Genomic DNA, 57,671 nt, shown 5'->3' with positions numbered 1-57,671 from the left:
AGGAAGATCATCGCGCGCGAGGCCGCCAGCGCCGCCTGATAATCTTCTTCCTTGTAGCTGCCGTAACGGAGCTCGGTGAACGAGCGTCCCTCTTTTCGCAGGCGGGCGCGGACCGGTTCGATCAGCTCCGGCGCATAGCGCTCGCGATCCCAGTGGACCTTGTCGTAGATCAGCACATCGACGGCCTTCTGCGACGACGGCGACGGCGCCCAGAGATCGGTATCGATACCGACCGGCCAGGCCTCCGTCTCGGGCCAGTACGGCCGGTACATGTCGACGTACCAGGGGCCGGGCACCACGACCTTCTTCACCGGCAGGCGCTTGAACAAATCGGGGTCGTCGAGCGGATGATTGTGCGCGGCAACGCCGAGCAGGATCGGATTCTTCCACGCGAACTTGTCGAGCAGGAAGGTGCGGCCGACGATGCAGGCGAGCTCTTCGGGATGCCGCGCGATGTAGCCGTAATCGTTGACGCGGTAGCGGATACCAAGCCGGTCGAGCCCCGCACAGAGATTGAGGAACACGCGAAGCTGGCCGCTCATGCGCGGCTCGCCGAGCAGCAACCGGCGCGCCATCCGCCGCAGATGCCGGTCGCCGGGAAACCAGCGATCGTCCTTGTCCTCATAGAAGAGGTTGAGGATCATCGCATCTGGGTCGTGTTCGAATGTCTTTGCGGGCACTGGATTCCATCCGCGGCAACCGGATGCGCATTCTCGCATGGGACCGGCGGTCGCACTCTCCCAAATTTGCCACAGGCTTAATGCCAGCGGCTTAACGCTAATTGACGAAACCAGCGCCGCGCACGGCTTCCCGACAACGATCCGGCTGTAATGCGAGTATCATTCGCGGGCATGCCCATGTTGCGATCGATCGCATCATCCATTCAGCAGATGCGCCCTGGTTAACAGACTCTTAAAGGCGAGCCGTGGCTCAGATCACCGCCGAAGACGTTCTCGATTTGCCGGCAACCAGACGCGTCGTTCCGGCGGCACGCCAACCGCTGCCCTCGAGCTCGACGGTGTCCGTCGTCATTCCCGCCAAGAACGTTGCGGCCTATGTCGGCGAAACCCTCGCCAGCGCACTGGCGCAGGGCGACGTGGGCGAAGTGATCGTCGTGGACGACGGCTCGACCGACAACACCGCCGCCATCGTCCGCGGCATTCGCGATCCGCGGCTGCGCCTGATCACGAATGATTCCGCCGGCGTGTCGGCAGCGCGCAATCTCGGTGCACGATATGCCCGCGGCGACTGGCTGCTGTTCCTCGATGCCGACGACCGCCTTCGCGCCGGCGCAGTGGCGGCGCTGCTGGAGGCAGCACGCGCGGCTCCGCGGGCGGTGCTCGTCTATGGCGATTACAACACGATCGACAGCGAAGGACATCAGATCGGCCGGCGCGGCCTGCTGAAGGGGCGCCGGAAGCCGTCCGGCGACGTGCTGACGCGGCTCGCCGCCGGCAATTTCATCGTCAATGGCGGCATCGCGCTCGCGCGCGCGGAAGCTTTGCGGGCCATCGGCGGCTTTGATACGTCCTTGAGATATTGCGAGGACTGGCATTGCTGGTGCCGTCTGGCGGCGATCGGCGAGTTCGAATTCGCGCCAAAACTGCTGCTCGATTATCGCTTGCACACCGCCAACACCATGAACGCCGCGGTCCGGACGCCAAAGGATTTCTTCCCTGCCATCGCGCGGGTATTCGACGACGGGCTGATCCTGGCACGCCTGCCCGAGGGCACGGCGGCCGGATTGCGCCTCGCCGCCGAACTTCATCTCATCACCTACTCGGCGATGCAGGCGGTTCGTTTCGGCCGATATCGCCAGGCTTTTGGCTATCTTGGAATGGTCGGCCGCCGCTCGCTCAAGGCGTTGCCGCGCGCCGCGGCCAGGACTGCCCTCGCCCGCTTCGGCATCTAATCGTCACGACACGATCTTCGAGGCCTCATAGGGCTTCGGCTCGATCCCGAACGCGGCGAGCATCGAGCCGAGCGCGACCATCACGGGATGGATCGCGACGACGGCCTTCGACGACGTCAACAGACCTGCGGACCGAATTAGCGAGAGCGGCAACCGTCCGAGCATCTGTATGAACACCCGCGCCCGCGCCGTCGCGCTCTGCGCGGCCTTGTACTGCACGCGATAATTGATCGCGCCGATGCGCAGGCCGCGCTTGGCGATCCAGCCAAGGCTGGTGCGGCTTTGCGGCACGGTCTCGGTGATGACGGCCTCCGCCGTCCAGTGGAAGATCATGCCGGCATCACGGCACCGCACGAAGAAATCGCAATCGCCGCCGCCGAGGAAATTGAAGCGCAGGTCGAAGGCGGGACGGTCGAACCGCTCGAAGGCCGCGCGCGTGATCAGACAATTGCCGCAGCCATAGATTAGCGGCACCGCGCCGGAATAGTCGTAGGCGGGACGGAAAGCGGGATGACGCGACAGCCACGGCTTGCTGTCGTCATCGAACACAGGCAGCACCGGCCCGCCGACCACGTCGGCGCCGGTCGCCTCCGCGGTGCGGACCATCAATTCGAGCCAGTCGCTTGACGCGATCTCGTCGTCGTCGATCATCAGGAAGCGGGTCGCGGCTGGAAACAGCGCCTGCGCCGTCTCGAACGCAGCATTGATGGCCTGGCAATTGCCCTGCCGCTTCTCGACGAGGCAGACACCCTGCAGCCTGCCGGCGGCCAGAAACTCCGCGGCAACCGGCGCGCTCTCGCGCTGCGCGGCATCGTTCTCGACCATGACGACGGCAAAGGAACGCGGGGTCCGCTGGTTCGCCAGCGACTCCAGCGTCAGCCGCAGATGCTGCGGACGGCGGAAGCAGGGGATGCAGACGACGATACCGACCGACAGGTCGATGACGCGGGAGCTCGCCGCGATCTCCCGGTTGGGATCGCGCACGGCATCCGCGATACGCGTGGCAGACAGGTCTGTCGGGATCAATGTCATGACGTTCTAGATGTCCGAGATATATTGAAAAAGCCCTGCTTCATTCGTACGTCCCGCGACGGCACATCGTCGCGGGACAGATGCGTCCCAAAACGAACGGCCAGTTGATGGCGCGTGCCCGCGCCTCACGCCAGTCTCCCGGCCGTCCCAAGACAACATCATGCGTTTAACCGCTTTCGCCTGTTTCTCCCGCGAAATCATGCGCACGCGGTACTGCAATTCGCGGTCCACGCGTCGATCAAGACCCAACATGAACAATGCCGTAGTTAATGCGCATGCGCATTAACCCGACCGTAAGCACTGCGACCGGTGAGACGGCGCGGCATCAGATTTGCTCTTCGGGCTCGCGATATTTTTCCTGTAAATTTGAATAGAACAAGCGCGGTCAGAAAATATGAACAAGCCAGCCACGATCGATTTTGCGACAGCCACGGCGATCCGGATCCCCGCGACCGCGGCCCCCGTCCAGGCACTTCACGATCTCGTCCCGGGCGAAGCGCGCGACAGCCTGCTCGCCGTTCACGACGTGCTGCGCCGTGAACTGCCGCAAGGCCAGCTCGCCATCTATGAAGCCGGCGGCGGCTCGTGCAGCGTCCTGCCGCCGGAATTGCCTGGACGCAGCAAGGTCACCGTCGTCGACATCGACGAGGACCAGGTCCGCAACAACACCTACGCGGATGAGGCTATCCTCGGCGACGTGCAGACCTACCGCTTCGAGCGCGAGACCTTCGATCTCGTGATCTGCTACAACGTGATCGAGCATCTGCCCCACGTCGACGCCGCGCTCCTGAATTTCCGCGATGCGCTCAAGCGCGGCGGCATGATCCTGATCGGCGCGCCCAATCCCCGCTCGCTCTCCGGCGTCGTCACCAAATATTCGCCGCACTGGTTTCACGTCTGGTTCTACCGGCACATCCGCGGCATCAAGGATGCCGGCATGCCCGGTGAGCCACCGTTCCCGACCTTCTTCCATCCGCTGGTGACGCTGCCCCGGCTCGAAGCCTTCGCGGCCGCCAACGGCCTTGAGATGATCTACCGCCGCGAGGTCGAGAGTCCGCGCTATCCCGAGATGCGCCGGAGCAAGCCGCTGTTCGCGGCGCTCGTGGACGCCGGCGCCGCCGTGCTGAATACCATGCTTTCGCGCGGGACCGACGTCCGTCGCGGCGACTATCACGTCATCCTGCGGAAGAGCTGACCATCATGGCGCGCGCGCGGCCCATTGCGGAACAAGCGGAGCTTCGCAGCCATGCCGCGCGCGGTAACGAACCGTTAATCTCCAGGGAGCCCCGGCATCGCTGGCGTCACGAGGACGCACTGCGGAGTGGCATGCGCTTAAACGCTTTGTTTGCCATTTCGGTGAATAGTCCCTCAATGAGTATGGTTAATTTTCCCTGTTGCGTTGATTGGGCACCTATATCCCGGGTGCATGGCGTAGAGCGAAGAGTAGCCCCTCAGCCTGCGGCATTTGGAATGAAAGCTGGGGATCATGCTTGACTATAACCAGCCGATAGATCGGGCCAGACCGGAGTCGCCGCAACAGAGGCCCCAGGCCGGCTTCAACGTGCTGGAGCTCGCCAATTTGCTCTGGCGACGCAAGATCGCGATTGCCGCGGCTGCCCTGCTCGGTGCAACGCTTGCCGTCACCGTGGGCAAGAGCCTGACACCCCGCTACACCGCCACCGCCCAGCTCTATGTCGATCCGCGCGAGCTTCAGCTCGTCGACCGCGAACTCACACCGCGCGCGCAGGACGTCTCCGGCATGGCCATGGTGGTGGAGAGCCAGGCGCGGCTGATCACCTCCAACAGCGTACTGCTCAAGGTGATCCAGCAGGCGGGTCTCGACAAGGACCCGGAATTCGGCGGCGGCAGCGACGGCCAGAGCCTGATGTCGTCGCTGCTCGGCCTGATCGGTCTGCAGCCCCGCGCTCCCTCCGCTGCGGACAACAAGGAGGTGCAGCTTGCGGCACTCGAGGCGCTGAACAGGCACATCACGATCCGCAAGACCGAAAAGAGCTTCATCGTCGACATCGAGGTCTGGTCGACGGATCCGGCGAAGGCGGCGATGCTCGCCAACACGCTGACCAATGCCTATCTCGCCGAGTCCCGCAACTCGCAGGCTTCGGCCGCACGGCGCGCCACCAACGACCTCTCCGGCCGCCTCAAGGAGCTGCGCGAGCGGCTGCGCAACGCCGAGACCGCGCTCGCCACCTACAAGGCCCAGAACAATTTCGTCGGCACCCAGGATGCGCTGATCAGCGATCAGCAGCTTTCCGCCAGCAACCAGCGGCTTTCCGCGGCCCGCGCGGCGACGATGGATGCCCAGGCGCGGCTCGACCAGATCGAGGCGAGCCGCCGTACCGCGGCCGATGCCGGCGCGATCCCGGAGGCGCTGCAATCGCCGACGATTGCGAACCTGCGCGCGCAATATGCCGATGCGCGCAAGAAATATGCTGAGCAGGCCGGCGAGCTCGGGCCGCGCCATCCGGCACTGCGCCAGACCGAGAAGCAGGTCGAGGATCTCAAGCGCACCATCAGCGAGGAGATCGATCGCTTCGCCCAGTCGGCCAAGAACGATCTGACGCGCGCCCGCGACTATGAGGCCTCGCTCAACCGGGCCACGGAAGCGCAGAAGCGGCAGAGCGTGCAGCTCAGCCAGGCCGCCGTCCGTCTGCGCGAGCTCGAGCGCGAGGCCGATGCCAGCCGCGACGTCTATCAATCCTTCCTCAAGCGCTCGCGCGAGACCGAGGAGCAGGAGACGCTGAACACTTCGGCGGCCCGCGTCATCGGCGAAGCGACGGTGCCGCAGCGGCGCTCGTTCCCGCCCGCCATGAGCCTGTTCGCCATGATCGGCTTCATCTTCGGCGCGCTCGCGGCGTCAAGCTGGTTCGCCGCGGTCGAACTCCTGCTCGTCGGCGCGCCGGCGCCCGCGCCAGTCCGCCGTGCGGGCAAGCCGGCACCGGAGAGAACGCGCGCTCCCGAGGTATTGCCGGCTCCGGCAGCTCCGCAACCTCCTCAGGTCTCGCGACCTCAGGAAGTGGCGCAGGCGCTGCCAGAACTTGCCGCGCCATCGCTGCAGCCTGCGATGGTCGAAAAGCCCCAGATCGAAAAGCCGCTGATCGCCCGTCTCCAGGAGGCCGACGTCATCCACACGCTCGGAGCCATTCTCGCCACTGGCGGCGGCGTCGACCTCACCCGGCTGGGCTGGCCGACATTGCGGCCCGGCTTTCCGCTGACGAAGCTGCTCAACGCCTGGCGCGATATGCGCACTGCCGTGGCCCGGCGCGCCGGCGACAAGGCGATGCCGGTCATCGCGCTCGTCGGCGCCGGCGAGACCACCGGACGCAGCGTGATCGCGCTGAATTTCGCGCTTGCGGCTGCGCGCGACGGCGCCCGCGTGCTGATGATCGATGCCGACCATCAGGCCCACGCACTCTCGAACAAGGTCAGCCGCCCCGGCAGGAACGAACCGAGCAGGCTCGGCTGGCTCTCGATCGGCAGCAAGGCCGCACGCGAGATCAGGACGGTCAACGGCATTTCGGTGCTGCCGGCCGGCGAGGGCGACGCCGGCAAGGCTACCGATGCGATCCGCAAGGCGATTGCGCAGGCGCGCGCCGCGGGCGGCTATGACCTCGTGATCCTCGACGGCCCCGTGATGCCGCTTCTTGCCGGCGGCCGAAAGCTGCTGGACGACACCGACGCGCTGGTGGCGGTGCTGCCGACCAGCCTCGACATCAACGACAGCCTGGAAGAGATCCTGACCGCGCTGGGCCGCGCCGAGCGCAAGCTCGTCGGCGTCGTGCTGGACGAGCTCACCCCTGCAATCCAAACGCGCCAGCGAGGCAGACAATATGCTTGAGCGTCGCGTCAACCTCGACGGACGGGCAGCAACGGCCGACGTGCCGCGAATCACCGTCGGCGGGCTCCGCATGGCCGCGATCGATCTGGAAGCGACCGCCGATTTCATGATCGAAGCGACCGATCCCGACAATCGCATCGGCCGTCCGTTGTTCCTGACCTCGGCCAACGGCGAGGTGCTGGCGCGCTGCTCGACGGAACCGCAGACCGAGCGCCTGTTCCGCGCCGCCGACCTGATCAACGCCGACGGCCAGCCGCTGGTGGCGGCATCAAAGCTGCAATCCTGGTTTCCCCTGCCCGAGCGCGTCGCGACCACGGACCTGTTCCACGTCGTCGCGCGCAAGGCGGAAGCGGTCGGCCGCACTTTCTACATGTTCGGCGCCAGCGAGGCCGAAAACGTTGTGGCGGTCGAGAACGTCCAGAAGATGTATCCGAACCTCAAGATCATCGGACGCAGCCACGGCTATCTGCGAGGCGAGGCGCTGCGCGCCAAAATCGAGGAGATCAACGCGCTTGCGCCGGACTATCTGTGGGTCGCGCTCGGCGTGCCCAACGAGCAGGCATTCGTCGAGGAATTCACGCCGTACCTGACCAATGTTGGCGTTATCAAGACATCAGGCGGCCTGTTCAACTTTTTGTCGGGCAGCCGTTCCCGCGCGCCGCAATGGATGCAGAAGATCGGACTCGAATGGGCCTGGCGCACCTTGCTCGAGCCGCGCCGCCTGTTCTGGCGCTATTTGACCACCAACCCCCGCGCGCTCTATCTTCTCTTCAGCCGCAACCGGCCCCTCCGCTAAGAGAAGAGCAGAAGACGATATGACCGACCGACCGACCGTCCTCGTCACCGGGGGCGCGGGCTATATTGGCTCGCATGCCTGCCGCGCATTGACCGCCGCCGGCTACCAGCCCGTCGTTTATGACAATCTCTCGACAGGTCATCGCAGCTTCGTTGCCGGCCCCCTGGTGACGGGCGATCTGCTCGACGGCACGGCGCTGGCACGCGCCTTCGCCGACCACAAAATCACGGCGGTGATGCATTTCGCGGCGGCGAGCCTGGTCGGCGAGTCCATGACCGATCCGCAGAAATACTACATCAACAACGTTCAGGGCACGCTGTCGCTGTTGCAGGCGATGCGCAACGCAGGCTGCCATCGCATCGTGTTCTCCTCGACCGGCGCCGTCTACGGCAATGCCGATTCCAAGGAGCTGCCGGAAGACTTTCCCTGCATGCCGATCAACCCCTATGGCGCGTCGAAATTGATGATCGAGCGGATGCTCGCCGATTATCGCTCGGCCTATGGCTTCGGCGCGTTCTGCCTGCGCTATTTCAACGCCAGCGGCGCCGATCCGGCCGGCGGCATCGGCGAGCTGCGCGACAATGAAACCCACCTCATTCCCCGCGCCATGATGGCGCTGCAGGGCCATGTCGACTTCGCGGTGTTCGGCGACGACTACGACACGCCCGACGGAACCGCGATCCGCGACTACATCCACGTCACCGACCTCGCCGCGGCGCATGTCGCGGCCTTGAAGCTGCTGGAAGAGGGGCATGCCGGCGGCAGCTTCAATCTCGGCACCGGCTCCGGCTTTTCCGTGCGCGAGATCCTGAACGCGATCAGGCAGGAGACCGGCCGCGAGGTGCCGCACACCGTCAAGCCGCGCCGCGCCGGCGATCCCACTTATCTGGTCGCAGATCCTTCCGCTGCGCGAAAGGTGCTGAACTTCGTGCCTGGCCATTCCGACCTGGCGACGGTCATCCGCACCGCCTGGGCCTGGCACCAGAAGGCGCATCCGTTCAGACAGCGTTAGGCAATCGGGGCGCCCGCGCCTTGATCAGCGGAGGCGTGAACGGCTAGACTGGGCCTTCGCTGCCGGCGACGATGCCGGCATGCATGCTCGGCCGATTGAGCGAGCCGATTTTTCCGAGCGTCAGGTCACGATCATTTCGGCGCGAAGCCCTGTCATCGGTCGCGGATCCCTGGGAGCATGGAACGAATGCATCAGGCCGCCCGCCTGGAGTTCGAGCGCGTGATGGAGGAGTTTGCCCGCTGGCACATTGTGCCTGCGGACGAGCGCTCGCCCGCGCCCGCCTGGTGGTGGGGACCTGCCATGGCGGTGTTCGACGACCAGGAGCAGATGAGTTGCCCATGGTGCGCCGAACTCGGTTTGAACGAGGGTGCGAGCTTCGCCGAGGGCGCGCACGCGATTCTCGCGCTGTTCGTCGAGCAGACATCGCTGACAGGGCCTCAGGATTTTCCGAGCAAGGTCGAGGGCGGGGAGCACGACGTCCGCGAGCTGCACCCGCAGCCGTCAGACGACAGCGCGTTTCAGCCGTGACGCCGCAGCTTCAGTAGCGGCAACGTCCGGCTCCGGCTGGAGCGGCGGGGCGACAGGCAGGACCATCGGCCGCAGCAGTTCGGCCATCTGCTTGGCCGGCAGCGGCTTCGAGATCAGGAAGCCCTGCATCTCGTCGCAGCCATGGGTACGCAGGAACGCCTCCTGCTCGACGTTCTCGACGCCTTCGGCGACGACGGTCATGCCGAGCGCCTTGCCCATGCTGATAATGGCCTGCGCGATCGCCTGGTCCTCGGAATCCTGCGGCAGATCGCGCACGAAGGAGCGGTCGATCTTGATGGTGTCGATCGGGAAGTGCTTCATCAGCGACATCGACGAATAGCCGGTGCCGAAATCGTCGATGGCGAGGCGGATGCCGCGGCTCTGGATGGCATCGAGCACCTTGAGCGCGCGGCCGACATTGCGCATCATCATGCTCTCGGTGACTTCGAGCTGGAGCAGCACCGGCGACATGCCGCTGGCCGCCAGCGCCTCGTCGACGTCCTGCAACAGATGCTCGTCGGCGAACTGCCGCGGCGACAAATTGACCGCCATCGACAACGGCAACAGGCCGCGGCGCTGCCAGGCCATGGCTTGCGCGCAGGCCTCGTTGAGCACCCAGCGGCCGATCGGCACGATCAGGCCGGTTTCCTCGGCGAGCGGAATGAACTGAGCCGGCGAGATGTTGCCGAGATCGGGATGCGTCCAGCGCAGCAGGGCTTCCACGCCGGTGATCTGGCCGGTCTCCATGTCCACCTTGGGCTGGTAGTTCAAAGAGAACTGCTCGCGCTCCATCGCAAAGGACACATTGTCGGCGAGACGCTGCAACAGCTCGACGAACTCGGCCGTGAAGGTAGCCGGCTCGGTCGACATGTAGATCATGACGCCGACGGCCTGATCGTGCACGATGAGCGGAAATGCCGCGCCCGATCGCGCGCCGTCGCCGCGGACGACGGCGTGGAATGCGCTGACGCGATCGTCATTAAGATAGTCGTTGCTGATGCAGGGCTGGCGCGTGCGGAACGCCGTGCCGCTCATCCCGCGCCCTTCGGGACGCTCGGGGTCGATCGAGAGGCGAACGTTCCGCGTGGTGTTGGAAGATGGCCCGGCGCTCGCCACGATCTCCAGCTGGTCGCTGTCGGCCCTGGCCAGCGCGATGGTCGTCGACGTGAACTTGGCACCGTTCGAGGCCGCGAGACAGACGAGATCGAACAGCTCGGCGCGCGACTTCGCCCGCATGATCGCCTCGTTGGTCGCGCTCAGAGCCGCGAACATGCGCGTCAGGCGCTCCTTCTGCGCCTCGGTGCGGGCCTTTTCCTCGGCACGGTCGAAATTGTCGAGCGCGAAGGAGACGTTTTCGGCAAGGCGCCCGAGCAGTTCGACCAGATCGGGCGTGAATGTGTTCTCCTCGGGCGCGAGGAAAAGCAGGATGCCGATCGGCTCCTGGCCCGCCTTTAGAAGCGGGAAGCTGGCGGCGGCCCGCGTTCCGTCCTCGATCGCCTTCGCGCGCCAGTATGCCGACCGCGGCTCGTTCAGATAGTCGTTCATGACGCTGGGCCGGCGGGTCCGGAGCGAGGTGCCGATGATCCCCTTGGCTTCGGGATGGTCGGCGGAAATGCTGCAGGTCCGTCCAACCATCTGCTGCTGCAGGCGCCCCTTCACCGCGACGACGCGGACGAGCTCGTTTTCCTCGTCGATGATGCCGATCGTTGCCGACGCGAACACGTCGCCGAGAATAGCTGCCTGGCACGCGGCCTCGAACAGGTCCTCGCGCGTCTTGGCGCGCATGATCGCTTCATTGGTTGCGCTGAGCGCTTCGAACATTCCGCTCAGGCGATTGCGCTGCTTGTCCACTTGCGCCTTCTCCTCGGCGCGATCGAAGCCTTCCAGCGCGAAGGCGACGTTGGCCTGGAGCTTGCGCAGCAATTCGACGAATTCGGGTGTGAACGTGCCGCACTCCGGGGAGTTGAACAGAAACACGCCTTCGACCTGGTCGCCGTTGAAGAGCGGCAACGCGGCGGAGGACGCGATCCCGTTGCGGCGGGCGCTGGCGTGCCAGGGCGCGATGCGCTCGTCGGCGAGAACGTCGTTGCTGACGGCGGGCTGGCGCGTGCGGAACGCGGTGCCGGTCAGTCCGCGCCCTTCCGGCACCTCCTCGGAGATGGATAACTTGAAGTTGCGAACGTGGTCGGCGTTCGGTCCGTAACAGGCGACGACGCGCAGCAGCCCGGCGTGAGGGTCGACCAGGGCGATGTTGGCCGAAGTGAACTTGGCGCCCTTCGCCGTCGCCTCGCAGACGAGGTCGAACAGATCGGCGCGCGACCGCGCCCGCAGGATCGCCTCGTTGGTGGCGCTGAGCGCCGCATACATGCGCGCCAGCCGCTCTTCTTCCGCAGCGATTTTGGCCTTCTCGGACTCGCGGCCGAAATTATCGATCGCGAACGAGACGTTCTCCGCCATACGCAGCAGGAGCGCGACGATCTCCTCGTCCTTGGCCCAGGAGCGGCTGATGAAAAACAAGAGCACGCCGACACTTTCACCGTGCCTGATCAGCGGCGCGACCACGCAGGCGGCAACGCCAGTGTTGACGTTGGCCTGCTCCCACGGCGTGCCTCTGGTGCGGCTGGCGAGATCGTCCTCGACGATGGCCTTCTGCGTCCGGAACACCTCACCGGATAGTCCCTTGCCGTAGGGATTCTCCGGATCAATCGAATAGCGCGCCTGGGTGATCAGTGCGAGGTTCTGGCCGGTGGACGCGACCGGACTCATCCAATGCGAATCCGGTTCGCGGAGCAACACGATGGTCGCCAGCGACTTGCCCCCGTGAACGGAGGCGTCACACACGAGCTGGTACAGCTCTTGCTCGGTCTTGGCGCGCAGGATGGCTTCGTTGGTGGCGCTGATGGCGCCGAACATGCGGTTGAGTCGCCGCGTCGCCCGTTCGCTGGTCTGCCGCGCGGTCTCGCGCGCGAAATTGTCCAGAGCGTAGGAAATGTTGGCCGACATGCGCTCGAACAGCGACACCATCTGCTCGTTCAGCGAGCCGGCTTCGCGGCGGGTCACGTAGAGCACGCCGACGCTCTTGCCGTTGCAGAGCAGCGGCAGTGCCGCAGCCGCGCCAATGCCGGCGGAAGCTGCACCCTGACGCCACGCCAGCGAACGCGGGTCGTTCAGATAATCATTGCTGACGCACAGTTTCTGATCGCGAAATGCCTCGCCGCCGACGCCCGAGCCTTCGGGTGTGCCGGCATCCGTCGTGATTTCGATCGAGCGCAGCCGCGCAATGTCATCGCCACAGCCGGCCGCAAAATGGAGCCGCCGGTCGTCCGCTCCGACCAGAAACACGGCGACAGCCAAGAAATCCCCGCTCGAAAACCCGGCGTTGCAGACCTTCTGGTACAGCTCGTCCGGCGATTTCGCATAGAGGATCGCTTCGTTGATGGCGCTCAACGCCGCAAAGGTGCGCGCGAGTGTCGTCGGCACGATCTCAGCTCCCGGGCATTTCTGCCTATTTCTCCCGGGTGACTTTATGAGGGGCCATCGCCTAAGTGGTGGTTATTGCGCGCTGCAAACAATCGATCAAAGTGAACGAGCTGCGAACGACCCCGGGTAAACTACCGAAAATACCGCCGCGCGGGACGAATCCTCAGCGAGAGGCGCGATCTCTTTACGAATTTGCAGCCCTGTATTGGTTTACGGGAGATTGATATCGCAGCTGCGCTTTGAGACGATGGCCTCCAACAATCAGTGCCCGCCAAGGGCAAAGACCCCGGGGAACGCCATGCCGATCGTCACGGCCGATCGCCTCACGCGCGTCAGCGCCGCCCTGCTCCGCGCCACCGGAGCCTCCGAGGAAGAAGCCGACGCCGTCGCCGTCGGCTGCGTCAATGCCAATCTCGCCGGCCATGATTCCCACGGCGTGATCGCCGTTCCCACCTATATCGACCGGATCAAGGCCGGCCACATCGTTCCCGGCGCCAAATGGACCGTGGTCCAGGAATCGCCGACCACGACCGTGATCGACGGCCATTGGGGCTTTGGTTTCCACGTCAACGCCAAGGCGATGGCGCTGACGATCGAGAAAGCCAGGACGGCGAATGTCGCTGCCTGCACCGTGTTCCGGCAAAGCCATGTCGGCCGCCTCGCCGCCTACCCCTTGATGGCGATGCGCGCAGGCATGATCGGGATTGCCACGGCGGATTCCGGCCGCTCGCCGAAGCACGTGGCGCCGTTCGGCGGCAAGGAAGCGCGGCTCGGCACCAACCCGATCTCGATCGCGGTGCCGTCCGATCTAGATGCGCCATTCTATCTGGATATGGCGACTTCAGCTGTCGCAGCCGGCAAGATCCAGCTCGCGGTCGCCCGAGGCGAGGAGATTCCGACGGGCTGGATCATCGATGCCGAGGGACGACACACCACCGATCCGACCCAATACCGCAAGGGTGGCGCGCTGCTGCCGCTCGGCGGCACCGAGGGCTACAAAGGCAGCGGCCTTGCTGCGATGGTCGAGGTGCTGTGCGGCCTCCTCACCGGCCTCGGCTTCGGCGTCGAGCCGACGGGGCGACACAATGACGGATGCTTCATGGCGGTGTTCAATGTCGCCGCATTCCGCCCGCTGCAGGAGTTCAAGCGCGAGGTCGCCGAGTTCGCGCGCTATCTGAAATCGACGCCGCCGTCAGAGGGCAGCAAAGGCGTCTACTATCCCGGCGAGATCGAGGGCCTGCGCGAGGAGCAGCGCCTGCGCGACGGCATCGAGATCGAGGATGCCACCTGGGAAAGGCTGCGCGCGCTGGCGCGGGAATACCGGCTCGACACCGTCCTCGATCTGGCCTGACGGCATCAGGAGAACAGCAGCATGAATCGACAGATGGTCCTGGTCGGCTTTCTCCAGGCGCAGAACTGCACCAACCTGCCGAGCTCCTGGCGGCATCCGGATTCGCGCGACGATTCGATGTCGGCGGACTATTATCAGGAGATCGGCAGAATTCTCGAAGCCGGCAAGTTCCACATGGCCTTCTTCGACGACCGCCTGGCGATGCCGGACCGCTACGGCAACGACCACGCCCATACCGTCGAATACGGCATCCGCTGCGTGAAGATGGATCCGCTGATCGTGCTGACCACGATGGGCATGGTCACCGAGAAGCTCGGGCTGGGCGCGACGTGCTCGACCACTTATTACGAACCGTTCGACGTCGCCCGCCGCTTCGCGACGCTCGATCTCATGTCCGGCGGACGCGCCGGCTGGAACGTCGTCACCTCGCTCAACGACGGCGAGGCGCTCAACATGGGGCGCGACTCCCATCCAGAACACGATTCCCGCTACGACAAGGCCGACGAATTCATGGAGGTCGTGCTCGGCCATTGGGACACCTGGGAAGACGGCGCGCTCATCATGGACAAGAAGACCGGCCGCTTTGCTGATCCGACCAAGGTGAAGCGGCTCGACCACAAGGGCGCGGCGTTCAAGTCACGCGGGCCGTTCACCGTGCCGCGTTCGCAGCAAGGTCATCCCGTGATCATCCAGGCCGGGGCATCGGGCCGAGGCCAGCGCTTTGCCGGGCGGTGGGGCGAGGTGATCTTCACCGCCGCGCGCAATCTTCAGGGCGCCAAGGACGGCTATGCGTCCGTGCGCAACGAGGCCGCCAAGGCCGGCCGCGATCCCGACCAGATGTTCCTCTGCAATTTGACGACGCCGGTCTGTGGCGCGACCAAGGCGGAAGCCGAGGACAGGATGGCGCTGATCAACAAGCTGCCGCTCCAGATCGACGCGCTGTCGCTGCTTGCCGAAGCGCTCAACTACGACTTCGCCTCCAAGGATCTCGATGAACCGCTGACCACTGACGAGTTGAAGAGCATGCAGGGTATCCTGGGCATCCGCGACGGCGTGCTGAAGAATTCGGGCAAGAGCAATCCGAGCGCGCGCGACTTCGTCACTTTCTCCGGCCGCGGCCAGGTGCAGGACGCAATGGTTGGCGGCCCCAAGGAGATCGCGGACAAGCTCGAGGAGATGTTTGTCGAGCGCGGCTGCGACGGCTTTGTCATCGCGGCGACCTACGTTCCCGGCTCCTACGCCGATTTCGTCCAGCATGTCGTTCCGGAGCTGCAACGCCGCGGACTGTTTCAGAAAGACTATCGCGGCAAGACGCTGCGCGAAAATCTCGGACTGAAGCGGCCCGCGGCCGGCGCCTGGAAGGTGCCGCCGCGCGATGCCGCGAAATAGCAACGAGGACTTGGCATGCGCTGGCTGAAATTTACTGATGCAGGCAAGACCTCGTGGGGAATCATCGAGGACGACAAGGTAATCGCAGTCGAAGGCGACCCCTTCGGTGAATGGCGGCGCAGCTCGCGCACGCATTCGCTGTCGGACGTGAAGATCGAGTTGCCACTGATCCCCCGCACCTTCTATTGCGTCGGCTTGAACTACCTCAAGCACCTGAAGGAAGCCGCCGACAAGGCCGGCACCGTGCCGGCCGTGCCTGACCGTCCCGAGATCGGCTATCGCGCCCAGAACGCGCTGATCGCACATGACGAGGACGTCGTGATCCCGTCCTTTGCGACGGAGAAAATCCATTACGAGGGCGAGCTCGTCGTCGTCATCGGCAAGAAGGTGAAACATCTCACCAAGGACAACGCGATGGATTGCGTGTTCGGCTACACCATCGGCAACGACGTCAGCGAACGCAGCTGGCAGAAGGCCGATCGCAGCCTGTGGCGCTCGAAGAACGCCGACACGTTCAAGCCGATGGGGCCGTGGATCGAGACCGAAGCCGATCTCGAACAGATGGAAACGGTGGTCCGGGTCAACGGCAAGGAGACCAATCGCTTCGCGACCAACGACATGATCTTCGGCGTGGTGCCGTTCCTGGTCGAACTGACCAAGTATTTTACCTTATGGCCCGGCGACGTGATCTGGATGGGCACGGACGGTGCCTCGCCCGACATCAAGCACGGCGATATCGTGGAGATCGACATCACCGGTGTCGGGACGTTGCGGAACAGGTTTGTGCGGGAGGGGCGCTAGCGGCCCCGCAGCACCGGTGCCGTAGGGTGGGCAAAGGCGCTCTTGCGCCGTGCCCACCATCTTTTTCCGTCGTGAAAGATCGTGGGCACGCTTCGCTTTGCCCACCCTACGGCATCTCTCGGGAATCAAAACGGCAGCGCCACACTCGACTTGATCTCCTTCAGCACCACGTTGCTGCGGACGTAGCGGATGCCGGGAATGCGGAACATGAACTCGTCGAGGAAGCGGTTGTAGGCCGCCATGTCCTGCACGACGACGCGCAAATGATAATCGGCGTCGCCCGTGGTCGCAAAGCACTCCAGCACCTCGCGGCGTTTGGTTACCCGCGCGACGAATTCGTCGACGAACTTTGCATCGTGCCGTTCCAGCGAGACGTGGAGAATGGCGGACATCGCGAAGCCCGCCGGCTCGCGCGCGACCAGCGCCGCATAACCCTGGATGATGCCGGCCTCCTCCAGCGCGCGCACGCGTCGCCAACAGGCAGAGGTGGACATGCCGACCTCGTCGGCGAGCTGCTGGTTGGTGGCGCGGCCGTCCTTCTGGAGGTGCGCGAGAATCCGGGTGTCCTGGTCTTCGATCATCGATCGGCTCAATCTGGTGTATTCTACCGCATGATAGCCGAATCCGGGACAATTTACCAGAATCAGCTTGCGGCTAGGAAAGATAGGTAAGACCTACCAACCATCAGGGCCTACCCTCCGCTCATCCGGCAAGGATGCCGCGGGAGGTCCGCATGGACGCCTTTCCGTCACTCGACCCCTACGAACTCTCCGATCGCTACGATCGTGAACACGGCCGCGTCTTCCTTACGGGCACACAGGCCATCGTCCGCATCGCGCTCGACCAAGTCAGGCGCGACCGGGCCGCGGGGCTCAACACGGCCGGCTTCATCTCAGGCTATCGCGGCTCGCCGCTCGGCGGCATCGACCTCGAGCTCTGGCGCATCCAGGAGCGGCTGAAGCGGGACCGCATCGAATTCCTACCCGCAGTGAATGAGGACCTCGCCGCGACCGCGGTGCTTGGCTCGCAGCAGGTCGAAACGCAAGGAGATCGCGAGGTCGATGGCGTGTTCGGCCTCTGGTACGGCAAGGGCCCCGGCGTTGATCGCTCCGGCGATGCGCTGAAGCATGGCAATGCCTACGGCTCCTCGCCGCATGGCGGTGTGCTGGTGGTCGCCGGCGACGACCATGGCTGCGTCTCCTCCTCGATGCCGCACCAGTCCGACGTCGCCTTCATGAGCTGGTTCATGCCGACGCTGCATCCCGCGAGCGTCGGCGAGTATCTCGCGTTCGGCGAATATGGCTATGCACTGAGTCGCTTCTCCGGCATGTGGGTCGGCTTCAAGGCGATCTCGGAGATCGTCGAGTCGGGCGCCTCCGTCGCGCTGCAGCCGCCGCGCCACTTCCGCACGCCCGAGTTCACGCCGCCGCCAGGCGGCCTGCATTATCGCTGGCCTGATTTGCCGGGCCCGCAGATCGAGGAGCGGCTCGAGGCGAAGAAGCACGCGGTCTACGCCTTCGCCAAGGCCAATCCGATCGACCGTCACATCTACGACATTGCGGACGCCACCTACGGCATCGTCACCACAGGCAAGGCCCATCTGGACCTGATGGAGGCGCTGCGGCTGATGGGCCTTGACGAAGCCGCCTGCCGCAGCATCGGCATCGACGTCTACAAGGTCGGCATGGTCTGGCCGCTGGCGCTGCATGACGCCATGGATTTTGTGAAGGGCAAGCGCGAGATCCTCGTGGTCGAGGAGAAGCGCGGCATCATCGAGAGCCAGTTCAAGGAATATTTTTACGACTATCCTGGCAGCAAGCCGGTGCGCATGGTCGGCAAGCACGACGAAACCGGCGCCAGGCTGATCTCCTGGATCGGCGAATTGTCGCCCCGCGCGCTGGCGGGCGTGTTGGCGCGCCGGCTTGATCCGATGTTTCCAGGCCTCAATCTCGCCGCACGCGCGGCCGCTCTGATGCCGGAGGCCGCACGCACCATCAACGTCTCTGGCGCGACGCGCACGCCGTATTTCTGCTCGGGTTGCCCGCACAACACGTCAACAAAGGTACCTGAAGGCTCCAAGGCGCTGGCCGGCATCGGTTGTCACTTCATGGCAAGCTGGATGGACCGGGAGACCTCGTCACTGATCCAGATGGGCGGTGAAGGCGTCAACTGGGCGGCGTCGTCACGCTTCACCGGTCACAAGCACATCTTTCAGAACCTCGGCGAAGGCACCTATTACCACTCCGGCTCGATGGCGATCCGGCAGGCGATCGCCGCCAAGGCCAACATCACCTACAAGATCCTGTTCAACGACGCCGTCGCGATGACCGGTGGCCAGCCGGTCGACGGTCCCATCAGCGTGCATGCCATCGCCCACAGCGTCCGCGCCGAAGGTGTGGCGCGCATCGCGCTGGTGTCGGATGATCCGGCACAGTTCTCGCCTGCCGACCTGCCGGCCGGCGTCACCCTTCATCCGCGCGAGGAGATGGATGCCGTGCAGCGCGAGCTGCGCGATGTCCCCGGCGTCTCGGTCCTGATCTATCAGCAGACCTGCGCCACGGAGAAGCGACGCCGGCGCAAGCGCGGGCAGATGGCCGACCCGAAGCGCTTCGCCTATATCAACGATCTCGTCTGCGAGGGCTGCGGCGACTGCTCGGTGGAATCCAACTGCCTCAGCGTCGAGCCGAAGGAGACGCCGTTCGGCCGCAAGCGCCAGATCAACCTGTCGACCTGCAACAAGGATTTTTCCTGCCTCAACGGCTTCTGCCCGAGTTTTGTGACCGTCGAAGGCGCGACGCGTCGCAAGAAGAGCGCGAGCCAGATCGACGCCGTTGGGCGCGCCGCCACACTTCCGTTGCCCGCGACGGCGGCACTCGACCGTTCTTACGACCTGCTGGTGACCGGCGTCGGCGGTACCGGCGTGATTACTGTCGGCGCGCTGATCGGCATGGCGGCGCACCTCGAACGCCGCGGCGTCTCAGTGCTCGACTTCACCGGCTTCGCGCAGAAATTCGGGCCCGTGCTGAGCTACATCCGCCTCGCCTCGAGCCCTGCGGCGCTGCATCAGGTCCGTATCGACCAGGGCGCAGCCGATGCGCTGATCGGCTGCGATCTCGTCGTCAGCTCCTCGCCGAAGGCCTCCGGCACCTACCGCCGCGGCACGCGCGCCGCGATCAACACCGCGGAGATGCCGACCGGCGACGTCGTCCGTTTCCGCGATGCCGATCTCGCCTCCCCCGCGCGCCTGCGTGCAATCGGCCAAGTCATCGGCGAGGGCAATCTCGGCACCATCAACGCCAACGCGCTAGCGGAACGGCTGCTCGGCGATGTCGTCTATGCCAACATCATCATGCTGGGCTTTGCCTGGCAGCGCGGTTTGGTGCCGATCTCACTGCAAGCGCTGCTGCGTGCAATCGAGCTCAACGGCGTCGCCGTCGAGCGCAACAAGCAGGCCTTTGCCTGGGGCCGGATTGCGGCCGCCGATCCGGACTTTTTGCCGAAAGTCGATGAAGCGCCCAAGATCGAGACGCTCGACCAGATGATCGAGCGGCGCGCCGAATTCCTCACTGCCTATCAGGACGCCGCCTATGCGGCGCGCTACCGGGCGACCGTCGCGAGGGTCCGCCGCGCCGAAGCTGTCCTGAACAGCGAGGCCCTGACCGAGGCCGTCGCACGCGCCCTGTTCAAGCTGATGGCCTACAAGGACGAATACGAGGTGGCGCGGCTGCACATGCAGGGCGGATTCCTCGACGAGCTGAAGCGCGAATTCGAGGACGGCTTCAGCGTCCAGTATCACCTCGCCCCGCCCTTCCTGCCGTCGCGGCGCGACGCACGGGGGCGTCCGCGCAAGCGCGCCTTCGGCCAATGGATCCAGATGCCGCTCGCCATGCTCGCGCGGCTGAAGGGGCTACGCGGCACGCGGTTCGATCCGTTCGGCTACACCGGGGAAAGGCGCACCGAGCGCGAGCTGATTGCCTGGTATGAAGGTTTGATCGAGCGGATGCTCGGCAGGTTCGATGCCGCGCATCTGCCAGGTCTCGTCGCAATCGCAGCAGTGCCGATGGACATCCGCGGCTACGGCCCGGTCAAGGACGCCGCGATCGCGAAGGCGAAGATCGAGGTCGAGCGGCTGTTCAATGAACTCCACCCGTCGCCGCCGGCAAAGCTGCGCGCCACCGGTTGACGCGGAGCCGGCGAGGCTTCAGCCTCTATCCCCGGGGGGCCCTGATGGCTGCCCACCAATCGGGTGACGCATCATGGATTTCGACCAATTGACCCTGACCCAGGCCGCGGCCGCCCTCCGCGCCGGGACAGTCAAGAGTACCGCGCTCACAACGGAGGCTCTCGCCCGCGCCAAGGCCAATGCCGATCTCAATGCCTTCGTCACGCTGGACGAGGCCGGCGCCCTGAAGGCCGCTGCGGCATTCGACGCGACGGGCGACAAGGACAAGCCGCTCGGCGGTGTGCCCCTTGTGATCAAGGACAACATCGAGGTCGCGGAACTGCCCTGTAGCGCCGGCACACCCGCACTCAGAGATTACGTTCCGAAAGCCGATGCGCCGGTCGTGGCAAAGCTACGCGCGGCGGGCGCGATCATCATCGGCAAGACCAGCATGCACGAGCTGGCCTTCGGCATCTCCGGCTACAACACCGCGTTCAAGACCGGCGCGGAGTTCGGCGTGCGCAACGCCTATGACCGGGCCCTGATCGCCGGCGGCTCCTCGTCCGGGACCGGCGCTGCAATCGGCGCGCGGATCGTCTCAGGCGGGCTCGGCACCGATACCGGAGGATCGGTGCGCGTGCCCGCCGCCCTGAACGGATGCGCCTCGCTGCGCCCGACCGTCGGGCGCTATCCACAGGAAGGCATCGCCCCGATCTCGCACACGCGCGACACTGCAGGCCCGATGGCCGCGACCATGGCCGACGTCGAGCTGCTCGATCGCGTCATCACGAATGGCGAGGCGGCCCTACCGGCCGACCTGAAGCAGGTGCGGATCGGCATCGTGAAGACGATGTTGACCAATCTCGATGCCGACACCGAAACCGCCCTCCAGGCCGCCATCGTGCGGATGAAGGCTCAGGGTGTCACGGTCGTCGAGGTCGAGATGCCGCAGCTCGCCGAACTCAACGGCCAGGTCGGCTTCCCGGTCGCGCTGTACGAAGCCTATGACGACATGGTCGGATATCTCGCCCGCACCGGCACGGGCCTCACCATCGAAGCGCTGGCGACGGAGATTGCGAGCCCCGACGTGAAGGGCACCTATGATGGCCTCGTCATCCCGCGCAAATTGCCGGGTCCGGACAATACGCTGCTCGATGCCAGGCCGATCTACGACGCGGCCATCAAGACCGCACGACCGGCGCTACAGGCGCTCTATGCCAGGACCTTCGCCGATCATCGGCTCGACGCCATCGCTTTCCCGACCACGCCGCGCGTCGCGATCGCCTCCAACCCAGACTCGAGCAGCCTCGAGAACTTCGGGCTGTTCATCCAGAACACCGATCCCGGCAGCAATGCCGGTATTCCCGGCATCCAGCTCCCGATCGCGCTCGGCGCCAACAGCAGATTGCCGATCGGACTTGAACTCGATGGCCCTGCCGGAAGCGATCGCCGCCTGCTCGCGATCGGCTTGGCGGTTGAAAAGCTGTTCGGACGGCTGCCGCCGCCGCATTGACGCTCTCGTAGGGTGGGCAAAGCGAAGCGTGCCCACGTCTTCTGTCCACCAATTGACAGATCGTGGGCACGGCGCAAAGGCGCCTTTGCCCACCCTACGACACGGCCGCTGCCGGCGCGGCTCACGAATACGGATTGATCAGCTTTTGCTGCTCGGCGCTGTGCTGCGCGAGCAGGTCGATGAAGGTCCTGACCTTTGCCGACAGATGATGACGATGCGGATAGACCGCGTTCATCGACAGCTCGATCGTCCGATATTCCGGCAAGAGGCGCACGAGACGGCCGGCTTCGAGGTCGTCCTGAATGAGAAATCCCGCCATCAGGCAGATGGCGGCCCCCTCCAGTGCGACCTTGCGCAGCGCTTCCCCGCTATTGGTGACGAAGCTGCCCGAGATGCGTACGGAGGCCGGTGCGCCTTTGCGATCGAGGAAGCGCCATTCATCGCCGAACGGATAATTCAGGTGTCGGCCACAATTATGCGCGGCGAGCTCGTCGAGCTTCTGCACCCGGCCGTGCTTCTCGAGATAATCGTGCGAGCAGCACAGCACGTGACGCCAGGTAGCGAGGCTGCGGACGATCAGGCTTGAATCCGGCGGCGAGGTCATGCGCAAGGCGACATCGTAGCCTTCCTCGATGAGATCGACGTCGCCTTCGCCCATGCGCAGATCGACCTTGAGCTCCGAATAGGTCGACAGAAGCTTTGCCACCACAGGCGCGACGAACTGCACCATATGCGTGGCGACGTGGATGCGCAGCGTGCCGCGGGGCACCGACTGCAATTCGCCTGCGATATCGTCGGCCTGTTCGATGTCGGCGAGGATCTGGACGCAACGGTCGTAATAGGCCTTGCCGATCTCGGTGAGGTTGACCTTGCGTGTGGTCCGCTGAAGCAGCCTCACCCCGAGCCTGTCTTCCAGCGCCTGAACGTGATTGCTCACCATGGTGGTCGACATGTTGAGCTTGCGGGCGGCTGCAGAGAAGCCGCCGGTCTCTACCACCCGGCTGAAGACTTCGAGGCTGGTCAATCGATCCATGGCACCTGATTATCCGCCTTTGATGGATAATCGCAAGGAATTCACCCCGATTAACTATCAAAACACGGGATCTCACCCCGCGTGAAGCTTCGTGTGGAGCAGGACGCATGCGTTAGCAGCAATCGCTCGACGGGCGCGGCAATCCCGCTGGGGCAGTCGCGGGTCTGGTTCGCTAAGACATCACAACCAAGGCGACCTCTCTGGATTATCCAACCCTGATGGATAATCCTTCCAGCATTTCCTCGATTATCACCAAGCCCAGAAAGACCAATAGTCTCAGGACGCCGATAGGAGACTTCCATGTCCGAGATGCCCCGCGCCGAGACTTTTCAGCAGGCAACTGAAATCACCCCCGATAACCCCAAGACCCCGCCGACTGCCCCGGCCCGGAACAGGGTGCGGCGCGCGGCGCTGGCGCTCGCGTTCCTCGCGGGCACGGCAACCGCTGTTTATTACGGGCACGATTACTGGACCAACGGCCGCTACCTCGAGACGACCGACGATGCCTATGTGAAGGCTGACTCCACGATCATCGCACCAAAAATCTCCGGCTACATCGCCAAGGTGCTGGTCGGTGACAACGAAAAGGTGAAGGCGGGCCAGGCGCTGGCCAAGATCGACGATCGCGACTTCAGGGCGGCGCTCGACCAGGCCAAAGCCGACGTCGCCGCCGGCGAAGCTTCGGTGCGCAACATCGATGCCCAGCTCGAGCTGCAACAGCCGATCATCGAGCAGAGCACGGCTGACGTCACTGCAGCCGACGCCAACCTGAAATTCGCGCAGGAAGAGCGCGCCCGTTACGACGACCTCATGAAGACCGGCTCCGGCACGATCCAGCGCGCGCAGCAGACCGACGCGGCGCTACGCGCGAGCAGCGCGCAATCGCAGCATGCGAAATCCGGCCTTCTGGCCGCTCAGCGCAAGATCGACGTGCTCACCACCCAGCGCGCCCAGGCGGCGGCCCAGCTCGAACGGGCCCGCGCTGTCGCACAGCAGGCGGCGCTCAACCTGTCCTATACCGAGATCACCGCGCCGGTCGAGGGCACCGTCGGCGCTCGCTCGCTGCGCGTCGGCCAGTACGTGCAAGCCGGCACGCAATTGATGGCGGTGGTGCCGCTCGATGCGGTGTACGTGGTCGCCAACTTCAAGGAGACCCAGCTCACGCATGTGCGGCCGGGTCAGCCGGTCGAGTTGCACGTCGACAGTTTTCGCAATCGAACCCTGCACGGCCATGTCGACAGCCTGTCGCCCGCGAGCGGGCTCGAATTCGCGCTGCTGCCGCCCGACAACGCCACCGGCAACTTCACCAAGATCGTGCAGCGGGTGCCGGTGAAGATCGTGCTCGACGACCACAGCCTCACCGGCCTGCTGCGCCCCGGCATGTCGGCGGTGCCGACGGTCGACACCAAGCAGGCGGTGCTGGCCGAGCGCGAGACGGCGAAGCGCCTCGCCGGCAACACATCCCGCCCGAACGGCGGCTGAAGCCGGAAGGCCTCGGCGGGATTATCAAATCCTGCCGAACGATCCTTCCACAGCTTCATCGATTATCGAAATCATTCGCCTGACGCATCCTGTCTCCGTACCCGAGACGAGGCTTTCATGAGCACGCTGCAACCGACCGTTGACGCCGCCACCAATCTCGCCGCCCCCGCAGCTCCGAGCACGCCGGCCGTATCCGCAAAAACCTGGGTCGCTGTGATCGGCGCGACGCTCGGCGCCTTCATGGCGGTGCTGAACATCCAGATCGTCAACGCCTCGCTCGCCGACATCCAGGGTGCGATCGGCGCCGGCATCGACGACGGCGGCTGGATCTCGACCTCCTATCTGGTCGCCGAGATCGTGGTGATCCCGCTGTCCGGCTGGCTGGCGCAGGTGTTCTCGATCCGGATTTATCTTCTGACCAACGCGATCCTGTTCCTGGTTCTCTCGGCGGCCTGCGCACTGGCGCAGGATTTGCCGCAGATGATCGTGTTGCGCGCCGTGCAGGGATTTACCGGCGGCGTTCTGATTCCGATGGCGTTCACGCTGATCATCACGCTGCTGCCGCGCGCAAAACAGCCGGTCGGCCTTGCCCTGTTCGCGCTGTCGGCGACGTTTGCGCCCGCGATCGGCCCGACCATCGGCGGCTATCTCACCGAAAATTTCGGCTGGGAGTACATCTTCTACGTCAACCTCATTCCCGGCGCGGTGATGGTCGGCATGCTCTGGTACGCGCTCGAGCCCAAGCCGATGAAGCTGGCGCTGCTGCGCGACGGCGACTGGGCCGGCATCATCACCATGGCGATCGGGCTATCGGCGCTGCAGACCGTGCTGGAGGAAGGCAACAAGGACGACTGGTTCGGCTCGCCCTTCATCGTCAAGCTGTCAGTGATCGCGGCAGCCGCGCTGACCGCCTTCCTGATCATCGAGCTCACGGTGAAGAAGCCGCTGCTCAACCTGCGCCTGCTCGTCCGCCGCAATTTCGGCTTCGGCATGCTCGCAAACTTCCTGCTCGGCATCGCGCTGTACGGCTCGGTCTTCATCCTGCCGCAATATCTGTCGCGCATCCAGGGCTACAATTCCGAGCAGATCGGCATGGTGCTGGCATGGACCGGATTGCCGCAACTCCTGCTGATTCCGCTGGTGCCGCGCCTGATGCAAAAGTTCGATGCGCGGATCATCATCGGCGTCGGCTTCGTGTTGTTCGCGGCTTCCAACTTCATGAACATCTATATGACCAATGATTACGCCGCCGACCAGCTGCTGTGGCCCAACGTCGTCCGCGCCATCGGCCAGGCGCTGGTGATGGCGCCGCTCTCGGCGGTCGCTACCGCCGGCATCGAGCCGGAGAACGCGGGCTCGGCCTCGGGCCTGTTCAACATGATGCGCAATCTCGGCGGCGCCGTCGGCATCGCACTGCTCCAGACCGTGCTGACCAAGCGCGAGCAGTATCACTCCAATGTGCTGATGCAGTCGGTCTCGGTGTTCGAGCAGGCCACCCGCACACGGCTGGAACAGCTCACGCAATATTTCGTCAATCACGGCATCCTCGACCGTGCGGATGCAGCGCATCGCGCGTATGTCGCGATTGGCCATATCGTGCAGAAGCAGGCGTACATTCTCGCCTTCAGCGACACGTTTTATCTGCTCGGCATGGCGCTGATCGTCGCGCTCGCCGCCGTCCTGTTCCTGAAGAAGCCCGGCCAGACCTCAGCCGGTGGCGCCCACTGACTCAACCCAGCAAGCAAGGAGAACGACCATGAAGCCCCGCATGAACTACTATCAGGCCGCGCCGGATACGATCAAAGCGCTGATGGCGCTGGAGACGCAGATCCAGTCCACGGGGCTCGAGAAATCGCTGATCGAGCTCGTCAAGATCCGGGCGTCACAGATCAATGGCTGCGCTTTCTGCATCAACATGCACACCGAGGACGCCCGCAAGCGCGGCGAGACCGAGCAGCGCATCTACCTGCTCGATGCCTGGCGCGAATCCCCGCTTTACACCGATCGCGAACGCGCCGCGCTGGCCTGGACGGAATCGGTCACGCTGATCTCGCAGACGCATGCGCCTGATGACGTCTACGAGCAGGTCCGTGCGCAGTTCTCCGAGGAAGAGACCGTGAACCTGACCATGCTGATCGGCGCCATCAACGCCTGGAACAGGATCGCAATCGCGTTCCGTGCGGTTCATCCGGTGAAGATGAAGGCGTCGGTGGCGTAGGTCACAACACGCGCCTCAGCGCAGGTCTCGTAGGGTGGGCAAAGCGGAGCGTGCCCACGTTCTGCAGCTAAAGCGAGAGAGGACGTGGGCACGGCGCAAGGGCGCCTTTGCCCACCCTACGGCAGCCGAGTGCACGGCTCAGACCGCCGTCGCCTTGGCGAACTCCACGTAGATCTCGCGCAGGCGCGTCGCCATCGGGCCGGGCTTGCCGTCGCCGATGGTCTTGCCGTCGATGGCGACCACCGGCTGGACGAACAGTGAAGCCGACGTCGCAAAAGCCTCCTTCGCGGCGAGCGCCTCGGCCACCGTGAACGAGCGCTCCTCGACGCGAAGCTGACGTTCCTCGGCGAGCGCCACCACGGCCTTGCGGGTGCAGCCCGGCAGGATCGCATTGGAGTTCTTGCGGGTGACGATGACGTCGTCCTTGGTGAGGATGAACGCCGAGGACGAACCGCCCTCGGTGACGTAGCCATCTTCCAGCATCCAGGCTTCGCCGGCGCCGGCTTCGGCCGCGGCCTGCTTTGCCAAGACCTGCGCCAGCAGGGCCACGCTCTTGATGTCGCGCCGCTCCCAGCGGATGTCTGGCACGATGATGACGTTGATGCCGGTCTTGGCTGATGCGGCGTTGATGATGTCCTTTTCGGAAGTGAACATCACCAGGCTCGACTTGACGTCGCCCTTGGGAAACGGAAAGTCGCGGCCCTTGTCGGCGCCGCGCGTCACCTGGAGATAGACCAGGCCGTTGGCGACCTTGTTGCGCGCGATCAGCTCCTTCTGCAGCTCGGTGATGCGCTCGACCGTCTCCGGCAGCTTCAAGCTGATCTCGCCGACCGAGCGCTCCAGCCGCGCCAGATGCGAGGCGTTGTCGACCAGCTTGCCGTCGAGCACGGCCGAGACCTCATAGATGCCGTCGGCAAACAGGAAGCCGCGATCGAGGACCGAGATCTTGGCGTCCGAGAGCGGGACGAATGAGCCGTTGACGTAGGCGATCGGGTCCAAGGCAGGTCTCCTGGGGGGAAGGGGGATTTAGCCACCGGTATAGGAGATTTGGCGAGCCCGATAAACCCTCGATCCGTCATTCCGGGGCATTCGCAAAGCGAATGAGCCCGGAATCCATCTTACCTCGCGTACTGCCGCCCGATGGATTCCGGGCCCGCGCCAAGAGGCGCGTCCCGGAATGACAGGGGAGCTAATGCGACAGAATCTTCGACAAGAACTTCTGCGCGCGGTCGCTGCGCGGCTGGCCGAAGAAATCGTCCTTCGCCGCGTCCTCGACGATCTCGCCGCGGTCCATGAAGATCACGCGATTGGCCACCTTGCGGGCAAACCCCATCTCGTGGGTGACGACCATCATGGTCATGCCCTCATGGGCGAGATCGACCATGACGTCGAGCACTTCGCTGACCATTTCGGGATCGAGTGCCGAGGTCGGCTCGTCGAACAGCATCACGATCGGGTCCATGGCAAGCGCGCGCGCGATCGCCACGCGCTGCTGCTGGCCGCCGGAAAGCTGCGCGGGAAACTTCTGCGCCTGCTCCTTCAGGCCGACGCGATCCAGCAGCATCATGCCCTTCGTCACCGCCTTGTCAGACGACCTGCCCAGCACCTTCTGCTGCGCGAGGCAGAGATTGTCGATGATCTTGAGGTGCGGGAACAGCTCGAAGTGCTGGAACACCATGCCGACGCGCGAGCGCAGCTTGGGCAGATTGGTCTTGGGGTCGTTGACCTTGGTGCCGTCGACGCTGATGTCGCCGCTCTGGAACGGCTCCAGCGCATTGACGCACTTGATCAGCGTCGACTTGCCCGAGCCCGAGGGTCCGCAGACCACCACGACCTCGCCCTTGGTGACGCTGGTGGTGCAATCGGTCAGCACCTGGAAGCTCGGAGTGTACCATTTGTTGACGTGGCTGATTTCGATCATGACCGACACGCTCTATCGAATGATGGCGATGCGCGCCTGGAGGCGACGAACGCCGAAGGACGCGATACAGGAAATGGTGAAGTAGACGACCGCTGCGAACAGATACATTTCGACGAGACGCCCGTCGCGTTGCGCGACCTTGCTCGCCGCTCCCAGGAAGTCCGTGATCGAGAGGACATAGACCAGCGAGGTGTCCTGGAACAGCACGATGGTCTGCGTGATCAGGACCGGCAGCATGTTGCGGAAAGCTTGCGGCAACACGACGTAGCGCATGGTCTGGGCGTAGGTCAGCCCCAGCGCGCTGGCCGCGGCCGGCTGGCCGCGCGAGATCGACTGGATGCCGGCGCGCATGATCTCGGAGAAGTACGCCGCCTCGAACATGATGAAGGTGATGAGCGAGGATGCGAACGCGCCGACGCTGATGGGACGCGAGGCGCCGGTCAGCCATTGCCCGATATAGGGCACCAGGAAGTAGAACCAGAAGATCACCAGCACCAGCGGCAGCGAGCGCATGAAGTCGACATAGACCCCGGCGATCCGGCCGAGCAGCTTGAGGCCGGACAGGCGCATCAGGGCGAGTGCCGTGCCGAAGACGAGGCCACCGAGGGCTGCAAGGCCCGTCAGCGTCAGTGTGAACGTCATGCCCTCGTAGAACAAATAGGGCAGAGCGCGGCGGATGACGTCGAAATCGAGATTGCCGAACATCGCTTATTTCCCCGTGATGTAGCCGGGGATCGCGACCCAGCGCTCGAGGAAGCGCATCGCGGTCACCACGACGGCGTTGACGAGGAGATAGAGGATGGTCGCGGCGGTGAAGGCCTCGAACACCTGGAACGAGAATTCCTGCATCGAGCGCGCCTGTCCGGTCAGCTCCAGCAGGCCGATGGTGATCGCCACCGCCGTGTTCTTGATGGTGTTGAGGAATTCGGACGTCAGCGGCGGCAGGATGATGCGGAACGCCATCGGCAGCAGCACATAGCGATAGCCCTGCACGGTGGTCAGACCCAGCGCGGTCGCCGCCATCTTCTGCCCGCGCGGCAGTGAGCCGATGCCGGCCTGCAGCTGCACGGCCACGCGCGCCGACATGAAGAAGCCGACGCCGATCGCCGCCGTCCAGAACGGCGCGTTCGGCAATTGCTTCAGCCAAATGCCGGCGGCCTTCGGCAGCAGCTCGGGCAGCACGAAGAACCACAGGAACAGCTGCACCAACAGCGGCATGTTGCGGAAGAATTCGACATAGGCGAAGCCGAACCAGTTCGCCCCCTTCGACGGCAGCGTGCGCATGACGCCGACGATCGAGCCGGTGATCAGCGCGATGACCCAGGCCAGCGCCGCGGTTTTCAGGGTCAGCGCCAGGCCCGACAGCAGCATGTCGAGATAGGTGCCCGTCCCCATCGGGTTCGGCTGGAAAAAGATTCCCCAGTTCCAGTTATAGTTCACGTGTCCCCCGCGCGAACGCGCCAGTCAGAGATATCCTGGCCGCCTATGCAAATGTCCGGCCACCCCTGTGTCAAGAGTGGCCGGACATGATCCCGATCGAAAGATCGAGGTTATCTTACTTATAGTCGTCCGGGTTCGGCGAGTCCGTCGGCTTGGCGAACTCGTTCTTCAGCTCGGCCGAGATCGGCGTGTTGAGGTTCAGGCCCTTCGGGGGGATCTTGGCGGTGAACCACTTGTCATAGATCTTCTGGGCCTCGCCGGACGTATAGAGCGCCGCGGTCGCCGCATCGACCACCTTCTTGAAGGCGGCATCGTCCTTGCGCAGCATGATGCCGTACGGCTCCGGCTTGGAGAATGCGTCCTTGGAGATGACGTAGTCGTCCGGCGACTTCGAGCCGGCGACGAGGCTGGCGAGCAGGATGTCGTCCATGACGAAGGCGACCGCGCGGTCGGTCTCGACCATCAGGAAGGCTTCGGCGTGGTCCTTGGCCGGAATGATGTTGGCGCCGAGCTTTTTCTCGACGTTGGCCTCGGTCAGCTGCTTGATGTTGGTGGTTCCCGCGGTCGAGACCACGGTCTTTCCCTTGAGGTCTTCGATCGACTTCAGGCCGCTCGACTTCTTGAAGACGTAGCGGCTCGCGGTCAGGTAGTGGGTGTTGGTGAAAGCAACCTGCTTCTGGCGCTCGGCATTGTTGGTGGTCGAGCCGCATTCGAGGTCGATGGTGCCGTTCGCCATCAGCGGGATACGGGTCGCCGACGTCACCGGATTGAGCTTGACCTCGAGCTTGTCGAGCTTGAGCTCCTTCTTCACCGCGTCGACGATCTTGTAGCAGATGTCCATCGCAAATCCGACGGGCTTCTGATTGTCGTCGAGATAGGAGAAGGGGATCGAGGAGTCGCGGAAGCCCAGCGTGATGGCGCCGGTGTCCTTGATGTTCTTCAGCGTGCCTGTCAGCTCCTGGGCCCCGGCCTGGCTGACGGCGAAGGTCGCGGCGAGCGCGAGCCCAATGCTACGGAAATGTTTCACTTTTTTGGTCCCCTTTCAGGATGATGCGGCCCGGATGCAAGCACAGATTGGGCCGGATTAGAATGTGACTTTCGGCTGGCTTGCGGCAGAGGTTAATGGGCTCAGGTCAGCGGCTTGGGCAATTCCCCGAGATCCCAGAACAGGCCGGCCATCACCGTCAAGGCTTCTTCCGTCAATGGCAGCAGGATGTGCTCATTGGGCGCATGCTGGGAGCAGCCGGGATAGGAGTGCGGGACCCAGATCGTCGGCAGACCCAGGATCTCGGAGAATACGTCGTTGGGCAGCGAGCCGCCGAAGTTCGGCAGCACCGCCGGCGGCTTGCCGGTGGTCTCTTTCACCGAATCCGCCGCCCATTTGATCCAGGGGCTGTCGAAATCGGTGCGCGATGCAGCAAAGCTCTGCGCCGCCCGCACCTCGACCATCGAAAAGCCCTTCTGGACAAGATGCGCGCGGATCGCCTCGATCAGGCCGCCGACCTCGGTGCCGACCACGAAACGCAGTTGCAGCACGGCATTGGCATGGCCCGGAATGGCGTTGGCCGGCTTCTCGATATTGCCGGATGACATCGCCAGCACTTCCAGCGTGTTCCAGGCGTAAAGCCGCTCGGCGGCCGACAGCCCCTCCTCGCCCCAGTTCTCGGCAAGCGCGGGCTCGTCCTCGGTCGGCACCACCTGTACGTCGGCAAGATAGCTGCGGATCTGGTTGCTGAGGCGCGGCGGCTTCAGCGCGTCGAGCTGGAGACGGCCGTGGCCGTCGACCAGCGTCGAGATCGCATTCACCAGAATGGTCGCGGGGTTGGCGAGCACGCCGCCCCAATTGCCGGAATGGTGGCCGCCATCGCGCAGGTTCACATCGAGATGAACGCGGATGCCGCCGCGGCATCCCAGGAACAGCGTCGGGCGGTCGGCGGACAGGCGCGGCCCGTCGGAGGCCATGAACAGGTCGGCCTTGAGCGCGTCGCGATTGAGGTCGCACACCTTGCCCAGATCGGGCGAGCCGATCTCCTCGCCCATCTCGACGATGAACTTGGCGTTGAAGCCGAGCTTGCCGCCACGGGCGTCGCGCACCGCGCGGAGTGCCGCCATGTTGATGCTGTGCTGGCCCTTGTTGTCGGCGGTGCCGCGGCCATAGAGCCGCGTGCCCGCAACCGTCGTGCGCCAGGGATCGCGGCCCTCGCGCCACTCGCCCTCCATGCCGTCGACGACGTCGCCATGGCCGTAGATCAGCACGGTGGGCGCTGAGGCGTTTTCGTGATACTCGGCGAACAGGAACGGCGACTTGCCACTGGGGGACTCGACGATGCGGCTGGTAAAATCCAGCGCGGCAAACGCCGGCTGCATCTCCTGTTCCAGATAGGCGCGCAGCTCGGCGCCGCGCGAGGGATTCTGGCTTTCGGTCTTGAAGGCGACGCGGCGGTCGAGTTCAGCGAGGAACGCACCGGATTTGAAATCCTCACGGGCGCGGGCGATGGCGTCGGCTCTGGTCATGACTTGCTTTTCGAGACTTTGAGACAAAGGACCCTACCCGAGACAGGTGGCCCTTCGAAAGTGGCGGGGACGTCGATAGTTCTTGGAGTTCTCTTGAACTTCTCTTGTAGTTCTCTTGGGATTTCGTTCTTGCTCTCTTGAGACTGGCTTGCCAAGGGCGGCAGCCCGCTGATTTTGGCCTTGCCAAGCGCAGGTTATATGCAAGAACTTCGCCAAGTTCGGGCGCACATCTACCATTCGAAGAGCGCTCAGTATAGAGCGCCGGGGAACGATCATGGCCAAGCAGATCAGGCTCAATGCCTTTGCGATGAATTGCGTCGCGCACCAGTCGCCGGGCCTGTGGACTCATCCACGCGACCGCACCGCCGAGTATAACCGCCTGCCCTACTGGATCGATCTTGCCAGGACACTGGAGCGCGGCCGTTTCGACGGGCTGTTCCTGGCCGACGTGCTCGGCGTCTACGACGTCTACGGCAACAGTCCTGACGCTGCCTTGCGCAACGCAGCACAGACACCGTCGAACGAGCCGCTGCTGCTGCTCTCGGCGATGGCCGCGGTGACGAAAGACCTCGGCTTCGGCGTCACCAGCAATCTGTCGTTCGAGCCGCCCTATCCGTTCGCGCGGCGGATGTCGACGCTGGACCATCTCACCGAGGGCCGGATCGGCTGGAACGTCGTCACCGGCTATCTCGACAGTGCCGCGCGTGGCGCCGGCAAGGACAAGCAGACCGGGCATGACGACCGCTACGACATCGCGGACGAATATATGGAGGTGGTCTACAAGCTCTGGGAAGGGAGCTGGGAGGACGACGCCGTGCTGCGCGACCGCAAGCGCGGCATCTTCACCGATCCCAGCAAGGTTCACCGCATCAATCACGAGAGCGCGAACTACCGCATCAACAACACCATCCATCTCAGCGAGCCCTCGCCCCAGCGCACGCCGGTCCTGTACCAGGCCGGCACTTCGCCGCGCGGCCGGCAGTTCGCGGCCAAGCATGCCGAATGCGTGTTCATGTCGGGACCGTCGGCCAAGATCATCGGGCCGCGCGTCGCCGCGATCCGCCAGGAGGCCGCCGCGGTCGGCCGCGATCCGGCTGAGATCCTGATGTTCAACATGATGACGATCATCCTCGGCAACACGGAAGCAGATGCCGCGGCGAAATATGCCGACTACCGGTCGCATATCAATCCGGAAGGCGCGCTGGCCCTGATGTCGGGATGGACCGGCATCGACTTCTCCGGCTACGAGCTCGACCAGCAGGTCCGTCACGTCCAGAACGATGCCGGCCGCAGTGCACTCGACAATGTCACCCGGGGCGATCCCGACCGCGTCTGGACCGTGCGCGACGTCATCGAGCATGTCGGCATCGGCGGCGCCGGCCCTGTCGTGGTCGGCACGCCGGAGATGGTCGCGGACAAGATCGAGGACTGGTTCGAGAAGACCGACGTCGACGGCCTCAACGTCGCGTTTGCGATCTCGCCCGGCGATTTCGAGGATATCGCCGACATGCTGGTGCCGGAGCTGACGCGGCGCGGACGGTACAAGTCGGAATACGCCAAGGGCACGCTGCGGGAGAAGCTGTTCGGCGCCGGCCGCGCAAGGCTCGATGCGCCGCATCCGGCGGCCGGATATAGGGTGGGGAGGAAGGGGTAGTTGCCACGTCCTAGGTGTCGTCCCGGCGAACGCCGGGACCCATAACCCCAGGGAGTGGTTTGGCGAAGACTCGTTGTTCGGGATTAGCTCTGTCCGCAATCGATAGATCGCGCGGTGGGTCCCGGCGTTCGCCGGGACGACGCCGTGGAGGCAGCCTGCCCTACACCTTCCCGTCCACCATCACCTCGATCAGCTTCGTCCCCGGCCGGCCAAACGCCGACGCCAGCGTCGCCTTCAGCTCGCGGGGATCGCTCACCTTGATTGCCTCGCAGCCGAGCGCCTTGGCGACGCCGGCGAAATCCACGGGCGGATCGACGAAATCCATGCCGACATAATTGTCGTCGCCGTGGAAGGCGAGCAGGCGCTGCTTGATGATGCGGTAGCCGCCATTGTTGACGATGACGACGTTGAGCGGCAGCTTGTGATGCGCCGCGGTCCATAGCGACTGGATCGAATACATCGCGCTGCCGTCGCCCGAGAAGCAGACGACCGGCCGATCAGGATTGGCGATGCTGGCGCCGACCGAGGCCGGCAGGCCCCAGCCGATGCCGCCCGAGGCAAGACCGTGATAACCGTAGCGATCGCGATGCGGCCGCAGCGCCGTCACTTGACGGCTGGAGGTGAGGCCTTCGTCGACGAGGATGGCATTGTCAGGCATGGCCTCGACCATCTGCAGCACCAGGAAGTCCGGATCGATTGGCGTGCGACCAGCGCTCTTGCCGATCTGCTCGACCAGCGCCGCGCGGCGTGCGGTCCAGTTCTTCGGCGCGAGTTCGGCGAGACGCTGCTTGGCGCGGCTCGCCAGTGTCGCGCCACCCATCTCCTTGAGCACCGGGATCAGCGCGCGCAAGGTTTCCTTCAGATCCGCCTTCAGGGCGATCTCGACGCCATAGTTCTTGGCGATCTCCCAATCGACGAGGCCGATCTGCACGACACCGAGACCATCCGGCAGCGCATCAACCTCGCTATAAACAGACATCCGCAACGGATCGCCGCCGAGCGCGATCAGGAGGTCGTATGGCGCAAGCGTATCGCGCGCGACCTTCTGCACGCGTGCCAGCGTGCCGACAAAGCTCGGGCTCTCCGACAGGAAGTGCGAGCCATAGGGCGTCGAGGATTGAAAGGCCGCCGCGCCGAGCAGTTCGGCAAGTTCGGCGGCCTCCTTCAGCGCATCGCTCTTGACCACCTCGTCCATGGTGACGATGACGGGACGCTCCGCCCTGAGCAGGCGCGCAGCAAACGCCTTGAGCGCTTCGTCCGACGGCCTCGTCCGCGCGTCGATGCGGGTGGAGCGGCCGAGATCGATCCCGGCTTCGCTGTTCAGGATGTCGCCGGGCAGCGAGATGAACACCGGCCCCGTCGGCGGCGTCGTCGCAATCTTGGCGGCACGGCGCACGATGCGCGGCAGATCCTCCAGCCGCGTCACCTCCACCGCCCATTTCACCAGGGGTTCGGCCATGCGCACCAGCGGGCCATACAGCACTGGCTCCATCAGGCCATGGCCCTGCTCCTGCTGGCCGGCGGTCAGGATCATCGGCGTACCCGTGAACTGGGCGTTGTAGAGCGAGCCCATCGCGTTGCCGAGGCCGGGCGCGACATGGACGTTGCAGGCGACGAGCTTTCCCGAAGCGCGGCTATAGCCATCGGCGATCGCGACGACCAGGCTCTCCTGCATCGCCATCACATAGGTGAGGTCTGGATGGTCCTTCAGCGCATGCATGATCGGCAGCTCGGTGGTGCCGGGGTTGCCGAACAGATGCGTGATGCCCTCGTCCTTGAGCAGCGCGAGAAAGGCGGAGCGGCCGGTGATCTTGTTCTTCATGTTTCCTCCAGGAGCGGACGTTGCCGCAAGGACTGAAAGCATGATGGCCGAAGTCGCGGGAGGCGCGCAAGGAAGCGTGGTCATGGCTGCGTTGCATGGAAACCCCGCTCGTGTCCCGGACGCGACGCAGCGCGCAGCGGTGCGGCGCAGAGCCGGGACCCAGTTGCTCACCGCATTCTCCGCCGTATGGGCCCCGGCTCAGCGGAGCGTCACTTCGTGCCGCACCGCGTCCGGGGCACGAGAGCGGAGTACGTTGCGCATTACATCTCCTCCCGCCCCAGCTCGAACGGGTCCTCGCCACCCGACCGCTTCTTCTTTTTCGAGCGCTGCCAGACCACGCCCGGAAAACCCTTCAGCGGCACCAGCGGCTCGCCGGTATAGGCCCATTCCTGCAGCTCCTCGATCGCGATGTGATAGAGCGGCTGGCGGCCGGTGCGTTCCCTAAAGAGCGCACGCGGGATGTTGACCATGTGCGGACCGCGCGGACGTTCATAAGCAATCGGCGTGCCGCATTGCGAGCAGAAGCTGCGCGTGGTCCTGGTGGACTTGTCCTCGTAGCGCGTCAGCGCCGTCTTGCCTGACGTAATGCGAAACCGCTTCTTCCAGCTGCCGACATAGGTCGCGTACGCCGCGCCGTGAGCGCGGCGGCTGGAGGCGGAGTGATCGTGCCAGGCCCAGCGCGCAGGGATATCGATCTCGAAGGTGACCTTGCCGCAGAGGCATTGCCCGGTGGCGAGGCCTGCGGCGGCTGCGGCTTTGGCCATTTGTGTTTTCCCTGCTGTCATTCCGGGATGGTGCGAAGCACCAGACCCGGAATCTCGAGATTCTCCGGTGCGCAATTGCGCACCATGGTTCGATGCTGCGCATCGCCCCGGATGACGGAAGAGATCAGGCCGGCGTCAGCTCGTCATAAACAGGATAATCCGTATACCCCTTCTCCTCGCCGCCGTAGAACGTCGCGCGGTTGTACGGCGTGATCGGATAGTCGTGCTGCAGGCGGCGCGGCAGATCGGGATTGGAGATGAAGATGCGGCCGAAGGCGATGATGTCGGCGTGTCCATCGGCGATCGCCGCATTCGCGGTCTCGCCGGTGAAGCCTCCTGCGGTCATCAGCACGCCGCTGTAGAGCGGACGGAACAGCAGCATCGCCGACGGCACGTTCTGCCAGTTGACCTCGGCGCGACCCGAGCCGCTCGAGCGCGGCTCGATGAAGTGCAGATAGGCGAGGCCGAGCTTGTCGAGCGCCTTCACCACGTGGGTGTAGAGCGGCATCGGATCGGGTTCGCCGGAATCATTGGCTATGCCATGCGGCGACAGCCGCACGCCGACGCGGTTCGCACCCCAGACGTCGATCGCGGCCTGCGTGATCTCGAGCAGCAGCCGCGCGCGGTTCTCGATCGATCCACCATATTGATCGGTGCGCTGGTTGCTGCGTGATTGCAGGAATTGCTCGAGCAGATAGCCGTTGGCGCCGTGGATCTCGACGCCGTCGAAGCCGGCCGCGAGCGCATTCTTCGCGCCCTGCCTGAAGGCCTCGACGATACCCTTGACCTCCTCGGTCTCCAGCGCGCGCGGCGTCTCATAGTCCGAGATCTTGCCGTCGGCCGTCATCGCCTTCATGCCCTCTGCCTTGATCGGGATCGCCGAAGCCGAAACCGGCAGCTCGCCGCCGTGGAACGAGGAATGCGAGACGCGGCCGACATGCCAGAGTTGGAGGAAGATGATGCCGCCCTTGGCGTGCACCGCATCCGTCACCTTGCGCCAGCCGGCGATCTGCGTTTCCGAATAGATGCCGGGCGTCGCCGGATTACCGCGGCCATGCGAGAGCACCGGCGAGGCTTCGGCGATGAGCAGGCCGCCTGGCGTCGCACGCTGGCCGTAATATTCGGCGTTGAGCGGCCTCGGAGAAAAGCTCGCGCGCTCGGCCCGCATGCGTGTCAGCGGCGCCATCGCGACGCGATGCGCAAGCTTGTACGGCCCGACCTGCAACGGTCTAAACAACGCCTCGAATTTCATGCTGACCCCGAATTACTTTGGAAGGATGCGGATCATATAGCGAGGGGCGGCCCCCGGAAAAGGCGCCGCCCCACAAAAGCAGATATTCCCTCTCGCGGAAGGCGGAGAGCACAGGGGCTAGGCCGTCTTGACCCAGACGGCCTTCACGTTGAGATATTCCTCGACATGCTGCTTGCCGGACTCGCGGCCATAGCCGCTCATCTTGTAGCCGCCGAAGGGCACGGCCGGGTCCATGGCCTGGTAGCAGTTCACCCACACCGAACCGGCGCGCAGCGATTTTGCGACCGCATGCGCTTTGCTGACGTCGCGCGTCCACAGGCCCGAACCGAGGCCGAAGGTGGTGTTGTTGGCGCGCTTGACCAGCTCGTCCATGTCCTTGAATGCGATCGCGGAGATGACGGGGCCAAAAATCTCCTCCTGCGCGATGCGCATGTTGTCCTGAACGCCCGCGAACACGGTCGGCGAGACGAAGAAGCCCTTCGACAATGCCCCCTCGGTGACGCGGCCCCCGCCGGCGAGCGCCTTCGCGCCTTCCTTCTGGCCGATGTCGAGATAGCCGGTGACGCGCTCGAGCTGTTGCTCGGACACCAGCGGGCCGATCTGCACATTGGGATCGAGACCGTTGCCGACCTGCAGCTTCTTGCCGAACTCGGCGACGCGGCCGACGAACTCCTCGTAGATCGACTGCTCGACGAACAGGCGCGTACCCGCGCTGCAGATCTGCCCCGAATTGGCAAACACCGCCATCGCCGCGCCAGGTACTGCGGCATCGAGATCGGCGTCAGCGAACACGATGTCCGGCGACTTGCCGCCGAGCTCGAGCGAAACACGCTTCAAGTTGCCGGCGGAGGCGCGGATGATCGACTGACCCGTGACGTGCGAGCCAGTGAAGGCGACCTTGTCGACGTCATGATGCGAGGCGAGCGCCGCGCCCGCGGTCTCGCCATAGCCGGGCACGACGTTGACGACGCCGGGCGGAATGCCCGCCTCCATCGCCAGCTCGGCGATGCGCAGCGATGTCAGCGGCGCCTCTTCGGCGGGCTTGAGCACCACGGTGCAGCCGGTCGCGATCGCCGGGCCGATCTTCCAGATCGTCGCGGTCAGCGGGCCGTTCCAGGGAATGATGGCGCCGACGACACCGATCGGCTCCTTCAGCGTGTAGGAGAAGATTTCGCCGGGCAACGAGTTCTCGATGGTCTCGCCGTGGATCGCCGTGGTCTGGCCGGCGTAATAACGCAGCATGCCGACGGCGCGCAGACGATAGGCCCGGGTGCGGCTGAGAGGCGCACCCATGTCGAGGGTGTCGAGCTGCGACAATTCGTCGAAATTCTTCTCGACGAGATCGGCGAGCTTGAGCAGCAGATTCTGCCGCTCGAACGGTTTCACTTTGCTCCAGGGGCCCTCGAAGGCGCGGCGAGCGGCGGCAACCGCACGATCGATGTCTTCCTTGTCGCCCTCGGCGACGGTTGCGAGCAATTCGCCGGTGGCGGGGTTGTGAGTCTCGAAGCGCTTGCCTGAGGCTGCGTCGACCCACTTCCCGTCGATCAGCATCTGCTTGTAGGACCCATTCGCGAACGGATGGCGCGTGATCGGAATAGCCTGCGACACAGCCATGGCTGCACTCCCTGTCAGGTGATTTATTGGTTCGATCTGGGCGGGATCGTTGGGATGAAGGATACAGCCGTGCCGGATAGGCGTAAAGGCAGCGCCGAACGAAGACCTCCCATGCCAACTTGTGCAGGGTCGGACTGCTGCCATGTTATAACGCGACGAAGAGTCCTCCCCGGAGATGATCCATGCCACATCCCGCCATCGTCAAAGACAATGTCGCCGTGATCACAGGTGGCGCATCCGGAATCGGATTTGCCGCCGCCGCAGCGTTCGCGCGCGCCGGCATGAAGGTGTGTATCGCGGACGTGGACCAGAAACGGCTGGCGGACGCTGCGACAAAACTGTCATCCGTCACGGTCGCCACAAACGTGATGACCTTCGCCGTCGATGTCAGCAGCGCGGAGAGCGTGACGGAACTGGAACACGCCGTGGCCGCGCAGTTCGGCGGAACGGACCTGCTCATGAACAATGCCGGCATCCAGCCGGGCAGCACGCTGTTCGGCGAACCCGACAATTGGCAGCGCATCATCGCCGTCAATATGTGGGGCATCATCAACGGCTCGCGCATCTTCGCGCCCAACATGATCGCACGCGGCAAGACCGGCCTCATCATCAACACCGGCTCGAAGCAGGGCATCACCACGCCGCCGGGCGATCCCGCCTACAATGTCTCCAAGGCGGGCGTGAAGGCATTTACCGAAGCGCTTCAGCACGAGCTGCGCAACATGAGAGACTGTCGCGTCACGGCACATTTGCTTATTCCCGGCTTCGTCTTCACCGGCCTCACCGCGAAGGGGCGCACCGAAAAGCCGGCCGGCGCCTGGACGCCGGAGCAAACGGTCGATTTCATGCTGGCGCGGCTGGAGGTGGGCGATTTCTACATCCTGTGCCCGGACAACGACGTGCCGCGAGCGCTCGACGAGAAGCGCATGCAATGGGCCGCCGGTGACATCGTCGAGAACCGCCCGCCGCTGTCGCGCTGGCACCCGGATTACGCGGATGCGTTCACCAGGTTCGTGGAAGGGAAATAACTGTCAGACCCTCATGGTGAGGAGCGCGCCCTTGCGCGCGTCTCGAACCATGCAGGCCCGGCTGCAGCAGCCCGGCCTCGATCCTTCGAGACGCCCGCTTTCAGCGGGCTCCTCAGGATGAGGGTTGGAGTGTTCGCGGCGCGGTAAGTTCGCAACCGCCTACAGCGTCTCTTGCTGATGCCCGCAATTCTTGCAAGCGAACTTGACCCGGGTCTGGCCTTTCTCCGCCTGGACCCGGTTCGGCGCGCCGCACTTGCCGCAGACGGCCTCGATGCGGGTCGCGCCCTGCTTGACGACGATGGACTTCTTTTCCATCGATTCGCGGATCAGGCGCTCGGCCTCCTCACGCAGCGATTGTTTCGACAAAGCTCGTCTCCGCCTCTGGAAAGCGCGAGAGCCATAACGCACCTGCGTTCGAAGTACAATGCAGGATGCGGATCGGAAGGCCCGTTCAAAACGTCATTCCGGGTGGTCGCAGACGCGAGAGCTGCGGCGCGACGCTCCGCGGCTCTCTTGCTCGTCGTCCGATTGGCGCAAGGCACATTCTTCAAGCCGCCTTGGAAACCTCCATCAGCAGCCGTTCGGCCTTGGCATCCTCGATGCGGTTCACCAGCCGGCTGCTCTCGTGATTGTCGCGCACGGTCTTGGTCAGGGTGATGCAGGTCTGGATCAGCATCACGATGCCCATGGTGAGATAGCCCTTCATCCAGAGGTCGATCGGCAGGAAGAAGATGCCGATGGCAATGAGGAACGCGGAAGCCGCGAAGGACGCGTAAGTGAAGGTCACCCAGGCGCTGCTATGGGGTTGGCCGTTCTGGTTCATGATCGTCTCCTGTTGGTTCGAATGATGATGGGGTTGGGGATCACGCGGTCGGCGCGCGCTTGGACTTCAACCGGACCAGCACGTCGTCCGCAGTCGTCTTCAGCCGGGGGCCAAAACCCTGCTCGGCGAGTCTCTCGGCGGTGGCGAGCGGACCGGTGGCTGCATCGAGCTCGACCAGCGCATCATCGGCCGCCTGGGCCTCCACCTGCCGCTCGCGCAGGCGCCGCAGGGTGCTCTCCGCCTCCGGCAGCGTGGATTCGTAAGGGCGTGCCGCCTCGATGCCGCTGCGGCGAAGCGAGCGCACCGCCTCCGAGGCGCGGGCGACGCGGCGGCCGCGATCGAGCTCGGTGATGCGGGCCTGCGCGCTTGCGACGTGCCGCTTCAGCCGGGCGATCTCGGTCGCGAACAAGGCGCGGGCCGTCATCGCCGCATCGCGGTCGGCCTCCAAGCCTGCGATGGCTTCGGCAGCGTCCCTGGCGAGATCCTCGCGGCCGCCGTCGAGCGCCGCGACCGCGCGCGTCTCGAGATCGGCAATGCGGGCGATCGTCGCCTCGAGCTTGCGGCCTTCCTGCTGATCCTGCGCGATCGCCAGCGCCAGCGTCCGCTTGCTGCGCTCGACGGCGGCTGCCGCATCCCGCATCTGCTGGTCGAGGATCAGAAGGGCAGTTCGGTCTTCCAGCTCTTCGCCGGCGGCGGCCACGCTGCCGCGGAAAAGTGTCACGAAGGTCTTGAACATCTGTTGCTCCCTGTTATGAGCGTTGCTCACAGAACCCTTGTAGCAACAACCTTGAACATCGTTCAAGAAAAATTTGAGCAACGCTCAAGAATTTTGCCGACATATGTCTAAAGCCTTGGAACGTCGAGAGAAACTTCGATCCGCGCTCATCCTGGCGGCGGAACGGATGATCGCGGACCGTGGTTTGTCAGGGCTGAAAACCCGCGATCTCGCCCGCGAGATCGGCTGCGCCAATGGTGCGGTCTATAATCTCGTGGCCGACATGGACGAGCTGATCCTGCGTGTGGGGTCGCGCACGTTGCTCCGGCTCGACGAGGCGCTGAGCGAGGCGGAAGGCGCGGGCGTCCCCTCGCCGCAGGAGACGCTGGTCCGCATCGCCATCGCCTATTGCGATTTCGCGGCGGAAAATCTCCAGCTCTGGCGCGCGCTGTTCGAGCACCGCATGGAGGCCGACAAGGTCGTCCCCGACTGGTCCGTCGCGGATCAGATGCAGCTGTTCCGCCACATCTACCAGCCGCTGGCCGCGCTGTTTCCAAAGCGCGGCCAGGAGGAGCTCGGCATCACCGCGCGCAGCCTGTTCTCGGCGGTGCATGGCATGGTGGCGCTGGGGTTGGAGCAGAAGCTGGTCGCCGTGCCGCTACCAGCGCTGCGCAAGGAAATCGCAGGCCTCGTGCGCGCGATGATTGACGGACTGATCGCGCGGGCGCCGTAGAACCGCGCAGCAGCGGGATCGTAGAGATCTCGCCTGCACCAACGAACGTGCATATGCGCTCCGCTTCACACCTTCGCGCAGCACCGGATCTGAATCTCGACGAGAGTAGGAACGAACATTCCGAGGGTCGGTTGACGCGCATAGTTTCCCTCAGAGCGCGAGCCCTCCCATGTATCACCACGTCAAAAAACTGATGTTCACCGTGCGTGTCGACGAACCCGATCCCCGCTTCGGCAATATGCTGCTCGAGCAGTTCGGCGGCGCCAACGGGGAACTCGCGGCCGCGATGCAATACTCGATTCAAGGTTTGAATTGCGAGGACCCCGACCGCAAGGATCTCTTGATGGATATCGGCACCGAAGAGCTGAGCCATCTCGAAGTCGTCGGTTGTCTCGCACGGATGCATCTTGCGCCTTCGAAGAACGACCGCCAGGCGGCGGAAGCCGATCCGCTGATTGCGATCGCCGGCGGCGGCGGCGTCAACCTGTTCAATTCGCAAGGCAATCCCTGGACCGCCGACTATCTCAAGATCACCGGCGAACTCGACGTCGACCTCCGCAGCAACATCGCCGCCGAAGCGCGCGCGAAGATCGTCTATGAACGGCTGATCAATTTCTGCGACGACGCCGGCAGCAAGGACGCGCTCCAGTTCCTGATGACGCGGGAGATCACTCATATGAAGGCGTTCGCGCGAGCGCTCGAAAGCCTGTCGAAGCCGGCCTTCAGCGTCGGCAGGATCGCGCCGACGCCCGGCCTGGTGAACCAGTACTTCAACGATTCCACCGGCAGCGGTGAGCACGGCGAAATCGACACCCGCGGTCCCTGGAACGAGGGTGAGGACTGGGTGTTCACGGAATCGCCCGCGCTGCAGTCCGCCGATCCCGGTGCCGGCACGCCGATCGTCACGGAGAGCTCACCGCCCGTCGACGAAGCCGGCCTGACCGATCTGCTGCTCCATGAACTGCGCGACATTCTCCATGCCGAGAAGCAGTTGACCAAGGCGCTTCCCAAGATGGCGCAGGCCGCCCGCTTCGACCAGCTGCGGGAATTGTTCGAGCAGCATCTGGCCGAGACCGAGAATCAGATCGAGCGCATCAACGAATGCTTCGAGCTGCTCGGCGAGAACGCGCGCGCCAAGCCTTGCAAGGGCATGATGGGCCTCATCGAGGAAGGCCAGGAGGTCATGAAGGAAGGCGAAGAAAAAGAGGACGCAGCCGCCGACCTCGCACTGATTTCTGCGGCTCAACGCGTCGAACATTACGAGATGTCCGGCTATACCACCGCACGCAACCTGGCACAGCAGCTCCGGCATAGCGCAGTGGTCGCCCTGCTCTCCAAATCCCTCGCCGAAGAGGAAAACGCCGATCTCCTGCTCAATCAGGTCGCGCGATCGCTGATGTCGGTTGCGAAGATGCCTGCCGCTCTGGAGCAGGCCGAATAGGAAGCGCCTGGCGCAACGCACCGGCGCACCGAATGAAACCGCCTCGCGCCGTCGCGCGAGGCGGCCGGCCATGGAGACGGTACGATCATTCGTGCCGGTGGCACACACCTTGCCTCTCGATACCGGACAGTTGCCGGACAGGAGGCCCCCATGAGCAGTTCACCCTTCCATATCAGCCGCCGCAGCGTGGTGCTCGGCGGCGTGGGTGCCGCCGGCATCAGCGCCATCGCCCCTCCCTTCGCCTGGGCGCAGGGCCGGAGCGAGACGCTGCTGGTGGTGCAGGAGCTGGGCCCGAACTCGCTGGACATGCAGGGCGTCGGCTCCAACCAGACCGTGAACGGGCTATCGTGGAATTGCTACGACCGCCTGCTCTCCTACGCCTCCAAGACGCTGCCGGACGGAACGCTGTCGTATGATCGCGAGAGGCTCGCGCCCGAACTCGCCGAGAGCTGGGAGGTCGCGGCCGACGGCATGTCCTGCACCTTCCGCCTGCGAAAAGATGCAAAGTTCCACGACGGGACGCCGGTTACGGCCAAGGACGTGAAATGGTCGTTCGACCGCGCGGTGAAGGTCGGCGGCTTTCCGACCTTCCAAATATCGGCGGGATCGCTGGAAAAGCCCGAGCAGTTCGTGGTCGTCGACGATCACACTTTCCGCATCGACTATGTCCGCAAGGACAAGATGCTGCTGTTCAACGTCGCCGTCGTGGTGCCGTTCATCATCAATTCCGAGCTGGCGAAGAAAAATGCGACGGTTGAAGACCCGTGGGCGCTGGCGTGGCTGAAGAACAACGAGGCCGGCGGCGGCGCCTACAGGATCGAGAGCTGGAAGCCCGGTAGCGAGACCGTGCTGGCGCGCTTCGACGACTGGAAGAGCGGACCGTTGCCGAAGATCAGGCGCGTGATCGCACGCGACGTTCCCTCCGGCGGCACGCGCCGCGCCATGCTGGAGCGAGGCGATGCGGACTTGTCGAGCGGCTTTGCGCCGCGCGATTTCGACCAGCTGATCAGGGAAGGCAAGGTCAGGGTGTCGGGCGTGCCGATCCCCAACGCGCTCTGGTACGTTGCTCTGAACACCGCAAAGCCGCCGTTCGACAACGCCAAGCTGCGCCAGGCCATCGCCTGGGCGATGCCGTATGAGCAGATCCAGAGCAGCGCGTTCTTCGGCCGTGCCGTTCCGATGTACGGCGGCGCCGCCGACGTTTCAAAGCCGGTTTGGCCGCAGCCGTTTCCCTATGTCACCGATCTCGACAAGGCCAAGGCGTTGATGAAGGAAGCCGGCTTCGCCTCCGGCCTGGAGACGACCTTGTCGCTCGACACAGGCACCGCGACCGTCGGCGAGCCCACCGCGATCCTGATCCAGGAGAACCTCGCCAAGATCGGCATCAAGGCGGCAATCGAGAAGATCCCCGGCGCGAACTGGCGAACGACGCTAAACAAGAAGGAGCTGCCGCTTGCGCTCAACCGTTTCAGCGGCTGGCTCGACTATCCCGAATATTACTTCTACTGGAATTTCCACGGCAACAACTCGATCTTCAACATCTCCTCCTACCAGAACAAGGAGATGGACGCGCTGATCGACAAGGCCCGCTTCACCGCGGACGCAGCCGAGTACGACCGGTGCGTGAAGGACTTCATCGCGCTCTGCATCCGCGACGTGCCGATCGTTCCGCTCAACCAGCCAATCCACGACGTCGCCATGCAGAGGGCCGTCACCGGCTACGAGTTCTGGTTTCACCGCGAGCCGGACTACCGTCAGTATGTGAAAGGCTAGGGCGTGGACTCATTACGCGCAGCCAGCCATAGCCGGACGGATGCGAGCTGGACGAAAGCAAGACGGTTGCTGCAAGCTTGTCGTAGCATGTAGCAACCCGACGACATTGCTTGATCCGATTGAAGAACCGTTCGACTTTGTTGCGGGCGCGGTAAAGATAAGGGCTGAAATCGCGCCATGGCTCTCCAGAGCGCAAGATCCAGAAAATGCCATTGAGGACACGACGATCACACCCGCGGCACGCCGCGCGGCTCGTTCGGTAGCATCGACTCGGTTGCAGCCCACTCTTTGTCGGTGAATTCGTAACGCATGATTCGCCCCCACGATAAGGGGCTTGAATCACGGCAAGACAGCCCAGTTCAGTGTGGCCCGCCGAAGGCGGTAGGTCGGATGCTATGCACACGAAAGCGGATTTATTGTGCTCACCCTGAGCTTTCGATCCATAGCGAGCGCCGACTACTTCGGGTAGCATCGGATGATCCACTTCTAGTCGGAGCGCGACGATGCCTCCCTCTAAGTTCAGATCACCGGCATCGGCCCAACGGGTATTGATTATCTGAATGCTGCGGACGATCCGCGAAAACCTCAGTAGAGAGGGCTCGAGCATGCAGCGGCGGAATTTCATCATTACACTCGGCTTGACCGCAATATGGCCGCCCGCTCTGCAGGCGCAGCAACCCAAAAAGATACCTCGAATTGGTTTCCTAACGACGGGTTCACTTGAGCAGACACGTGCGTCCCTCAAAGCCTTCCATACGGGACTCGGCGAATACGGCTATGTCAATGGTCGGAACGTAATCATAGAGGTTCGAGCGGCCGACTCGAAGGAAGAGCTACTGCGGGCTATCGCGAGTGAACTGGTAGGTCTCAACGTCGACCTCATCGTCGCATCGAATTCGCTCGCTGCCCGCGCGTTGCGGCAAGAGACGGCCACGATTCCCATTGTGGTGCCAGTTATGGGCGATCCGGTTGGAGAGAAGCTCGTTGCGAGCCTTGCGAGGCCGGGAGGAAATGTTACGGGTTTAACCTTCCTTGGCCCACAGCTTGTCCCCAAACGCCTTGCACTCCTGAAGGAAGCGGTACCAATGGCCTCGCGGATAGCCGGTCTTTGGCACCCCACTGCATATGGCGAGCGCACGATGACCGACATGATGAATGAGGCAGAGACAACGGCCCGGACCCTTGGAGTGCAGCTGCGCCTTGTCGCCGTGAACGGCCCCGGCGAGCTGGATCAGGCATTTTCCACGATCGCAGGAGACCACGTGGATGCACTTGTCATATTCCCGAGCCCGATGCTTTTCATTGAACGAAAACGCATCGTCGACTTTTCCGCAGAGCGTCGCCTGCCCATGATGGGCATCGGTAAGGAGTTTGCGCAACTCGGTGGACTAATTTCTTATGGGGCAGATATTATCGACTTTAACCGTCGCATCGCTGGGTTCGTGGACAAAATTCTCAAAGGAGCGAAACCCGCGGAGCTTCCCGTCGAACAACCAACAAAATTCGAATTATTCGTCAACCTCAAGACTGCCAAGGCGCTCAATCTCACGGTGCCACCTATGCTACTTGCTCAGGCCGATGAGGTGATCGAATGAAGCGGCGATTTCCGATTTTTGCCCTTCTGCGACATCGGGCTATATCCGCTATTCCGCCGCTGCTGAGAGTTTGAGCAGACGGCAGTCAGTCTATTAATGAGTACACGCCTTAGTCCTGGCGGGCGAGGCTGATCGCGCCCGAGCCTACGCGTGCCTGCTCGACCGGAAACCCTCTTTCCAGCCGCGTCGCGCTGGCGCGCAGCATCGCCGCATCGAGCCTGCCCTGCCGTAAGCCGTCCAGAGCGCAGGCGAAGACTCGGTAGAACTGCGCGCCGTCATAGGCGACCAGCAGCAGGTCGACGCCGGCATTGATCGCCTCGACCACGGCCTTGCAGACATCGTTCTGGTAGATCGCACCCATCACGAGGTCGTCGGTCATCACCATGCCCTGGTAGCCCCATTTGTCACGGAGAATGCCATCGACGACGCGCTTGGAATGCGAGGCGGCGCGGTCGGGATCGACCGCGGTCAGCGTGACATGCCCGACCATCAGCGCGCTACGCGAATGCGACAGCACCTCGCGGAACGGAAGCCAGTCGGTGACTTCCAATTCCCCGACCGGCGTATCGAGATTGGCACTGAAATGATGCGTGTCGTTGCGCACGCGGCCGATGCCCGGGAAATGCTTGAGCGTGGCACCGACGCCGGATTCTTCCATCCCGCGGACATAGGCGCTTGCGATCGTGCTGACGACAGCAGGATCGGTTGCAATTGCGCGCTGGCCGATCAGCGTGTGAAAATCGAGACGATTGCGCCTCGCCGGCGGCTTTAGGTCGAGCACCGGCGCGAGATTGAGGTTGACGCCAAGCGCGCTGAGCTCATGTCCGTGAATGCGGCCGAATTCTTCGGCTTTGGCCTGCTGGTCGTCGGGAGCTAGCCCAGTGAGCGTCGCCAGCGCCGGCACCTTGGTGAGCGGCGGGGCAAGATGCCCGACGATGCCGCCTTCCTGGTCGGCAGCGACGACCAGCGGCGGCAGGCCCGCCGCGCGCCGCTTGTCCTGAAGCGCCGAGATTTCGGCACGTAGCGCCGCAATCGTCCGGCCCCGGATGTTGTGCCGGGTCACGTAGACGCCGCCGATCAATCCCTGCTCGGCCAGCCGCGCGACCTCGGGAAACGAGGAATAGCCGACCATGAAATGAGGCCCGAGCTGTCGCGCCTCGGCGGCGCTTGCCCCGAGAACGTCGTGCTTGCGCAGCTCGAACTTCAGATGTGCCGCGGACATCAGGAGCGGCGGCAAGCACCAGAGCGTGACCAGGAGCTTGCCCGCGATACTACGCCAGCGCCCGCGGCGCAGCAGGAGAATGACGATCGCGATGCTTGCGACGACAAGCGCGATGTTTCCGGCGCCGCGCAACGGGACCAGATAGGGATCGTTCTTGTTCGCGGCCGCGAATGCGACGAGGGGTGCGGCAAGCCAGAGCAGAATGACACCGATACGGCGGAGGAATTGCATGATGCATCACGCGCTGGGAGTGGCGATGCTTCGCACCTATCAAAGCGATTTGCGCCGCGCGAGAGGCAAAAGCGCGCCTGCACGAAAACTGCAAAAGACTCCTGAAACCGTGCAGACGATGATCCCGGCTTCTGCACAAGCACCGTTCAAACTTCGTGATGCCACCCATCACGAAAGGTCTTCTGGACATGACGAGCCTGGCTTCGACGATAGCAGCGGACCTCCAGCCGCTCAGGCATTCCTCCATTCCTGCCAAGCTCGGCCTCGCGCTGGTGCTGGCCGCACTGGCGGACTGGCTGTTCTATGGCCACCGGATCGGCGTATCGCTGGCCCTCTTTGCCGTCGCCACCGCTTGCGTGTCGGTGCTCTTCAATCACGCGGCCCTGAACCTGCGGCGCGCCCTGATCGCCACAGCCATTCTCATCGCCGGCCTCGCACCGGCCGTCGAGGAGCTCAACGCGATCTCGTTGCTGATCCTCGGCGCGGCGCTGCTTATCGCCCTGCTGCTGGCGACCAATCCGGAGACCACCGGGCTCGCCGACCGCATCCGCGCGCTACGCAACTTCGTCCTGCTCGGCCCCTTCAGGTTCTTCCTCGATGCGCCCCAGGGGTTCAACGCGTCGGCGCTGACCCGCGGCATCGCGCGCTGGCTGCCCCCTGCAGCACTCAGCACGGTCTTCGTCGCGCTGTTCGCCGCGGCCAATCCGGTGATCGAGCAATGGGTGTCCCTGCTCAATCCGAAACTCATCCTCCAATATATCAGCATCCCGCGCGTCCTGTTCTGGGCCTTGATGCTGGCGCTGGTCTGGCCGTTCATCCATGTGCGCTGGCGGCGCAAAGCCATAGTCGCCACCGCCGTCGCGGACGGACCTGTGCCGCCGCCGCTCCCGCCGCTGGTCTCGGCGGAGTTTCTTGGCCCCTCCACCATCCTGCGCTCGTTGATCCTGTTCAACCTGCTGTTCGCCGCGCAGTCCACTCTCGACGGCATCTATCTCTGGGGCCATATGGCGCTGCCGGACAATCTGACCTATGCGGGCTATGCGCATCGCGGCGCCTATCCGCTGATCGTGACCGCCCTGCTCGCGGCGGCTTTCGTGCTTGTTGCGATGCGCCCGGGCGGGCCGGCTGAGAAATCGCCAGTGATCCGCCCGCTGGTCTATCTCTGGGTCGGGCAGAACGTGCTTCTCGTCGCCTCCTCCATCCTTCGCCTCAACCTCTACGTCGACATCTACATGCTGACCTACTGGCGGATCGCGGCCTTCATCTGGATGGGGCTGGTCGCGCTCGGACTGGTCCTGATCGTGACCCGCATCGCCCTCAACCGGTCGAACCAATGGCTCGTGGGCGTCAATCTGATCGCGCTCGCGATCGTGCTCTATGGCTGCTCACTCGTGAACTTCAATGCCTTCATTGCCGACTACAATGTCAGCCACAGCCGGGAAGCATCGGGCAACGGCGTGCAGATCGACATCGACTATCTCCTGACGCTCGGACCGCAGGCACTCCCCGCCATCGACAGGGCCATCGCACTTCGGCCCGGCGCCAGCGAGAGCTGTCTTGTGTCGCGACGCGACCGCCTTGTAGAACAGCAGCGCCGGGATCTGGCCTGGCGGAGCTGGGGCTTTCGGAGCTGGCGACTGCAGCGCAGGCTGGACGCGCAGGTGAAAGATCAGACCGGCAGCCGGCCGGCAGGGTGAGCGGAGAGTTTCTTGGCGCATCGCATTCTCATCGTCGACGACGAAGGCCATATCCGCGAGGTCATCCGCGTCGCGCTGAAGAAGGCCGGCATGGACGTGATCGAGGCCCGCGACGGCAAGGAGGCGCTCAGCCGCTTTGCCGCCGACAGGCCCGATCTGATCGTGCTCGACATCGGCATGCCCGAGTTCGACGGCCTCGATGTCTGCCGCGAGATCCGCAAGACGTCCGACGTGCCGATCCTGTTCCTGTCGGCGCGCGACGAGGAGATCGACCGCATCCTCGGCCTCGAGATCGGCGGCGACGACTACGTGACGAAGCCGTTCAGCCCGCGCGAGCTGGTGGCGCGGGTCAACGTGATCCTGCGCCGGCTCAGTCCGCGCAATGGCGAGATCAAGGCGGGTCCGGCCGCGCTGTCGCAAGGCGGACTGCTGATCGATCCCGAGCAGCATGTCGCGACCTTTGCCGGCACGCCGCTGAAGCTGACCGCGATCGAATTCGGCATCCTGCGCGCGTTCCTGACCCGGCCGACCTCGGTCTTCAACCGCGAGCAGCTGATGCGGGCGGCCTATCAGCTCAACATCCAGGTCTCCGACCGCACCATCGACAGCCACATCCGCAACATCCGCGCCAAGCTCGCCGCGCTGGCCTGCGACAACGTGATCGAGACCATCCACGGCGTCGGCTTCAAGCTCGGCCGCTGCGAGAAAGCGGCATGAGCGCGGCGCCCGACAAATGGCGGCCGTCGCTGGCCCTCGTGATCTTCACGGTGCTGACCACCGTAGGCGTGCTGCCGCTGGTCGGCCTGTTCTTCTTCCGCCTCTATGACAACCAGTTAATCCGCCAGACCCAGGCCGAGCTGATCGCGCAAAGCCGCGTGCTGGCGACGATCTATGCACAGGAGGTCACGGCCAGGCTCGACAGCGGCCTGACGCTCGGCGCCGAGGTGCCGCCGAACGTGCTGCCCGACCCCGGCGACCAGGTCACCCCGATCCGCCCCGCGCTCGATCTCACCGCCAACGATCTGCTGCGGCGGCGGCCGGATGCGCAAGCCGCGCCTCATCCGGCGCAGGCGGCCTATGTCGAGATCGGCGCAAGGCTGACGCCGATCATCCGCGAGACCCAGAAGGTGACGCTGGCGGGCTTCCGCATCCTCGATCCGCAGGGCGTCGTCATCGCCGGGCGCCAGGAGGTCGGCCAATCGCTCGCCCATATCGAGGAGGTCGCGGAAGCACTGCACGGGCAATACCGCGCCACCTTGCGCAACCGTGTGCCGGACAAGCCGCCGCCGCCGATCTATTCCTTCAGCCGCGGCCTCGGCGTGCACGTGTTCTCGGCGATGCCCGTCATCGTCAACAACCGCGTCGCGGGAGTGATCTACACCACGCGGACGCCGAGCAACATCTTCGACCATCTTTATCAGGAGCGTGCCAAGTTCGTGCTGGCCGGGCTCGCCGTCATCCTCGGCACGATCGCGATCGGCCTGGTGTTCTCGCGGACCATCACCCTGCCGATGCGCGAGCTGATCGACCGCGCCGCACGGATCGGCCGCGGCGACCGCGAGGCCTTCCAGCCGCTCCGGCATTACGGCACGCGCGAGTTCGCCCAGCTCTCGCACAGCTTCCTCGGCATGGCCGAGCAGCTGGCGCGACGTTCCGACTATATCGCGACATTCTCGGCCCATCTCACCCACGAGTTGAAATCGCCGCTGACCTCGATCAAGGGCGCGGCCGAGCTGCTGCAGGATTCGTATCAAGGCAGGTCTGACGGACTGACGCCGGCCGAGCAGAAGACATTCATCGCCAACATCCTGTCCGACACCCAGCGGCTGGAGGCGATGGCGCAGCGGCTGCGCGATCTGGCGCGCGCCGAGAGCCTGCCGCAGAACGAGCGCACGGAGCTTGCCCCCGTGATCGCCGATCTCAGGAACAGATTTCCGGCAAGCTCCATCGAGGCCAGCGGCAGCCTCGACCGCCCGATCGGCATGTCCGGCGAAAAGGCGCTGATCGTGCTGTCGCATCTCGCCGACAACGCGATGCGGCACAAGGCCGGGACGATCAGGCTGGAGGCTGTGGACGAGCGCACGACCCTGCGTCTGACAGTGAGCAATGACGGCGAGCCGATCTCGGCACCGAACCGCGACAGGATTTTTGATGCGTTCTTCACCACCCGCCGCGACCAGGGCGGCACCGGGATGGGGCTTGCGATCGCGCGCGCGGTGATGGCGAGCCATGGTGGCTCGATCAGGCTGAAGCCGACCAACGAGGGCGCAGCCTTCGAGCTGCAATTCCCTGTCGCCTGAGGCGCGATGAGGTCATCGCCCCTCAGCTTTTATTTGGGCATGATCTGCTCGGAAAACCGCTTCACACTTTTCCGGATCATGCCCTAGATCGCGAACACCCACGCCGCGACGATGGTGCCGATGGTGACCAAACCCGCGATGGTCCAGCCGGCGGCATATTCCAGCTCAGGATGACCGGTCGCCCGCATGATCTCTGCCGGATCGGCGGTATGCTTGTGTGCCATGACAGCCTCGCACGTTTCTCCCCGCGTCATATGTAAGTCGCATCAGCCGCCATTAGGTTCCATCACGGAAATGCGAGGCATGACGCAGCTTGGCTTGTTCGCCGTCCCTGACGAAGGCCCTACCGGTCTTCGCTACGCGGACAATTTTATCGAAACCGCCGTCGAGCAAGGCTTGATCGGCCGCATCGCAACATTGCCGCTCGAGCGTTTTCAGTTCGGGGCGTTCGAGGGCAACCGCCGGGTGGCGTCGTTCGGCTATCGCTATGACTACACGCTGCAGCGGCTCGCCGAGGCGGAGCCGATCCCGGACTGGCTGTTGCCCATCGCGCGTCAGGCCGAGGCCTGGGCCGGGCTGCCGGAGGCCAGCGTCCGGCAGGTGCTCTGCACCGAGTATGAGGCCGGCGTCGGCATCGGCTGGCACCGCGACAAGCCTCACTTCGACAAGATCCTCGGCCTGTCGCTCGGCTCGGCCTGCAAATTCCGCTTCCGCCGCCGCAGCGGCGACAAATGGCAGCGCCACACGCTCGAGGCCCAGCCGCGCTCGCTGTACATGATGGAGGGCGAGGCGCGCTCGCAATGGGAGCACAGTATCCCGCCGGGCGAGGCGCGGCGTTACTCCATCACGTTCCGGACGATGAAGCGGGCCTAACGCGGCCGGCCAAACAAAAAATGCGAAAACAACCCCATGCAAAGTAGAACGCCCGTTCTGCCCGAGGCGTGGCCACGCCGCACAAGGGTTTGACACATCGGTGCAAAACCGCTGCCTTGCGCAATCACCGCACGGCTTGCGTCTTGCCTTCCGAATCCGGTTGCATGCTAGATTGGCAGCACGCATTCCGCGGCAGGAGGGAAGCATGGCCGACAACAAGGCAAAGCGCGGCGGGGCCGATCGGGCGCTGATTGCGCTCACGGAAAAATATGAAGTCGCCTACTGGTCGAAGAAGTTCAAGGTGACCCCGGCCAAGCTGAAATACGCCGTCAAGAAGGTCGGCCGTTCCGCCAAAAAGGTCGAGGCGTATATCAAGCTCCAGAAGCACCGCGCCTCCGACAAGAGCCGGATCGCGCTGAGCGAAGCCTATGAGGTCCGTTACTGGTCGAAGAGATTCAAGATCACCCCGGCCAAGCTGAAAGCTGCCGTCGCCGCGGCCGGCCATTCCTCCAGGAAGGTCGAGGCCTATCTCGCCGCCCGGAAGACGGCAAAGAAGAAATCGGCCAGGAAGACGACAAAGAAGACGACGAAGAAGCCAGCCAAGCGCAAGAGCGCCGCCTGAGACCCCGGAAGCCATGGATGCGGGGGGCCGCAACCTGTCCTCACATGGCCACGTCGTCACATGGGCCACGTCGTCGCCAGAGCGCCCGGAGGCCGCTGGCGGGCGGGCGCCAGCCGAAAATCTCGCACGCGACGGCGGTGGGCTTTCGGGGTGATCGCTTTGCTGTCGCCGAACCAAAGGTGCCGTGAAATCGCCTCAAGGCGGACGAATAAGGCGAATTGAAAAGACAGGCCAAACCGGCGAACCAATATGGGGGGCGCAAAGGCCGGCACCAAATGAAGAATTATCTCGCTTTTTTCCTGTTTCTGACCATTACGACAGCTTCTGCGCACGGCCCGTTGCCGGCGCGGCTGACGCCGCCCTCCGACCTCATCCAGATAGGCCTGACCGATTCCGACACCACCGCCGGCGGCACCGCGCGGCTGTGCGAGCAGGTCACCTTCTCGCGGGGCCTGCGCTACGGCGAAAACGAGGCCAACGTGCTCGACGTCGCCGCCAACACGACCAAGGCGGATACGCCGCGGCCGGTGCTGCTGTTCGTGGCCGGCGACAGTTTCACCGGTGACCGCGCCGCCCCCGAGCTGTCGCGCCAGATCCAGGACCAGGCCATGTGCTTTGCCGCCCGCAATGACATGATCGGGGTGCGCGTCAATTATCGCCTGGCCCCCGCAGCGACCTGGCCGATGGGAGCGACCGACGTGGCGGCGGCGCTGTCCTGGGTTCACGGCAATATCGACCTGTTCAACGGCGACGCCCGCGAGATCGTCGCGGTCGGCTACGGCGCCGGTGCGTTCCATGTCGCAACCCTGCTGGCGCATCCCGAGCTCCAGGCCGACCGTGCCGATGTTGCTGCCGTCGTGCTGGTGTCCGGCATCTACCGTGCCGGCAAGGACGCCAGCGACAGCGAGAAGGCCTATCTCGGCGGCGACGCCAGCCAGTACAACGCGCGCTCGGTATTCCCCGGCATCCTCAATGTCGATGTGCCGATCGTGCTGGCCTGGGCCGCGGACGATTCCCCTGGCCTCGTGACGCAGGGCGAGACCCTGAAGAAGACGCTCTGCGGCGCCGGCCATTGTCCACGCAGCGCGCTGCTGCGCAGCCGCGACGGCATCGCCTCCGCCTTCGGATTGGACGGCTCCGGCGACAGCCTCGCCGAGCCGACCCTGCTGCTGGTGCATCAGCTCGAGGCGCGCGGGCTGCCGTAGCGGCGTGTCAGCACGCCTGCCATTTCTGTACGGTCCTGCGCTGTATTGAAGCGGGCTGCCAAGCCACACGATTGCCAAACGCCTGATCTAGATCAACTCGCCTTGGTGCGGACTGAGCCGACCTCGTTGGGGGCCAACGACAAGGTGTCGAGCATGCGCGTCACCGGCAGACTGCTGTTCGTTTTGATCGCCGCACTCGCGTCGCTTGGCGCGATGTCCGAGCAACGCCCAGACCAACCCACAAGCGACAAGGAAATCCGCATCGGCAACGTCATGCCGTATTCGGGAGCGCTCTCTGAATTCGGCGCGATCGGTCAGGCGGAGGCCGCCTATTTCGACATGGTCAACGCGCGCGGCGGCATCAATGGCCGCAAGATCCGCTTCATCACGCGTGACGACAATTCCGATCCGTCGACCGCGCTGGAGCTGACGCGCAATCTGGTCGAGAAGGACGACGTGCACCTGATGTTCGGGTCGTTCGGCACGCCCGGCAATCTCGCCACGCGCTGGTATCTGAACGAGAAGAAGGTGCCGCAGCTTTTCGTCGCCTCCGGCGACGAGGAGCTGAGCCAGGCCAGGGCTTTCCCCTGGACCATGGGCTGGCAGCCGTCGATCCGGTCGGAGGGGCGCATCTACGCCAACTACATTCAGGCCTATTATCCCAGGAAGAAGATCGTCGTGCTCTGGCAGAACGACCAGTTCGGACGCATGCTCTACAAGGGAATCCAGGACGGACTTGGCGATCTGAACCGCCATGTCCTCGTCGACATCGCCTTTGACATCGGTGACGAGCACCTCGACGGGCACGTCTCGATCCTCAAGCGCGCGGGTGCCGATATCTTCGTCTTTCTCGGCGTGCCGTCGACGGCATCCAAGGTGATCAGGCTCGCGGCTTCGCTCAACTGGCGTCCGGTCTTCATCGTCAACGATACTTCCGCCTCGATCGCCAATGCGATGGCGCCCGCAGGCCTGGAGAATTCGGCCGGCGTGATCTCGGCGGCCTTCCTGAAGGACCCCAGCGACCCCGCCTGGAAAGACGATCCTGCCATGAAGGAATGGTTCGCCTTCATGGACAAGTACCATCAGGTCGAAAGCACCAACAACAGCGCCGCGGTCTTCGGCTACGCCGCGGCCGAGGCGTTGACGCAGGTGCTGAAGCAATGCGGCGACGACCTGTCACGCGAGAACATCATGCGTCAGGCGGCTTCGCTGAGGGGGTACAACCCTTCCGTCGCGCTGCCCAACATCAGGATGAATACCTCACCGAACAACTATCTGCCGATCAAGCAGATGCGGCTGGTGCAGTTCGACGGGCGGTCGTGGCAGCCTTTTGGTGAGGTGATCGAGACGGCGTTCACGGAGGGGGCGGCGAGGTGAGGCCCACGTAGACCTTTTGGTGAGCCTCCTTCCTCTCTCGTTGCGGGAAGCGCACGCTTACCCTCCCCCGGAGGGGGAGGGTCGGCTCATATCGAGCGAAGCGAGACATGAGACGGGGTGGGGTGACGGTCTCTCCTCATCGAACGCTGCTCGTGGGGAGAAATCACCCCACCCCGCTCGCGCTACGCGCGATCGACCCTCCCCCTCCAGGGCAGGGGAATCGCATATGGGTTTTGTCTAGCTATTGCATTGGAAGGCAAGACGGATTCTGAAGACGACTCCCGGAAGACGGAGGGGGTCGGATGCAGAAGTTCAGAAAGGCCTTTCGGCGGTTGCCGGACCCGCGCGCGGACAATGCCCGGCATGATCTGCTGGAAGTACTGTTCATCGCGTTGGCGGCGACGTTGTGCGGGGCGGATTCGTGCTCGGACATGGCGGACTTCGGACAGTCGAAGGAGGAGTTGTTGCGGCTCTTCCTTCGCCTGGAACA

At 64.3% G+C, this 57,671-nt stretch carries 48 protein-coding genes and 2 pseudogenes (1 of these 50 running past the window's edge); 28 read left to right on the top strand and 22 right to left on the bottom strand.

Annotation, left to right across the window (positions count from 1 at the left end):
* On the bottom strand, nt 1-680 hold the 5' portion of the coding sequence (locus A3AS_RS44105) for a glycosyltransferase (protein WP_018321531.1). 421 nt of this gene lie to the left of the window's left edge; 680 of the gene's 1,101 nt are visible here — the first part of the coding sequence; the start codon lies at nt 678-680; the stop codon falls past the left edge of the window.
* A 245-nt stretch (nt 681-925) separates the two neighbouring features.
* Between A3AS_RS44105 and A3AS_RS0131805 the strand changes: the two genes are divergently transcribed.
* Nucleotides 926-1,912, top strand: a complete 987-nt coding sequence (locus tag A3AS_RS0131805; RefSeq protein ID WP_018321530.1) for a glycosyltransferase — start codon at nt 926-928, stop codon at nt 1,910-1,912.
* A 3-nt stretch (nt 1,913-1,915) separates the two neighbouring features.
* Here the strand turns inward: A3AS_RS0131805 and A3AS_RS0131800 are convergent, their stop codons facing one another.
* Nucleotides 1,916-2,944, bottom strand: a complete 1,029-nt coding sequence (locus tag A3AS_RS0131800; protein ID WP_018321529.1) for a glycosyltransferase family 2 protein — start codon at nt 2,942-2,944, stop codon at nt 1,916-1,918.
* A gap of 394 nt (nt 2,945-3,338) precedes the next feature.
* Between A3AS_RS0131800 and A3AS_RS0131795 the strand changes: the two genes are divergently transcribed.
* The 5 genes from A3AS_RS0131795 (at nt 3,339) to A3AS_RS0131775 (ending at nt 9,136) form a co-directional block, all read left to right on the top strand.
* Entirely contained in the window at nt 3,339-4,139 is an 801-nt protein-coding gene (locus A3AS_RS0131795; RefSeq protein ID WP_018321528.1) for a bifunctional 2-polyprenyl-6-hydroxyphenol methylase/3-demethylubiquinol 3-O-methyltransferase UbiG, read from the top strand.
* Between the two features lie 291 nt (nt 4,140-4,430).
* Nucleotides 4,431-6,800: an exopolysaccharide transport family protein gene (locus A3AS_RS0131790; protein ID WP_018321527.1), complete on the top strand. Its 2,370-nt coding sequence runs from the start codon at nt 4,431-4,433 to the stop codon at nt 6,798-6,800.
* The gene (locus A3AS_RS0131785; protein ID WP_018321526.1) at nt 6,793-7,596 is read left to right on the top strand and encodes a WecB/TagA/CpsF family glycosyltransferase; all 804 of its coding nucleotides are present in this window, start codon (nt 6,793-6,795) and stop codon (nt 7,594-7,596) included. Before A3AS_RS0131790 ends, A3AS_RS0131785 begins: the two co-directional genes overlap by 8 nt.
* 19 nt (nt 7,597-7,615) lie before the next feature.
* The gene (gene galE, locus A3AS_RS0131780) at nt 7,616-8,608 is read left to right on the top strand and encodes a UDP-glucose 4-epimerase GalE (protein WP_018321525.1); all 993 of its coding nucleotides are present in this window, start codon (nt 7,616-7,618) and stop codon (nt 8,606-8,608) included.
* Nucleotides 8,609-8,794: 186 nt separating this feature from the next.
* The gene (locus A3AS_RS0131775; protein WP_018321524.1) at nt 8,795-9,136 is read left to right on the top strand and encodes a hypothetical protein; all 342 of its coding nucleotides are present in this window, start codon (nt 8,795-8,797) and stop codon (nt 9,134-9,136) included.
* Here the strand turns inward: A3AS_RS0131775 and A3AS_RS0131770 are convergent.
* The gene (locus A3AS_RS0131770; protein WP_018321523.1) at nt 9,110-12,616 is read right to left on the bottom strand and encodes a GAF domain-containing protein; all 3,507 of its coding nucleotides are present in this window, start codon (nt 12,614-12,616) and stop codon (nt 9,110-9,112) included. The two genes, A3AS_RS0131775 and A3AS_RS0131770, sit on opposite strands and share 27 nt — an antisense overlap.
* Nucleotides 12,617-12,914: 298 nt before the next feature.
* Between A3AS_RS0131770 and A3AS_RS0131765 the strand changes: the two genes are divergently transcribed.
* Genes A3AS_RS0131765 through A3AS_RS0131755 form a run of 3 tightly spaced genes read left to right on the top strand, consistent with a single transcriptional unit; the run spans nt 12,915 to nt 16,157 of the window.
* Nucleotides 12,915-13,967 carry an Ldh family oxidoreductase gene (locus A3AS_RS0131765; RefSeq protein WP_018321522.1) on the top strand — a complete coding sequence of 351 codons (1,053 nt, stop codon included), beginning with the start codon at nt 12,915-12,917 and terminating at the stop codon, nt 13,965-13,967.
* A 21-nt stretch (nt 13,968-13,988) separates the two neighbouring features.
* Entirely contained in the window at nt 13,989-15,356 is a 1,368-nt protein-coding gene (locus A3AS_RS0131760; protein WP_018321521.1) for an LLM class flavin-dependent oxidoreductase, read from the top strand.
* Between the two features lie 15 nt (nt 15,357-15,371).
* A complete protein-coding gene (locus tag A3AS_RS0131755; RefSeq protein WP_018321520.1) occupies nt 15,372-16,157 on the top strand; it encodes a fumarylacetoacetate hydrolase family protein in 786 nt (261 codons plus the stop codon).
* A gap of 125 nt (nt 16,158-16,282) precedes the next feature.
* Here the strand turns inward: A3AS_RS0131755 and A3AS_RS0131750 are convergent, their stop codons facing one another.
* The gene (locus tag A3AS_RS0131750; RefSeq protein ID WP_018321519.1) at nt 16,283-16,738 is read right to left on the bottom strand and encodes an Lrp/AsnC family transcriptional regulator; all 456 of its coding nucleotides are present in this window, start codon (nt 16,736-16,738) and stop codon (nt 16,283-16,285) included.
* A gap of 152 nt (nt 16,739-16,890) precedes the next feature.
* On the opposite strand from A3AS_RS0131750, the gene A3AS_RS0131745 reads away from it, so the two are divergent.
* On the top strand, nt 16,891-20,340 hold the full coding sequence (locus tag A3AS_RS0131745; protein ID WP_018321518.1) for an indolepyruvate ferredoxin oxidoreductase family protein: 3,450 nt from the start codon (nt 16,891-16,893) through the stop codon (nt 20,338-20,340).
* 73 nt (nt 20,341-20,413) lie between these two features.
* On the top strand, nt 20,414-21,832 hold the full coding sequence (gene iaaH, locus A3AS_RS0131740; RefSeq protein WP_018321517.1) for an indoleacetamide hydrolase: 1,419 nt from the start codon (nt 20,414-20,416) through the stop codon (nt 21,830-21,832).
* A 121-nt stretch (nt 21,833-21,953) separates the two neighbouring features.
* On the opposite strand, the gene A3AS_RS0131735 is transcribed toward iaaH, so the two are convergent.
* Entirely contained in the window at nt 21,954-22,865 is a 912-nt protein-coding gene (locus A3AS_RS0131735; RefSeq protein WP_018321516.1) for a LysR family transcriptional regulator, read from the bottom strand.
* 300 nt (nt 22,866-23,165) lie between these two features.
* On the opposite strand from A3AS_RS0131735, the gene A3AS_RS0131730 reads away from it, so the two are divergent.
* From A3AS_RS0131730 to A3AS_RS0131720, 3 genes are all read left to right on the top strand, one after another.
* Nucleotides 23,166-24,347: an HlyD family secretion protein gene (locus tag A3AS_RS0131730; RefSeq protein ID WP_018321515.1), complete on the top strand. Its 1,182-nt coding sequence runs from the start codon at nt 23,166-23,168 to the stop codon at nt 24,345-24,347.
* Nucleotides 24,348-24,464: 117 nt separating this feature from the next.
* Nucleotides 24,465-26,075 (top strand): MDR family MFS transporter, encoded by a 1,611-nt coding sequence (locus A3AS_RS0131725; RefSeq protein ID WP_018321514.1) that lies wholly within the window; start codon nt 24,465-24,467, stop codon nt 26,073-26,075.
* Between the two features lie 28 nt (nt 26,076-26,103).
* On the top strand, nt 26,104-26,565 hold the full coding sequence (locus tag A3AS_RS0131720; RefSeq protein ID WP_018321513.1) for a carboxymuconolactone decarboxylase family protein: 462 nt from the start codon (nt 26,104-26,106) through the stop codon (nt 26,563-26,565).
* A gap of 138 nt (nt 26,566-26,703) precedes the next feature.
* Here the strand turns inward: A3AS_RS0131720 and A3AS_RS0131715 are convergent, their stop codons facing one another.
* The 6 genes from A3AS_RS0131715 to A3AS_RS0131690 all read right to left on the bottom strand — a co-directional run bounded on the left by A3AS_RS0131715 (nt 26,704) and on the right by A3AS_RS0131690 (nt 32,440).
* A complete protein-coding gene (locus A3AS_RS0131715) occupies nt 26,704-27,564 on the bottom strand; it encodes a D-amino-acid transaminase (protein WP_018321512.1) in 861 nt (286 codons plus the stop codon).
* 190 nt (nt 27,565-27,754) lie between these two features.
* A complete protein-coding gene (locus A3AS_RS0131710) occupies nt 27,755-28,486 on the bottom strand; it encodes an amino acid ABC transporter ATP-binding protein (RefSeq protein WP_018321511.1) in 732 nt (243 codons plus the stop codon).
* Nucleotides 28,487-28,498: 12 nt separating this feature from the next.
* On the bottom strand, nt 28,499-29,191 hold the full coding sequence (locus tag A3AS_RS0131705; RefSeq protein WP_018321510.1) for an amino acid ABC transporter permease: 693 nt from the start codon (nt 29,189-29,191) through the stop codon (nt 28,499-28,501).
* A gap of 3 nt (nt 29,192-29,194) precedes the next feature.
* The gene (locus A3AS_RS0131700) at nt 29,195-29,926 is read right to left on the bottom strand and encodes an amino acid ABC transporter permease (RefSeq protein ID WP_018321509.1); all 732 of its coding nucleotides are present in this window, start codon (nt 29,924-29,926) and stop codon (nt 29,195-29,197) included.
* 115 nt (nt 29,927-30,041) lie between these two features.
* Nucleotides 30,042-30,953, bottom strand: coding sequence for an amino acid ABC transporter substrate-binding protein (locus A3AS_RS0131695; protein ID WP_018321508.1), 912 nt, complete (start codon nt 30,951-30,953; stop codon nt 30,042-30,044).
* A 101-nt stretch (nt 30,954-31,054) separates the two neighbouring features.
* Nucleotides 31,055-32,440, bottom strand: a complete 1,386-nt coding sequence (locus A3AS_RS0131690) for a M20 family metallopeptidase (protein ID WP_018321507.1) — start codon at nt 32,438-32,440, stop codon at nt 31,055-31,057.
* Between the two features lie 274 nt (nt 32,441-32,714).
* On the opposite strand from A3AS_RS0131690, the gene A3AS_RS0131685 reads away from it, so the two are divergent.
* A complete protein-coding gene (locus A3AS_RS0131685; RefSeq protein WP_018321506.1) occupies nt 32,715-34,094 on the top strand; it encodes an LLM class flavin-dependent oxidoreductase in 1,380 nt (459 codons plus the stop codon).
* A 160-nt stretch (nt 34,095-34,254) separates the two neighbouring features.
* On the opposite strand, the gene A3AS_RS0131680 is transcribed toward A3AS_RS0131685, so the two are convergent.
* The 4 genes from A3AS_RS0131680 to A3AS_RS0131665 form a co-directional block, all read right to left on the bottom strand.
* A complete protein-coding gene (locus A3AS_RS0131680; RefSeq protein ID WP_018321505.1) occupies nt 34,255-35,916 on the bottom strand; it encodes a thiamine pyrophosphate-binding protein in 1,662 nt (553 codons plus the stop codon).
* Nucleotides 35,917-36,176: 260 nt separating this feature from the next.
* A complete protein-coding gene (locus tag A3AS_RS0131675) occupies nt 36,177-36,680 on the bottom strand; it encodes a GFA family protein (RefSeq protein WP_018321504.1) in 504 nt (167 codons plus the stop codon).
* A 124-nt stretch (nt 36,681-36,804) separates the two neighbouring features.
* Nucleotides 36,805-37,932: an alkene reductase gene (locus A3AS_RS0131670; protein ID WP_018321503.1), complete on the bottom strand. Its 1,128-nt coding sequence runs from the start codon at nt 37,930-37,932 to the stop codon at nt 36,805-36,807.
* 117 nt (nt 37,933-38,049) lie between these two features.
* Nucleotides 38,050-39,546 carry an aldehyde dehydrogenase family protein gene (locus A3AS_RS0131665; protein WP_018321502.1) on the bottom strand — a complete coding sequence of 499 codons (1,497 nt, stop codon included), beginning with the start codon at nt 39,544-39,546 and terminating at the stop codon, nt 38,050-38,052.
* 182 nt (nt 39,547-39,728) lie between these two features.
* Here A3AS_RS0131665 and A3AS_RS0131660 point away from each other — a divergent pair, with 182 nt between their 5' ends.
* Nucleotides 39,729-40,574 carry an SDR family NAD(P)-dependent oxidoreductase gene (locus A3AS_RS0131660; RefSeq protein ID WP_018321501.1) on the top strand — a complete coding sequence of 282 codons (846 nt, stop codon included), beginning with the start codon at nt 39,729-39,731 and terminating at the stop codon, nt 40,572-40,574.
* A 159-nt stretch (nt 40,575-40,733) separates the two neighbouring features.
* On the opposite strand, the gene A3AS_RS0131655 is transcribed toward A3AS_RS0131660, so the two are convergent.
* From A3AS_RS0131655 to A3AS_RS0131645, 3 genes are all read right to left on the bottom strand, one after another.
* Complete coding sequence (locus A3AS_RS0131655; protein ID WP_018321500.1) at nt 40,734-40,940, bottom strand: hypothetical protein; 207 nt, start codon at nt 40,938-40,940, stop codon at nt 40,734-40,736.
* 181 nt (nt 40,941-41,121) lie between these two features.
* Nucleotides 41,122-41,397: a YiaA/YiaB family inner membrane protein gene (locus A3AS_RS0131650; RefSeq protein ID WP_018321499.1), complete on the bottom strand. Its 276-nt coding sequence runs from the start codon at nt 41,395-41,397 to the stop codon at nt 41,122-41,124.
* 40 nt (nt 41,398-41,437) lie between these two features.
* Entirely contained in the window at nt 41,438-42,133 is a 696-nt protein-coding gene (locus tag A3AS_RS0131645; RefSeq protein WP_018321498.1) for a PspA/IM30 family protein, read from the bottom strand.
* A gap of 103 nt (nt 42,134-42,236) precedes the next feature.
* Here A3AS_RS0131645 and A3AS_RS0131640 point away from each other — a divergent pair, with 103 nt between their 5' ends.
* The 3 genes from A3AS_RS0131640 (at nt 42,237) to A3AS_RS0131630 (ending at nt 46,059) form a co-directional block, all read left to right on the top strand.
* On the top strand, nt 42,237-42,845 hold the full coding sequence (locus A3AS_RS0131640; protein WP_084674955.1) for a TetR/AcrR family transcriptional regulator: 609 nt from the start codon (nt 42,237-42,239) through the stop codon (nt 42,843-42,845).
* A gap of 169 nt (nt 42,846-43,014) precedes the next feature.
* Nucleotides 43,015-44,286: a DUF892 family protein gene (locus tag A3AS_RS0131635; protein WP_018321496.1), complete on the top strand. Its 1,272-nt coding sequence runs from the start codon at nt 43,015-43,017 to the stop codon at nt 44,284-44,286.
* A 150-nt stretch (nt 44,287-44,436) separates the two neighbouring features.
* Entirely contained in the window at nt 44,437-46,059 is a 1,623-nt protein-coding gene (locus A3AS_RS0131630; RefSeq protein WP_018321495.1) for an ABC transporter substrate-binding protein, read from the top strand.
* Here the strand turns inward: A3AS_RS0131630 and A3AS_RS49415 are convergent.
* A pseudogene (locus A3AS_RS49415) lies at nt 46,056-46,216 on the bottom strand (IS5/IS1182 family transposase); the annotation flags it as partial. The gene A3AS_RS0131630 and the pseudogene A3AS_RS49415 sit on opposite strands and share 4 nt — an antisense overlap.
* A 12-nt stretch (nt 46,217-46,228) precedes the next feature.
* Nucleotides 46,229-46,370 (bottom strand): annotated as a pseudogene (locus tag A3AS_RS49410) (transposase); the annotation flags it as partial.
* 249 nt (nt 46,371-46,619) lie between these two features.
* On the opposite strand from A3AS_RS49410, the gene A3AS_RS0131620 reads away from it, so the two are divergent.
* Nucleotides 46,620-47,654: an ABC transporter substrate-binding protein gene (locus A3AS_RS0131620; protein ID WP_018321494.1), complete on the top strand. Its 1,035-nt coding sequence runs from the start codon at nt 46,620-46,622 to the stop codon at nt 47,652-47,654.
* 109 nt (nt 47,655-47,763) lie between these two features.
* Here A3AS_RS0131620 and A3AS_RS0131615 read toward each other — a convergent pair whose 3' ends face one another.
* A complete protein-coding gene (locus tag A3AS_RS0131615) occupies nt 47,764-49,107 on the bottom strand; it encodes a glycoside hydrolase family 3 N-terminal domain-containing protein (RefSeq protein WP_018321493.1) in 1,344 nt (447 codons plus the stop codon).
* 188 nt (nt 49,108-49,295) lie between these two features.
* Between A3AS_RS0131615 and A3AS_RS0131610 the strand changes: the two genes are divergently transcribed.
* From A3AS_RS0131610 to A3AS_RS0131600, 3 genes are read left to right on the top strand one after another with little or no spacing between them, the layout of a single operon-like run.
* On the top strand, nt 49,296-50,804 hold the full coding sequence (locus A3AS_RS0131610) for a DUF4173 domain-containing protein (protein ID WP_026202567.1): 1,509 nt from the start codon (nt 49,296-49,298) through the stop codon (nt 50,802-50,804).
* Nucleotides 50,805-50,816: 12 nt separating this feature from the next.
* A complete protein-coding gene (locus A3AS_RS0131605; protein ID WP_018321491.1) occupies nt 50,817-51,521 on the top strand; it encodes a response regulator in 705 nt (234 codons plus the stop codon).
* Nucleotides 51,518-53,104: an ATP-binding protein gene (locus A3AS_RS0131600; RefSeq protein ID WP_018321490.1), complete on the top strand. Its 1,587-nt coding sequence runs from the start codon at nt 51,518-51,520 to the stop codon at nt 53,102-53,104. Before A3AS_RS0131605 ends, A3AS_RS0131600 begins: the two co-directional genes overlap by 4 nt.
* 83 nt (nt 53,105-53,187) lie before the next feature.
* Here A3AS_RS0131600 and A3AS_RS48570 read toward each other — a convergent pair whose 3' ends face one another.
* Nucleotides 53,188-53,328, bottom strand: a complete 141-nt coding sequence (locus A3AS_RS48570; protein ID WP_018321489.1) for a hypothetical protein — start codon at nt 53,326-53,328, stop codon at nt 53,188-53,190.
* A gap of 79 nt (nt 53,329-53,407) precedes the next feature.
* On the opposite strand from A3AS_RS48570, the gene A3AS_RS0131590 reads away from it, so the two are divergent.
* From A3AS_RS0131590 to A3AS_RS0131570, 5 genes are all read left to right on the top strand, one after another.
* On the top strand, nt 53,408-53,977 hold the full coding sequence (locus tag A3AS_RS0131590; protein WP_018321488.1) for an alpha-ketoglutarate-dependent dioxygenase AlkB: 570 nt from the start codon (nt 53,408-53,410) through the stop codon (nt 53,975-53,977).
* Between the two features lie 205 nt (nt 53,978-54,182).
* Nucleotides 54,183-54,599 (top strand): DUF3606 domain-containing protein, encoded by a 417-nt coding sequence (locus tag A3AS_RS0131585; RefSeq protein ID WP_018321487.1) that lies wholly within the window; start codon nt 54,183-54,185, stop codon nt 54,597-54,599.
* Nucleotides 54,600-54,874: 275 nt separating this feature from the next.
* Nucleotides 54,875-55,804 (top strand): alpha/beta hydrolase, encoded by a 930-nt coding sequence (locus A3AS_RS0131580; protein ID WP_018321486.1) that lies wholly within the window; start codon nt 54,875-54,877, stop codon nt 55,802-55,804.
* Nucleotides 55,805-55,957: 153 nt separating this feature from the next.
* Nucleotides 55,958-57,181 (top strand): ABC transporter substrate-binding protein, encoded by a 1,224-nt coding sequence (locus A3AS_RS0131575; RefSeq protein WP_026202566.1) that lies wholly within the window; start codon nt 55,958-55,960, stop codon nt 57,179-57,181.
* A gap of 302 nt (nt 57,182-57,483) precedes the next feature.
* The coding region (locus A3AS_RS0131570; protein WP_018321161.1) for a transposase family protein at nt 57,484-57,671 on the top strand (188 nt) is incomplete at its 3' end.

Origin of the sequence: Bradyrhizobium sp. WSM2793 (assembly GCF_000379585.1) — a bacterium.
GTDB lineage: Bacteria > Pseudomonadota > Alphaproteobacteria > Rhizobiales > Xanthobacteraceae > Bradyrhizobium.
Note: the sequence above shows the minus strand (reverse complement) of the source record. Positions and strands in the feature narration are given on the sequence as shown.

Excerpts from the sequence above, each read along its gene's own strand:
- A3AS_RS0131790 (WP_018321527.1), top strand. The coding sequence starts at position 4,431 with ATGCTTGACTATAACCAGCCGATAGATCGGGCCAGACCGGAGTCGCCG.
- A3AS_RS0131795 (WP_018321528.1), top strand. The coding sequence starts at position 3,339 with ATGAACAAGCCAGCCACGATCGATTTTGCGACAGCCACGGCGATCCGG.
- A3AS_RS0131645 (WP_018321498.1), bottom strand. The coding sequence starts at position 42,133 with ATGTTCAAGACCTTCGTGACACTTTTCCGCGGCAGCGTGGCCGCCGCC.
- A3AS_RS0131670 (WP_018321503.1), bottom strand. The coding sequence starts at position 37,932 with ATGAAATTCGAGGCGTTGTTTAGACCGTTGCAGGTCGGGCCGTACAAG.
- A3AS_RS0131750 (WP_018321519.1), bottom strand. The coding sequence starts at position 16,738 with ATGATCGAAGACCAGGACACCCGGATTCTCGCGCACCTCCAGAAGGAC.
- A3AS_RS0131590 (WP_018321488.1), top strand. The coding sequence starts at position 53,408 with ATGACGCAGCTTGGCTTGTTCGCCGTCCCTGACGAAGGCCCTACCGGT.
- A3AS_RS48570 (WP_018321489.1), bottom strand. The coding sequence starts at position 53,328 with ATGGCACACAAGCATACCGCCGATCCGGCAGAGATCATGCGGGCGACC.
- galE (WP_018321525.1), top strand. The coding sequence starts at position 7,616 with ATGACCGACCGACCGACCGTCCTCGTCACCGGGGGCGCGGGCTATATT.
- A3AS_RS0131720 (WP_018321513.1), top strand. The coding sequence starts at position 26,104 with ATGAAGCCCCGCATGAACTACTATCAGGCCGCGCCGGATACGATCAAA.
- A3AS_RS0131785 (WP_018321526.1), top strand. The coding sequence starts at position 6,793 with ATGCTTGAGCGTCGCGTCAACCTCGACGGACGGGCAGCAACGGCCGAC.
- A3AS_RS0131680 (WP_018321505.1), bottom strand. The coding sequence starts at position 35,916 with ATGAAGAACAAGATCACCGGCCGCTCCGCCTTTCTCGCGCTGCTCAAG.
- A3AS_RS0131730 (WP_018321515.1), top strand. The coding sequence starts at position 23,166 with ATGTCCGAGATGCCCCGCGCCGAGACTTTTCAGCAGGCAACTGAAATC.
- A3AS_RS0131690 (WP_018321507.1), bottom strand. The coding sequence starts at position 32,440 with ATGACCAGAGCCGACGCCATCGCCCGCGCCCGTGAGGATTTCAAATCC.
- A3AS_RS0131675 (WP_018321504.1), bottom strand. The coding sequence starts at position 36,680 with ATGGCCAAAGCCGCAGCCGCCGCAGGCCTCGCCACCGGGCAATGCCTC.
- A3AS_RS0131620 (WP_018321494.1), top strand. The coding sequence starts at position 46,620 with ATGCTGCGGACGATCCGCGAAAACCTCAGTAGAGAGGGCTCGAGCATG.
- A3AS_RS0131725 (WP_018321514.1), top strand. The coding sequence starts at position 24,465 with ATGAGCACGCTGCAACCGACCGTTGACGCCGCCACCAATCTCGCCGCC.
- A3AS_RS0131575 (WP_026202566.1), top strand. The coding sequence starts at position 55,958 with ATGCGCGTCACCGGCAGACTGCTGTTCGTTTTGATCGCCGCACTCGCG.
- A3AS_RS0131580 (WP_018321486.1), top strand. The coding sequence starts at position 54,875 with ATGAAGAATTATCTCGCTTTTTTCCTGTTTCTGACCATTACGACAGCT.
- A3AS_RS0131630 (WP_018321495.1), top strand. The coding sequence starts at position 44,437 with ATGAGCAGTTCACCCTTCCATATCAGCCGCCGCAGCGTGGTGCTCGGC.
- A3AS_RS0131635 (WP_018321496.1), top strand. The coding sequence starts at position 43,015 with ATGTATCACCACGTCAAAAAACTGATGTTCACCGTGCGTGTCGACGAA.
- A3AS_RS0131745 (WP_018321518.1), top strand. The coding sequence starts at position 16,891 with ATGGACGCCTTTCCGTCACTCGACCCCTACGAACTCTCCGATCGCTAC.
- A3AS_RS0131765 (WP_018321522.1), top strand. The coding sequence starts at position 12,915 with ATGCCGATCGTCACGGCCGATCGCCTCACGCGCGTCAGCGCCGCCCTG.
- A3AS_RS0131600 (WP_018321490.1), top strand. The coding sequence starts at position 51,518 with ATGAGCGCGGCGCCCGACAAATGGCGGCCGTCGCTGGCCCTCGTGATC.
- A3AS_RS0131650 (WP_018321499.1), bottom strand. The coding sequence starts at position 41,397 with ATGAACCAGAACGGCCAACCCCATAGCAGCGCCTGGGTGACCTTCACT.
- A3AS_RS0131775 (WP_018321524.1), top strand. The coding sequence starts at position 8,795 with ATGCATCAGGCCGCCCGCCTGGAGTTCGAGCGCGTGATGGAGGAGTTT.
- A3AS_RS0131755 (WP_018321520.1), top strand. The coding sequence starts at position 15,372 with ATGCGCTGGCTGAAATTTACTGATGCAGGCAAGACCTCGTGGGGAATC.
- A3AS_RS0131585 (WP_018321487.1), top strand. The coding sequence starts at position 54,183 with ATGGCCGACAACAAGGCAAAGCGCGGCGGGGCCGATCGGGCGCTGATT.
- A3AS_RS0131735 (WP_018321516.1), bottom strand. The coding sequence starts at position 22,865 with ATGGATCGATTGACCAGCCTCGAAGTCTTCAGCCGGGTGGTAGAGACC.
- A3AS_RS0131800 (WP_018321529.1), bottom strand. The coding sequence starts at position 2,944 with ATGACATTGATCCCGACAGACCTGTCTGCCACGCGTATCGCGGATGCC.
- A3AS_RS0131710 (WP_018321511.1), bottom strand. The coding sequence starts at position 28,486 with ATGATCGAAATCAGCCACGTCAACAAATGGTACACTCCGAGCTTCCAG.
- A3AS_RS0131760 (WP_018321521.1), top strand. The coding sequence starts at position 13,989 with ATGAATCGACAGATGGTCCTGGTCGGCTTTCTCCAGGCGCAGAACTGC.
- A3AS_RS0131660 (WP_018321501.1), top strand. The coding sequence starts at position 39,729 with ATGCCACATCCCGCCATCGTCAAAGACAATGTCGCCGTGATCACAGGT.
- A3AS_RS0131615 (WP_018321493.1), bottom strand. The coding sequence starts at position 49,107 with ATGCAATTCCTCCGCCGTATCGGTGTCATTCTGCTCTGGCTTGCCGCA.
- A3AS_RS0131610 (WP_026202567.1), top strand. The coding sequence starts at position 49,296 with ATGACGAGCCTGGCTTCGACGATAGCAGCGGACCTCCAGCCGCTCAGG.
- iaaH (WP_018321517.1), top strand. The coding sequence starts at position 20,414 with ATGGATTTCGACCAATTGACCCTGACCCAGGCCGCGGCCGCCCTCCGC.
- A3AS_RS0131640 (WP_084674955.1), top strand. The coding sequence starts at position 42,237 with ATGTCTAAAGCCTTGGAACGTCGAGAGAAACTTCGATCCGCGCTCATC.
- A3AS_RS0131665 (WP_018321502.1), bottom strand. The coding sequence starts at position 39,546 with ATGGCTGTGTCGCAGGCTATTCCGATCACGCGCCATCCGTTCGCGAAT.
- A3AS_RS0131685 (WP_018321506.1), top strand. The coding sequence starts at position 32,715 with ATGGCCAAGCAGATCAGGCTCAATGCCTTTGCGATGAATTGCGTCGCG.
- A3AS_RS0131705 (WP_018321510.1), bottom strand. The coding sequence starts at position 29,191 with ATGTTCGGCAATCTCGATTTCGACGTCATCCGCCGCGCTCTGCCCTAT.